Here is a 51064-nt window from a genome sequence, read left to right as displayed (position 1 = left end):
CTCATCAGCGGGAGGCGAATTCTACAGCGTTACAACCGCGTGTCAAACTCTTTTTTCTCACCGCTGTCGATCACTGCTGACTCGACCTCCTTCCTCGCTGACTCTTCACTCCAAACCCTTGTAAACTATTGATCTGCAAGGCTTTTTCGTTTCCGTCTGCGCCGGAAGTGGGGCGAATTATAGACAGATCACAGAGGGCGTCAACCGTTAATTTCAAAAATCTGCAATTCAACTGCTGTGCCCCAACAAACACGGGAGATCCTCTTTAAAGACGATCTCCCGCCACAGGAATTTACAAGCTGGGAAATGCGAATTGCGACGCTTCATGGCTCGCACGTTGCGGCCAGCGCTGGGTAATCGCCTTGCGACGTGTATAGAAGCGCACACCATCGGGACCGTACGCATGCAAGTCGCCGAACAGGGAACGCTTCCAGCCGCCAAAGCTGTGATAGGCAACCGGTACCGGCAGCGGAACGTTGACCCCGACCATTCCCACTTCAATCTCGTCGCAGAACAACCGCGCAGCTTCGCCATCACGGGTAAAGATGCAGGTGCCGTTGCCGTATTCGTGGTCGTTGATCAGTTGCATGGCTTGCTCAAGGCTATCCACACGCACGATGCACAGCACCGGCCCGAAGATCTCTTCTTTATAGATGCGCATTTGCGGCGTGACACGATCAAACAGACAGCCGCCCATGAAGAAGCCCTGTTCATGCCCGGCAACCTGGAGATTGCGACCGTCCACCACCAGGGTAGCGCCCGACTGCACACCATCCTCTATATAGCCGCCGACCTTGTCGCGATGCTGACCGGTAACCAGTGGCCCCATATCCAGGCCGCAAGTCGTACCTGCGCCGATTTTCAGGCTCTGAATTTGCGGAACCAGTTTGGCCACCAACGCATCGGCGATCTGATCCCCGACGCACACCGCAACCGAAATAGCCATGCAACGCTCGCCGCAGGATCCGTAGGCAGCGCCCATCAAGGCACTCACTGCGTTGTCCAGGTCGGCATCCGGCATCAGTACCGCATGATTCTTCGCACCACCAAGAGCCTGAACCCGCTTGCCACGCGCTGCGCCCTCTTTATAGATGTACTCGGCAATCGGTGTGGAACCGACAAAGCTCAGCGCCTTGACCTCCGGCGCTTCGATCAGCGCATCGACGGCAATCTTGTCACCGTGAACCACATTGAGCACCCCCTTCGGCAGCCCCGCTTCATGCAGCAGCTCGGCAATCAACAATGTGGAGCTGGGATCGCGCTCCGAAGGTTTGAGGATGAAGCAGTTGCCACACGCAATGGCCAGCGGGTACATCCACAGCGGCACCATGGCCGGGAAGTTGAACGGAGTGATACCGGCAACGATACCCAGCGGCTGAAAGTCAGACCACGCATCGATGTTCGGCCCGACGTTGCGGCTGTATTCACCCTTGAGCACTTCAGGCGCAGCGCAGGCGTACTCCACGTTTTCAATACCGCGCTTCAGCTCGCCCGCCGCATCTTCCAGGGTCTTGCCGTGCTCTTCACTGATCAACTGAGCAATGCGCGCTTCGTTCTGCTCCAGCAATTGCTTGAAGCGGAACATCACCTGAGCGCGCTTGGCTGGCGGTGTATTACGCCAGGCCGGAAACGCAGCCTTGGCCGAATCGATCGCCTTCTGGACCGTGTCCCGAGTGGCAAGCGCTACCGTGTGGATAACCTGGCCGGTCGACGGGTTGAACACATCTGCGGTGCGGCCATCTTCAGAAATGAACTCGCCGTGGATCAGGTGTTGAATGCTGCTCATGGAAAACTCCGGATAATTGCATCGGGCGCGAATGACTTCGCGGCCCATGCGACAAAAGCACCTGTGTAAAAGTACCTATATAAGAAGAGAGCCTGTCAGCGTGATCAGTCGATCAGGTTCAGCGTTTCGCCAACGGCATCGAACAACCGGTCCAGGTCCTGCGCCTGACTGTTGAAGGTCGGGCCAAACTGCAAGGTGTCACCGCCAAAACGCACATAGAACCCGGCTTTCCACAGTTTCATGCCTGCCTCGAAAGGCCGCACGATTGCATCGCCGTCACGAGGTGCGATCTGGATGGCGCCTGCAAGGCCGTAGTTGCGGATATCCACCACGTTTTTCGCGCCCTTGATACCGTGCAGCACGCTTTCAAAATGCGGAGCGATTCCTGCGGCCTGCTGTACCAGGTTTTCACGCTGCAACAGTTCAAGCGCCGCCAGCCCGGCCGCACAGGCTACGGGGTGAGCGGAATAGGTGTAGCCGTGGGGGAATTCGACGGCGTATTCCGGCGTTGGCTGATTCATGAAGGTCTGATAGATCTCGCTGCTGGCGATCACTGCACCCATGGGGATCGCGCCATTGGTGATCTGCTTGGCGATACACATCAGATCAGGCGTGACACCGAAACTGTCCGCGCCGAACATCGAGCCCGTACGGCCGAAGCCGGTGATGACTTCGTCGAAGATCAGCAGGATATTGTGCTGATCACAAATCTCGCGCAGACGCTTGAGATAGCCTTGCGGCGGAACGATCACGCCGGCAGAGCCCGCCATGGGTTCAACGATTACCGCCGCGATGTTCGACGCATCGTGCAGTTCGATCAGCTTGAGCATCTCGTCAGCCAGCGCAATACCGCCCGCTTCGGGCATCCCCTTCGAATAGGCGTTGCTGGCCAGCAGCGTGTGCGGCAGATGATCGACATCCATCAACTGGCCGAACATCTTGCGGTTGCCATTCACCCCGCCCAGGCTAGTGCCCGCCACGTTCACGCCGTGATAGCCACGCGCGCGCCCGATCATCTTGGTCTTGGTTGCCTGCCCTTTCAGCCGCCAGTAGGCGCGCACCATCTTCACTGCCGTGTCCGCGCATTCGGAACCGGAGTTGGTATAAAAGACGTGATTGAGATTGCCCGGCGTCAGTTCGGTGATCTTTTCCGCCAACTGGAACGACAGCGGATGCCCGAACTGAAAGCCCGGCGAGTAATCCAGAATGCCCAGTTGCCGGGAAACGGCTTCCTGAATTTCCTTGCGAGTATGCCCGGCCCCGCATGTCCATAGCCCGGAAAGCCCATCGTAGATCTTGCGGCCATTGTCGTCTGTCAGATAGCTGCCATGCGCAGCCACGACCATGCGCGGATCACGCTGGAAATTTCGATTTGCGGTGTAAGGCATCCAGTGGGCATCAAGCTTCAACTGACTGGTTACAGACACATCAGACGCTTCGAACATATTCATGGGGGCAAGCCTCGCAGGCGCTAAACGAACGGTCATTGCGGCCAAGGTGTCACGCGACTAAAGTTCATAAAACCCGATTTTCATGATCTTTGGTTTGGTAGAGACTAAACAATGAGTGTCCGTCGCCCCGATCCGCTGTCGCAGGTGAGCGATTTTGATATCCGCTTGCTGCGTATTTTCAAAAGTGTCGTTGAGGCAGGCGGTTTTTCTGCGGCTGAAAGCGTGCTTGGCATTGGCCGGTCGGCGATCAGCCAGCAAATGAGTGATCTGGAGCAACGCCTCGGCCTGCGCCTGTGCCAGCGAGGCCGCGCCGGCTTTTCACTGACCGACGAAGGGCGCGAGGTCTATCAGTCGTCGTTGCAATTGCTCAGCGCGCTGGAAAGTTTCAGGACAGAGGTCAACGGCCTGCATCAGAACCTGCGCGGCGAGCTGAACATCGGCCTGACCGACAACCTGGTCACACTCCCCCACATGCGCATCACCCACGCACTGGCCCGCCTGAAAGAACGTGGCCCGGGCGTGTACATCAATATCCGCATGATTGCCCCCGCCGAAGTCGAGCGAGGCGTACTGGACGGCGGCCTGCATGTCGGTGTCGTGCCACAGGCCAGCGCCCTGCCCGGCCTTGAATATCACCCGTTGTACAGTGAGCGTTCGCTGCTTTATTGCGCGGTGGGCCACCCGCTCTTCTACGCAGACAACTCAACGCTGGATGATGAACGCCTCGCCCAGCAGGAAGCCATTGCCCCGACCTTTCGCCTGCCGAACGATATTCAGGAGCATTATCAAGCACTGACCTGCACCGCCAGCGCTTCAGACCGCGAGGGCATCGCGTTCCTGATTCTGACTGGACGCTACATTGGCTATCTGCCAGATCATTACGCCAACGCCTGGGTGCAGGAAGGTCGACTGCGCGCGCTGAAACCGGATTCGAAGTTCTACGACCTCAACCTGGTGACCGTCACCCGAAAAGGCCGACGCCCTCATTTGGTGCTGGAGAGCTTTCTGGAAACACTGGCCGCTACCCGATGACACATTCCTGCCAGGGGCTCTTCCAGTCAGCCAGCGCCGCACAGCGCCTCGAAAACGCTATCAGGCTGATATTTATTGAAATAGTTGGACTCAAATAAAAATAACCTGAGCAACTGGACAGTTTTTTGCAGTAATCCCCGACAACGACACGCCAGTACATGGCAGTTCCCCGTCCGAGACCTTGCCATGCAGCCTGAAACACTCGACAACGATGACCTGATTTACGGCCTGAATGATCGCCCAAGACCTTTAACGGCCATATTGGCAGCGTTCCAGCATGTCCTCGCCAGCTTCGTCGGGATCATCACCCCGCCGTTGATCATCGGATCGACGCTCGGCCTGACCCAATACCTGCCGTATCTGATCAGCATGGCCCTGATGGTGTCGGGCACAGGTACTTTCATTCAGGCGCGCCGCCCATTTGGTATCGGCGCAGGCATGATCTGCCTGCAAGGCACCAGCTTCGCCTTCCTGGGCGCGGTGTTGTCCGCGGGTTTTCTGGTCAAGCAGCGCGGCGGCAGCCCGGAGGACATCATGGCGATGATCTTCGGCGTGTGCTTTTTCGGCGCGCTTGTGCAAATCGTGCTCAGTCGCTGTATTGGCCAGTTGCGACGTGTCATCACGCCGCTGGTGACCGGCATTGTCATCACGCTGATTGGCATAAGCCTGATCAAGGTAGGTGTGACAGACCTGGGCGGCGGCTTCAACGCACCTGACTTTGGCGCGCCGTTGAACCTGGCGCTGGGTGCCTTCGTTCTGGCAGTGATCATCGTACTTAATCGTTCGAATACGCCCTGGGTGCGCTTGTCGGCGATCATCATCGGCCTGGCGATCGGCAGTCTCGCCGCCTGGTTCAGCGGCAAGCTGATTCCACAGCCGATCCACGACCTGCCCTTGATCAGCGTGCCGGTGCCGTTCCGCTTTGGTTTCAGCTTTGACTGGACCGCTTTCCTGCCGGTCGCGCTGATTTATCTGATCAGCAGTATCGAAACGGTCGGCGACCTGACGGCCAATTGCATGCTCGCCCGCCAGCCGATCAGCGGCCCAAGCTACGTGGCGCGTCTCAAGGGTGGCGTGCTGGGTGACGGCGTGAGCTGCATGATTGCCGCAACGTTCAGTGCATTCCCCAACACCACCTTTGCGCAGAACAACGGTGTGATTCAGCTGACCGGCGTTGCCAGTCGCTATGTCGGGCTGTACATCGGCGCGGTGCTGTTCGTGCTCGGGCTGTTCCCGCATATCGGTGCCATCGTCCAGCAGATTCCCAAACCGGTACTCGGCGGCGCAACGCTGGTGATGTTCGGCAGCGTCGCGGCAGCCGGTGTGCGCATTCTGGCCCAGTCTCCGCTGGACCGGCGCAGCATGCTGATCATCGCCACGTCACTGGGTGTCGGCCTGGGTATCGCAGCGCAGCCTGCGCTGCTGCATCAGATGCCCAAACTGGTACAGAACCTGTTCGATTCGGCCATCACCAGCGGCGGCATCACGGCCATTGTCATGTGCCTGCTGATTCCGGAAGGAAAAGTCGCCGTTCCCCAAAGTGATGCTACGACGGAACCCAACCCTCTTGAACAACCACGATAGGTTTCCATAGCCGCACTTGCGCCGGTGCTTGCGAGATAGTCGCCGGTGCGTTATCTGTTCATTAGTTGTGCCCTACGACCTGTCCGGAATTGCCCATGACCCTTGAAGTCCCCGCACACAGCGCTCACGTCACCAAGCCCGCAAGCCGTATTCGTCAAAAGAACGAACAAGCGATCATCCAGGCAGCCGAAGATGAATTTGCCCGCCACGGCTTCAAGGGCACCAGCATGAACACCATTGCGCTGAAAGCCGGGCTGCCCAAAGCCAACCTGCATTACTACTTCACCAACAAGCTGGGCCTGTATGTCGCGGTACTGAGCAACATCATTGATTTGTGGGACAGCACGTTCAACCACCTGAGCGTCGACGATGATCCAGCAGAGGCACTGGCCCGCTACATTCGCGCCAAGATGGAGTTTTCGCGCCGCCAGCCACAGGCTTCGCGGATTTTCGCCATGGAGATCATCAGCGGTGGCGAATGCATGAGCGAGTATTTCAGCCAGGACTACCGCCTGTGGTTCCAGGGCCGGGCAGCGGTTTTTCAAGCCTGGATCGATGCCGGCAAAATGGACCCGGTCGACCCGGTACACCTGATTTTCCTGCTGTGGGGCAGCACCCAGCACTACGCCGATTTCGCCTCGCAGATCTGTCGCGTCACCGGTCGCTCCCGTCTGACCCGCCAGGACATGGATCAGGCCAGCAACAATCTGATCAGGATCATCCTCAAAGGTTGTGGGCTCACCCCGCCAGCCTTGTAGAATCGGCGCCTTGACGTCAGCTGGACACACGCATGCCTTTTACCCTGGTCGGCCCTTGCGAGTTTCGTGAAGAAATCCGCAAGAGCCGCTTCATCACCCTCGCCGCCCCCATCGCCAGCCCGGCCGACGCCCAAGCGTTCATCGAGCAGCACAGCGACCTCAACGCCACTCACAATTGCTGGGCCTGGAAGCTGGGTGGGCAGTATCGCAGCAACGATGACGGGGAGCCGGGCGGCACTGCGGGCAGGCCGATCCTGGCAGCCATCGAGGCGCAGGAGTTCGATCAAGTCGTGGTGCTGGTGATCCGCTGGTACGGCGGCATCCAACTGGGCACTGGCGGCCTGGCTCGCGCCTATGGCGGTGGTGCCAACAAGTGCCTGCAGCAAGCCGAGCGTCTGCCGCTGATTCAGCGTTCGTCATTCCATCTTGAATGCAGCTTCAGTGAACTGGCGCTGGTCAAGTTGCGTCTCGCGGAAGTCAACGGCCTGCTGGAGAGTGAAAACTTCACTGCCACTGGCGTGCAGATGGCAATCGCGATAGGCCCCGAGCATGCCGACACGCTGCAACGGCAACTGGCCGGTCTGAGCCGCGGCAGAATCGTTTTGCACAAGACCACAACGGAGTAGGCAACGCGACAGCAATTGCCCACATCTACTGTGCATCCGGCTGTGGATAAGCTGAGTACACTCCAATGCGGGCCTTGCCGGGCTTGCGTTTCAGACGAATGATCATTTTTTGATCAATCGCCTGTCGTGGATCCATAAACGATGCAAAAACAGTCTGTTAGCGCTCCTTAGCACCTTTGGACGCTAACCACCGGCGTATTATTCTCTCCTGGCCCGCTTGCGCACAGTATCTGTGGAAGAACCTGTGGATAACAGGTGCAAGGGTCGCGCATCCACATAACGCTCCTCGCTTGACGCCTGCTGTACATTTTTTACTCAAATCAAAGAGCCACATTTGCCCCTTGCTCCGTCAGCGCGCCCCGAACTGGTGCCGAAATGATCGCGTTCGGTTGTCACTGCACGGTCATGAATGTCGAAAACACCTTACTCAACCTTGATTGAACGCACAGGACAGGAATCCTGACTCCTTGGCCAGGATTTTGCTTTATCCACACGCGACCCACTTCTGCCTCAGAGCCTTTCATGTCAAACCACGCGATAGCTGCGCGCCTGCAACTGCGCCACATCACCAAACGGTATCCCGGCTGCCTGGCCAACGACGCTGTCGACCTGACGATTCAGCCCGGAGAGATTCACGCCCTGCTGGGTGAAAACGGTGCGGGCAAAAGCACGCTGATGAAGATCATCTACGGCGTGACGCAGCCCGACGCCGGGACGATCATCTGGCAAGGCCAGGCGCAGACCATGCGTAATCCGGCACAGGCCAGAAGCCTGGGCATCGGCATGGTGTTCCAGCATTTTTCGCTGTTCGAAACCCTCAGCGTCGCGCAAAACATCGCGCTGGCGATGGGCGCAGCGGCGGGCACGCCCAAGCAACTCGAACCGCGCATCCGCGAGGTCTCACAACGCTACGGCATGGCAGTGGAGCCCCAGAGGCTAGTCCACAGCCTGTCGATTGGTGAGCGGCAGAAAGTCGAGATCATTCGCTGTCTGATGCAGGACATTCGCCTGTTGATCCTCGACGAGCCCACGTCAGTGCTCACCCCCCAGGAAGCGGAAGAGCTGTTCGTGACCCTCAGGCATCTGGCCGCAGAGGGCTGCAGCATTCTGTTTATCAGTCACAAGCTGGGCGAGGTTCGTGCCCTGTGTCACAGCGCAACCGTCCTGCGCAACGGTAAGGTATCCGGGCACTGTATCCCGGCTGAATGCTCCGATCTGGAGCTGGCGCGCTTGATGGTCGGTGATGCCGAAGGGTTGACCGCGCACTACGACAAAGTCAGCGGCAGCGAAGCCTTTCTGCGCGTCGACAAGCTGTCCTGGCACAATCCGGACCCGTTCGGCTGCTCACTGAAAGACCTGAGCCTGGAAGTACGCAGCGGCGAAATCGTCGGCATCGCGGGCGTGGCCGGCAATGGTCAGGATGAATTGCTGGCGCTGCTGAGTGGCGAACAGACCCTGCCTCATACCCAGGCGGCGACCCTGCGCTTCAAAGACACCCCGGTCGGCGACCTGCGCCCCGACGCCCGCCGCAAACACGGGCTGGCGTTCGTTCCGGCAGAGCGTCTGGGGCATGGCGCAGTGCCGGAACTCAGCCTGGCCGATAACGCTCTGCTGACCGCTTTCCAGCAAGGGCTGGTGAGCAACGGCTTGATACAGCGCGGCAAGGTTCGCGCGCTGGCCGACGAAATTATCCGTCGCTTTGCGGTCAAGACGCCGGATGCACAGGCCGCGGCGCGCAGCCTGTCGGGCGGCAACCTGCAGAAATTCATTCTCGGCCGGGAAATACTGCAAAACCCCAAACTGCTGATTGCCGCGCACCCGACCTGGGGCGTGGATGTCGGTGCTGCCGCAGCGATTCACCGAGCATTGATTGCCTTGCGTGACGCGGGGGCCGCCATTCTGGTGATCTCCGAAGACCTGGACGAGTTGTTCCAGATCAGCGACCGACTCGCCGCCCTGAGCGGCGGCCAGCTTTCCGACCTGATCCCCACTGAACAGACCAGCACCGTGCAAATCGGCGGCTGGATGGCGGGACAGTTCGATCATTCTCACACCCAGGCCCATACGGCGGGTTAACGGAGCAAAACATGCTGCTTTCTCTGGAACCGCGCGGCCAGCAATCGCGCGCCATGTTGTGGTGTTCCCCTTTACTGGCTGCCGTCCTGACACTGGTCTGCGGCTCGCTGCTGTTCATCGGCCTGGGACTCAACCCTTGGGTGACGCTGCACACCTTGCTGATCGCACCGGTCAGCGACTGGTATGGCCTGTCGGAATTGATGGTCAAAACCTTGCCGATTCTGCTCTGCGCGCTGGGCCTGGCGGTCGCGTATCAAGCGCGCATCTGGAACATCGGCGCGGAAGGCCAGTTGCTGCTCGGCGCGCTGGCAGGCAGTGCCGTGGCGGTGAATATCATCGAGATGGAAAGTCGCTGGGCCTTGGTCATGGTGCTGCTGGCCGGCACCCTGGCAGGCGCGGCCTGGGCGGGCGTGACCGCCTGGCTGCGCACGCACTTCAACGCCAATGAAATCCTCACCAGCATCATGCTCAACTACATCGCCCTCAACTTGTTGCTGTACTTCGTGCACGGGCCGCTCAAAGACCCGGCCGGCATGAACTTCCCGGAGTCCGCGACTTTTGGCGAGGCCAGCCGTCTGCCGCTGCTGATGGAAGATGGCCGCGCGCACATCGGCGTGTACTTCGCGCTGCTGGCACTGGTCGCAGTCTGGGTATTGCTGCAGCGCAGCTTTGTCGGTTTCCAGATCAAGGTGCTCGGGCTCGACAAGCGTGCTGCCGGTTTTGTCGGCTTTCGCGAGAAGCGACTGGTATGGCTGGCACTGTTGATCAGTGGCGCACTGGCCGGTCTGGCGGGTGTGTCGGAAGTGACCGGGCCGATCGGCCAACTGGTGCCGCAGGTCTCGCCGGGTTACGGCTATGCCGCGATCACCGTGGCTTTTCTCGGACGCCTCAACCCCATCGGCATTCTGTTCTCCAGCCTGCTGATCGCCTTGCTGTACCTGGGCGGTGAAAGCGCACAAATGACCCTGAACCTGCCCTTGGCAATCACGCAGTTGTTTCAGGGGATGATGCTGTTCTTCCTGCTGGCCTGTGATGTGCTGATTCTCTATCGCCCACGTTTGAAACTGCACTGGGCCAAGCGCCAGATGACAGCCGTCACAGGAGCCGCATGATGGATATCGACCTGCTGAGCAACATTTTCTACGCCATGGTTCGCTGCGGAACCCCCTTGCTGCTGGTGGCGCTGGGCGAACTTATCTGCGAAAAAAGCGGCGTCATCAACCTGGGTCAGGAAGGCATGATGCTGTTTGGCGCAGTGATCGGTTTCATCGTCGCCCTGAGCACCGGCAACCTCTGGCTGGGTGTGCTGCTGGCGATGCTTGCAGGCATGCTGCTGTCGGCACTGTTTGCCCTGGTGGCACTGGTGTTCAACGCCAATCAGGTCGCGACCGGGCTGGCGCTGACCATCTTCGGTGTCGGCCTCTCCAGCTTCGTCGGCGCCGCCTGGGTCGGCAAGCCATTGAGCGGTTTCGAACCGGTGGCCATCCCGCTGCTGAGTGACATTCCGCTGATCGGCCGCATGCTGTTTGCCCAGGACCTGCTGGTCTACCTGTCCTTCGCCTTGTTCGCTTTGGTCGCCTGGGCGCTGCTGAAAAGCCGCGTCGGGCTGATCATTCAGGCCGTCGGCGAAAACCCTGACGCCGCCAGCGCCATGGGCTTGCCGGTGTTGCGTGTGCGCACGTTGGCCGTGCTGTTCGGCGGCGCAATGGCTGGGCTGGCCGGGGCCTACCTGTCGCTGGCCTACACACCGATGTGGGCAGAAAACATGAGCGCCGGACGCGGCTGGATAGCATTGGCGCTGGTGGTGTTCGCCAGCTGGCGCGTGTGGCGTCTGCTGCTCGGTGCCTATCTGTTCGGCCTCGCCAGCATCCTGCACCTGGTCGCGCAAGGCATCGGCCTGGCCATCCCGTCCAACCTGCTGGCGATGCTGCCCTACCTCGCCACCATCATCGTCCTCGTCCTGCTCTCCCGCGACGCCCTGCGCACCCGGCTGTATGCGCCGGTATCGCTGGGCCAGCCATGGCGGGCGGGTCATTGAGGAGCTAGCGGCGCAGATGCTTGACGCAGAGCGTCATGAACGGCATTCCCACGCTGGAGCGTGCGGAACGATAATCCCGACTATCGCGCCAATGCTCAGCGTCAGACATCTACCTTGAACGTTTCCGGCTCATGGAGATTCCAACACTGCATAGGCAGTAGTACGCTGCGGGGTCGAAACTTTCGAGAGGCCTTGCTGGCACTGCCATGGAGTCTGTCTCTCAATTTGCCAAGGAATCATTCATGACCACTACCAAGAAAACCGCCCTCATTATCGGTGCTTCGCGTGGCCTCGGGCTCGGGCTGGTACAGCGCCTGACCGAACAGGGCTGGCAGGTCACCGCCACGGTGCGTGATCCGCAGAACGCCGAAAACCTCAAAGCGGTGGAAGGCGTGCGCATCGAAGCGGTGGATCTGGACGAAACAGCCTCGCTTGAAGTGCTGGTCCAGAAGCTGCGTGGCGAGGTGTTCGACGTGCTGTTCGTCAATGCCGGGATTACCGGTGCGCAACACCAGAGCGCGGCGAAGTCGACCGCCGCCGAGCTTGGGCAGTTGTTCCTGACCAACGCGGTGGCACCGATTCGTCTGGCCGAACGCTTCGTCGATCAACTTCGTCCCGGCACGGGCGTCCTGGCGTTCATGAGTTCGTGGCTGGGCAGCGTCACTTGCCCGGACGGCGCAAACCTTGCGTTGTACAAGGCCAGCAAGGCTGCACTCAATTCGATGACCAATACCTTTGTCACCGAGCTGGGCGAGAACCGTCCTACCGTGCTGTCGATGCATCCGGGTTGGGTGAAGACCGACATGGGCGGCGAAAATGCCGCCATCGACGTCATGACCAGCACCACCGGGCTTGTCGAACAGCTCAATGCCTACGCAGGCAAGGGCGGCCATCACTTCATCGATTACCAGGGCAAGACGATTGCCTGGTAATCGGCTGCTCGACTAGAATCGCCGTCCTTCGCCGGGGCGCACCTGACCCCGGCGACCCTGGATCAGCAGACAGGGCAACACTGAGCTGGCTAACCTGAACCTGTCTTTCAGAGGAGCCGGCCCATGCCTGCGATCCGTATCTGGTTGAAAAATCCCCTTGCCGTGTTCACTGCCAATGACCTGGACGCCCGTGGCGGTCTGGTCATTGAAGGTGGCGTCATCACTGAAGTGCTGGCCGCCGGGCAGCTCCCGTCAAAGCCCTGCACTCAGACGTTCGATGCCCGTGAGCATGTGTTGCTGCCGGGGTTGATCAACACGCACCATCACTTCTATCAAACCCTCACGCGGGCCTGGGCACCAGTGGTCAATCAGCCTTTGTTCCCTTGGCTGAAAACCCTGTACCCGGTGTGGGCGCGCCTGACGCCGGAGAAGCTCGCAGTCGCCAGCAAGGTTGCGCTGGCTGAATTGCTGCTGTCGGGTTGCACAACGGCTGCCGACCACCACTATCTGTTTCCCGACGGGCTGGAACACGCCATCGATGTTCAGGTACAAAGCGTCCGCGAGTTGGGTATGCGCGCGATGCTGACGCGTGGTTCGATGAGCCTTGGTGAGGCGGATGGGGGTTTGCCGCCACAGCAAACCGTGCAGCAAGGCGAGGTGATTCTGGCCGACAGCCAGCGTTTGATCGAGACCTACCATGAGCGTGGTGACGGCGCGCAGATTCAGATCGCCCTGGCGCCCTGCTCACCGTTTTCGGTCACGCCGCAGATCATGTCCGAGAGTTCGGCCATGGCAGAAAAACTCGACGTGCGCCTGCACACGCATCTGGCTGAAACCCTCGACGAAGAGGACTTCTGCCTGCAGCGCTTCGGCTTGCGCACCGTGGATTATCTGGACAGCGTCGGCTGGCTCGGCCCGCGCACCTGGCTGGCCCACGGCATCCACTTCAACCCCGACGAAATCGCCCGTCTCGGCGCAGCAGGTACGGGTGTCTGTCACTGCCCGAGCTCGAACATGCGCCTGGCCTCCGGCATCTGTCCGACCCTGGACCTGCTCGCTGCTGGCGCGCCGTTGGGGCTTGGGGTCGATGGTTCGGCGTCCAACGACGCATCGAACATGATCCTCGAAACCCGCCAGGCGCTTTACCTGCAACGCCTGCGCTACGGCGCCGAAAAAATCACTCCGCAGCTCGTGCTGGGCTGGGCCACCAAGGGGTCGGCGCAATTGCTGGGACGCACTGACCTCGGTGAACTGGCGGTGGGCAAACAGGCTGATCTGGCGTTGTTCAAGCTGGACGAACTGCGCTTTTCCGGCAGCCATGATCCGCTGTCAGCGCTGCTGCTGTGCGGCGCGGACCGTGCCGATCGGGTGATGATCGCAGGACAATGGCGAGTGATCGACGGCCAGGTCGAAGGCCTGGATATCAAGCAACTGATTGCCGATCACAGCCAGGCAGCGCGAGAGTTGATTCAAGGCTGAGCATTGGCATGCCGTTCATTAACTTATCGTGCGACGCTCCGCGTCGGCATGCCGTTCAGGACGCTCTGCGTCCTCTTGCGACGCAGAGCGTGACATTCCTAAAGCCCCAGGCACGACAGCATGATGAACGTCGCGAACAGCACGAAGTGGGTCATGCCTTCGATGGCGTTGGTTTCGCCGTCGTTGAGGTTGATGGCGGACACCAGCAGAGTGATGAAGATCATCACGGTCTGCACCGGCGTCATGGCCATCTGGAACGGCTGGCCACTGTAAAGCGCCATCGCTTCCATGACCGGAACCGTCAGAATCACGGTGGACAACGATGCACCCAAAGCGATGTTGACCACTGACTGCATGCGGTTGGCGAGTGCCGCGCGCAGGGCGGTCAGAATCTCCGGTGCAGCGGAAATGGCGGCCACCAGAATGGCGGTCATCACTGGCGGTGCCCCCGTCCCTTCCAGGCCCAGGTCGACCGTCTTGGACATCACTTCAGCCAGCGCGCCAATCACCACCACACCGGTGACCAACGTGACAATCGAGCGGGTCAGATTGACCGGCTCTGCATGCTGTTCAGCCTGATCCGAGCCCTGGCGTTTTTTCTTTTCCGGGTAGCTGTAGCTGAAAAAGTAGCTGTGCGGGCCGACCTGCATGCGCAGGAACAGCGTGTAGAGCAGAATCATCGCGCCAATGGTGAACGCCGAATAGATCTTCCAGTCGCCTTTGGGGATGAACTCGGGCACCACCATCGACACGCCCATGGCGGTGAGGATCATCACGCTATAGGTGCGCGCCGAGTCATCGTTATAGGACTGCTCGCCGTGCTTGATACCGCCCATCAGCGCGGCCAGGCCAAGGATGCCGTTGATGTCGAGCATTACCGCCGAGTAAATGGTGTCTCGCACCAGCGTCGGCGATGGCTCGTTGCTCATCATGATCGCCAGAATCACCACTTCGACCAGCACCGCCGAGAGCGTGAGGATCATCGTCCCGTAGGGATCACCGACCTTTTCCGCGAGCATTTCGGCGTGGTGCGCGACGCGCATCGAGGCGCAGACGATGAAGCCGACCAGCGCCAACCCGGAAACCAGTGCGACGACCTGTCCGTTGCCCAGCAGTACATGCTCCAGCGGATAGGCGACAAACATGGCAATGATTGCCAGCAGTAGAAACTTTTCTTGCTTGAGCAAAGCGCCCATTACTTTCTCCAAACCCTTGCGACAGATCGCCGCGGATAGTCATGAACGTGTCTGTCATTGAAGCCGTTCAGAGTGCGGTGTGTGACAAAAGGTTTCAACAAATGACCCGAATGAGAACTGCACCCACACGTAAATGACTTTTGATCCCGTCGTCACGATGTGAAATAGTGCCCGCCGTTTTCAACAATAGCGCCCGCCGTTTTCTTCGCGGCCTTCAGGGCGCGCCTGTTTTCATGATTCCGCTTTGTTAGAAAGGACCTTCGCCATGCGTGCTTTTCGACTTCCGCATCTGCTGGCTTGCGGCCTGTTGACCCTGATGGCCAGCGCCGCCCAGGCCGCGCCTATCGACATCGATGACGGCCAACACAAAGTCCACCTGCCTGACACTCCCAAGCGCGTAGTGGTGCTGGAGTTCTCGTTTCTCGACGGCCTGGCGTCGGTCGGCGTAACACCCGTCGGTGCCGCGGACGATGGCGATGCCAACCGGGTACTGCCCAAAGTGCGTAAGGCGGTAGGCGAATGGCAATCCGTGGGGCTGCGCTCGCAACCCAATATAGAAGTGATCGCGCGGCTCAAGCCGGACCTGATCATTGCCGACCTCGGCCGCCATCAGGCGCTTTACAACGATCTGGCCAGCCTGGCACCAACACTGATGCTGCCGTCGCGCGGCGAGGATTATCAGGGCAGTCTGAAATCTGCCGAGCTGATCGGCGTGGCGCTCGGCAAAGGCCCAGAGATGCAGGCGCGGATCGCGGAGAACCGCCAGCACCTGAAGACTGTTGCCGAGCAGATTCCGGCCAACACCAACGTGCTGTTCGGCGTCGCCCGCGAAGACAGCTTCTCGGTGCATGGCCCGCACTCTTATGCGGGCAGCGTGTTGCAGGCGATCGGTCTGAAGGTCCCGGAAGTACGCAAAGACGCCGCGCCCACCGAATTCGTCAGCCTGGAGCAGTTGCTGGCATTGGACCCGAACTGGTTGCTGGTAGGTCATTATCGTCGCCCGAGCATCGTCGACAGCTGGAGCAAGCAGCCGCTGTGGCAGGTGCTTGGCGCAGTACGTAACAAGCAGGTAGCTGAAGTGGATGGCGACAGCTGGGCGCGCAATCGCGGGATCATGGCGTCCGAGCAGATCGCCGACGATGCGCTTGCCGTGCTCAAGGGCGGCAAGGCCGTGCTGAATCCGTAAATGCGTCGCTGGCTGATGGCAGGCGTGATCACCGCGACCTGCCTGGGACTGTTCTGGGTGTCGCTGTTCGCCCTGTCGTCGTTCAGCATTCGTCAGGTGGATGCCTGGAACGGACTGATCACGCAGGGTCGCGAGGGCGGCAACATCGCTTACATCGTTGCGCAATTGCGCGTGCCACGCGCCTTGTGCGCGGCGCTGGTCGGTGCCTGCCTCGGCGTGGCCGGGGCCTTGATGCAGGGCATCACGCGCAACCGTCTGGCCTCCCCGTCATTGTTTGGCGTTACGGCGGGCGCGGCGCTGGGGCTGGCGCTGTTTTCCACCGGGCTGGTCGCTCTGCCCTTCCCCGGTGGTGCCCTGCTGATGACCTGCCTCGGTGGTGCGCTGGCGTGGATCACCGTGTTCAGTCTTGGCGGTGCATGGTCACCCGCCACGGCTCAGGGCCGACTGGTGCTGGCGGGTGTAGCCGTCGCCGCGTTGTGCGCAGCCTTGACCCGTCTCACCGTAATTCTTGTCGAAGCGCAGGCGCAAAGTGTCCTCAACTGGCTGGCCGGATCGCTGGCCAATGTCGGCGCGGCGCAATTGCAATTGCTCTGGCCGTGCACGCTGATCGGCGTGGTGCTGGCGATTGCCTGTGCGCCGCGCCTGAACCTGATCAACCTCGGCGAAGACGCTGCCCGTTCACTGGGCGTACGCATCGGTGCCTTGCGCCTGCTGGTGTTCGTGGTCAGCCTGCTGCTGGTCGGTGCCAGCGTCTGTGCGGTGGGGCCGATAGCGTTCGTCGGCCTGATCGCGCCGAACATTGCTCGCCAATGGCTGGGCAATGACTACCGCTGGCTGATCCCGATCAGCGCCGGACTGGGCGCGGCTATCGTGCTGGCTTCCGACCTGATCAGCCGCGCTGTGGCGTTCCCGGTGGAAACGCCGGCCGGCGTGGTCACAGCGTTGATTGGCGCGCCGTTCTTTCTGTTTCTGGCGAGGCGTGCGCTATGAACCAGCCCCGCCAACGGCTGTTGTTGCTGATTTTGTTGCTGGCACTGGCCGTGCTGCTGAGCCTCAGCGCGGGCACTGTCTGGCTGACGCCCGGTGCAGTGCTTGATCATCTGATCGCCCACGACAGCAAGGACTTCGAGGTCTGGAATCACCGTCTGCCACGCGGTTTGATCGCAATCATGACCGGCTGCGCCTTCGGCCTGGCGGGTGCCATCGTGCAAGGCGTGATTCGCAACCCGCTGGCCTCGCCGGAAATTCTTGGCGTGACCCAAGGCGCAGGGCTGGCGCTGACCATCGCGATTATCGGCCTGCCACAGTTACCGGTATCGGCGCTGCCGTTTGTGGCGTGTCTGGGCGGTGCGGCGGGGGCATTGCTGCTGGCGTTGTATAACACCGGCGTGCAGTTTTCCGGCGTGCGTTTCGCGCTCTCCGGAGTGGCGATTGCGGTGACGCTGTCGAGCATCACCGAATTCCTGATTCTGTCCAACCCGCTGGATATCAATACCGCCCTGCTGGCCCTGACCGGCAGTTTGTGGAGCCGTAACTGGCACCATGTGTGGCTGGCCTCGCCGCTTCTGCTGTTGATCCCGCTCAGCTTGCTGCTGGCCAAACCGCTGAACCTGATCGGCCTGGGCGATGAAGCCGCACAAAGCCTGGGCACCGGCCTCAAACGTACGCGCTGGCTGGCGATGGGCAGTGCCGTGCTGTTGACCAGCCTGGGCGTGGGCATCATCGGTCCGGTTAGTTTTGTCGGGCTGGTCGCGCCACACATGGCCCGCCGTCTGGTCGGTGGTCATCATCAATACCTGCTGCCCGCCTCCATGGTATTGGGCGCGTTATTGCTGGTGCTGGCCGATACGCTGGGGCGCACATTGATCGCCCCCAGCGAGATCCCCGCCGGTATTCTCACGGCGGTGATCGGCGCTCCGTATTTCCTCTGGCTGCTGGCCCGATTCAAAGGTTGATCCCATGAGTATTCTGAAGGCGCAGCAACTCGACATCGGCTACGGCGCAACGCGGATCGTGCAAGACCTGTCATTCAGCCCGCCGCCAGCCCAGGTCACCGCGCTGATCGGCCCCAACGGTTGCGGCAAATCCACACTGCTCAAGGCGTTTGCACGGATTCTCACCCCGCAATCGGGCAGCCTGAGTCTGGACGGCAAAGCCTACAGCCAGCTCTCCGCCAAAGAGCTGGCCCGCAAGGTGGCTTTTCTGCCGCAAGTGCTGCCCATTCCGGAAGGCGTAAGTGTGCGTCAACTGGTGGCTTACGGTCGCAGCCCGCACAACAGTCTGTGGGGACGCTTGAGCGGGGCCGATCAGCACAGTGTCGAGCAGGCCCTGCAACGCATGGAGCTGGAAACCCTGGCCGAACGGCCGTTGTCCGACCTTTCCGGCGGGCAGCGGCAGCGAGCGTGGCTGGCGATGATCCTCGCGCAGGACGCCGCCATCGTCCTGCTCGACGAGCCCACCACGTATCTGGACATCAGCCATCAGGTCGAACTGCTGGACCTGATGCGCGAACTCAGCGCCGAAGGCAAAACCGTGATTACCGTGCTGCACGACATCAATCAGGCCTGTCGCTATGCCGACCACCTGGCGGTCATGCAGGGTGGACGTCTGGTGACCTGCGGCGCGCCGGGCGATGTACTGACGGCCGAGCTGGTCTGCCAGGTGTTCGATGTGCAGGTGCAGATCATGCGCGAGCCCGTGGCCGGTACGCCGATGTGCATTGTCGAGCGCAGCACGCGCTGCACCAGTTAGCGGCGCAGCCCACCGCACCTGCACCTTCTCGCTGCATGGTGAAACAGGCAGGCAAGCGGCAAAGCGCGCCAGCATCGTAAGTTGTCCTGTTGGTCAGTTATTTGCATTGTCGGGGTATGCACTCCAACAAGACCGCAAGGAGCTAGACCCGATGCACCTGACCAACCCACGTCGTCCTCTGAAAAAACTGCTGTGTGCCATGGCCGCCGTTGTCGGCATTGGCTCCAGCCTGCTCGCCTCGGCAGCCGATCCGCTGAAAGTCGGATTCGTCTATATCGGCCCCATTGGCGACCACGGCTGGACCTATCAGCATGAACAGGGCCGCCAGGCGATGGTCAAGGCGCTGGGTGACAAGGTCACCAGCAGCTACGTGGAAAACGTGCCTGAAGGCGCGGACGCCGAACGGGTTATCCGCAACATGGCCAAGGGCGGCTATGACCTGATCTTCAGTACCTCGTTCGGCTACATGAACCCGACCCTGAAAGTCGCCAAGCAATTCCCCAAAGTAAAATTCGAGCACGCGACCGGCTACAAGCAGGACAAGAACATGGGCACGTATCTGGCCCGCACCTATGAAGGTCGTTACGTGAGCGGTTACATCGCCGCGAAAATGACCAAGACCAAGAAAATCGGGTATGTCGCCTCATTCCCGATCCCTGAAGTGCTGCGTGACATCGACGCCATCCAGCTGGCGCTGAACAAATACAATCCGGGCACCGAGATCAAAGTGGTGTGGGTCAACTCCTGGTTCGATCCGGGCAAGGAAGCCGATGCTGCCAACGCACTCATCGATCAGGGCGTTGACGTGGTCTTCCAGCACACCGACAGCCCTGCGCCGATCCAGACCGCCGAGCGTCGTGGCGTGTATGCCGTCGGTTATGCCTCGGACATGGCTCACTTTGGACCGAAAGCAGTGCTGACCTCCATCGTCAACAACTGGGGCCCGCATTACATTCAGGCCGCCGAAGGCGCAATCGCAGGCACCTGGAAACCACAGGATTACTGGGGCGGCCTGAAAGAGGGTACGGTCGAGTTGCCGATCAGCGACGTGGTGCCTGCTGATGTAAAGGCTGAGGCGCAGAAGATCATCGCCAGCATCGAAAGCGGCGAATTCCACCCATTCACCGGGCCGATCAAGGACCAGAACGGCACCGTGAAAATTGCTGACGGTGTGGTTGCAACCAACGCCGAGCTGGCGTCGATGAACTATTACGTTGAAGGGATCAAGGCCGAACTGCCTAAATAAACGCCTGGCGTCGCGTGCCCGCTTCGGCGGGCACGCTCATCGACAGCGAATACCACATGATTTCCAGGACCGTTAATGGACCAGCTTCCCGTCATCGACATAGCCCCGCTCTACGGCACCGACCTTGAAGCCTGGCAGGATGTCGCCCGGCAGATCGACAGTGCCTGTCGGCAATGGGGCTTCTTTTACATCAAGGGCCATCCGATCAGCGCGCAACGCATCGAGCAGGTGCAATCGGCAGCCAAAGACTTTTTCGCTCGTCCGGTAGCCGAAAAGCTCATCATCGACATCACGCAAAGCACCCATCATCGCGGCTATGGTGCCATCGCCACCGAGCAACTGGACCCCAGCCTGCCGAGCGACCTGAAGGAAACCTTCGACATGGGCCTGCATCTGGATGCCAGCCATCCCGACGTGCTGGCTGGCAAACCACTGCGCGGGCCCAATCGGCACCCGGACATTCCCGGCTGGGAAAGCCTGATGGAGCAGCATTACCTGGACATGCAGGCATTGGCGCAAACCCTGCTGCGCGCCATGACCCTGGCGCTGGGCATCGAACGCGATTTCTTCGATCAGCGCTTCAAGGACCCGGTCAGCGTACTGCGCATGATTCATTACCCACCGCGTGATACGGCGACCTCTGCCGAGCAACAAGGCGCAGGCGCGCATACCGACTATGGCTGCATCACCCTGTTGTATCAGGACACGGCGGGCGGCTTGCAGGTGCGCGACGTGCGGGGCGAATGGATCGACGCACCGCCAGTTGACGGCACGTTCGTGGTCAACCTCGGCGACATGATGGCGCGCTGGAGCAACGACCGTTATCTGTCCACGCCGCACCGGGTTATCAGCCCGCTTGGCGTCGACCGCTATTCGATGCCGTTTTTCGCCGAACCACATCCCGACACACGCATCGAATGTTTGCCCGGTTGCCAGAGCGAAAGCCAGCCGGCGCGCTATCCTGTCACCACCTGCGCCGAGTTTCTGCTGTCGCGCTTTGCTGATACCTATGCTTACCGCCGCGATCAGGAGGCAAGTTGAACGTTCGGTCAGGTTTTACCCTGCGCAGCGACGTGCATCTGTAGAATGCCCGCGATCTGCACCTGATGAGAAAAGAATATGTACGACTGGTTGAACGCACTGCCCAAGGCAGAACTGCACTTGCACCTCGAAGGCTCGCTGGAACCCGAGTTGCTGTTCGCCCTGGCAGAGCGCAACAAAATTGCCCTGCCGTGGAATGACGTCGAAACCCTGCGCAAGGCCTATGCCTTCAACAACCTGCAGGAATTCCTTGATCTGTATTACCGCGGTGCGGACGTTTTGCGCACAGAGCAGGACTTCTACGACCTGACCTGGGCTTACCTGCTGCGCTGCAAGGAACAGAACGTTATCCACACTGAACCGTTCTTCGATCCGCAAACCCACACTGACCGCGGCATCCCGTTTGAAGTGGTGCTGGCCGGGATTACCGGTGCGCTGAAAGACGGCAAGTCGAAGCTGGGTGTCGACAGCGGCCTGATCCTGAGTTTCCTGCGTCACCTGTCCCAGGAAGACGCCGAAAAAACCCTCGATCAGGCGCTGCCGTTCCGTGATGCGTTCGTCGCCGTGGGTCTCGACAGTTCCGAGATGGGCCACCCGCCGAGCAAGTTCCAGCGCGTATTTGATCGTGCCCGCAGCGAGGGCTTCCTGACCGTCGCCCACGCCGGGGAAGAAGGCCCGCCGGAATACATCTGGGAAGCACTGGACCTGCTGAAAATCCAGCGCATCGACCACGGTGTACGCGCCATCGAAGACGAACGACTGATGCAGCGCATCATCGACGAACAAATCCCGCTGACCGTCTGCCCGCTGTCCAACACCAAGCTCTGCGTGTTCGACGACATGGCCCAGCACAACATCCTCGACATGCTCGAGCGCGGCGTGAAAGTCACCGTCAACTCGGACGACCCGGCCTACTTCGGTGGCTACGTGACCGAGAACTTCCATGCGCTGTACACGCATCTGGGCATGACCGAAGATCAGGCAAAACGTCTGGCACAAAACAGCCTGGATGCACGCCTGGTCAAGCCCTAAAGAGGGGTTGAGCGAGTTACATCCATCGCTGCTCATGCTCTGCGTCGCAGAGGACGCAGAGCGTCCGGAACTGCATACCAACGCGGAGCATTGGCACGATAGTGGTGTGACAGGCGCATCCATCGTTCCTCGCGCTCCGCGTGGGAATGCCTTTCGCGACGCTCGGCGTCGCAAGAGGACGCGGAGCGTCCGGAACTGCATACCAACGCGGAGCATTGGCACGATAGTGGTGTGACAGGCGCATCCATCGTTCCTCACGCTCCGCGTGGGAATGCCTTACGCGACGCTCGGCGTCGCAAGAGGACGCAGAGCGTCCGGAACTGCATGCCAACGCGGAGCGGTGGCACGATAGTGGCAGAGCGAGCCACACCTGTGGTTCCCGTCAGGCCGCCGCCGCGATCTTGCTGATTTCCCGCTGCCCACTGGAGGAGACCTGCAAGGTGCTGGGCTCGTCGGTGGTGCGCAGCCAGCCCATTTGGAAGAATAGCTGCAGCAGCCCTGCCCCCAGCGCGCCGCCAAGGTGCGGGTTGCGATCATTCCATTTCGGGCAGGCACATACCGTTTCACGCTTGCGCTGTGCCAGCGCCGGTATGTAAATACCTCGCTCGGCAAAACTGGCCACGCCCTTGCTCGTGACCTCGACGCGCTTCTCTTGCTGTTCTATCCAGCCCGCTTCCAGAAGGCGCTGATAAAGCTCAGCGGCCATTTCGCCGCCCAGATGGTCGGAGCAGATTCTTGCACGGCGCAGCGGCAGCGGCGGCATGGGCTGAGCAAACCTGCGGCTGATCTGTTCGGCGCTGGCCAGCGAGGCACAGGCCAGAGCTTCGACAGCGGCCCCCACTTCCGGCGCGGCGAGGCGAAAGAAACGCTTGCGACCCCGCGCCTCCTGTTTCAACAGACCTCCACTGGTCAGACGCGCCAGGTGCGCGCCTGCAGAAGAGGTCGAGAGTCCCGCCAAAATCGCCAACTCATCGGCAGGACGAGCAGTACCATCCATCAGTGCCCAGATCATTGCGCTGCGCTTGGGGTCGGCCAGCAGTGTTGCGATCTGGCTGATGCAAGGTCCGTATTCCATGTGTTCACTCCCTGTTGAAACATTCATCTATCGTGATGACTGGGTGAAAGCAATCACGCCTCGGTAGAGTTGAACGTGGTTCTTATATGAAATGACAAGTATAAACTCTATGCCCTTCGGCCCCAGTGGGCGAAAAACGATTCGTACAAACTGTTGTTGTACAACATCTCGAAAAATCGAACGTTTCTTTCTCGCCCCATCGGCAGGAAGATCTTCCTGCCTTAACGGCGACCCCCCTCTAGCAAAGGGGTTTCAACCATTACTTCAAAAAGACATTGAAAAAACAAGCGTAATACCCATGACAAAAACGCCAAAACCACTCAACAACAGTCAGTTTCAACTTCGCCTGAGAGTTGAAACTTTGCACCGTTGAAACACTTTAAAATATTATATTTTCCGACACTTCCGAAGGTTATTTCCTACCCGGACGTGGCTATTAAAACAAACCAACGGGTGACGGACCTACAGCCTGTTGCTTACAACGTGACCTGAGCATTTCCAGCAACAGAATGACCGGCTTGCTGAGCTGCGCCCGGTGCGCGCATAACAGGTTCAGCGGCGCTCGCTCGCCGATCAAATCTGGCATCAATACTTTCAGGTGCCCGGCCCGTACATCTGCGGCGACGTCCAGCCAGGATTTGTACGCCACACCTTCGCCCGCTACTGCCCAGCGGCGCACTACATCTGCGTCGTCACTGAACCGGTTGCCGCTGACCGTCAGGCTGATTTCGCGCTTACCGTCATTCAGCGTCCAGCGGTCATGCACGCGGTCCCCGAGCATGAACAACAGGCAATTATGCTGCGCCAGTTGCTCAACCTGCTGCGGTTCGCCATGACGTTGCAGGTAACTCGGCGCGGCACACAACACCCGCCGGTTGTCAGGCAACACCGGCAATGCGACCAGGCTTGAATCCTCTGGCTCGCCGTAACGCAGCGCCACATCGACCGGCTGGCGGAACAGGTCGGCAATACGATCACCCAACAATAGGCGCACGGTCAGTTGCGGGTGTTGCTGCTGAAATTCGTCGAGCCAGGGCAACAGCACGTTACGTCCCAGATCCGACGGTGCCGAGAGTTGCAACACGCCCTCACAACGGTCCTGGCTGCTGGCCAGCAGTCGCCGCCCCTCTTCCAGACTGCCCAGTGCGGCGCGGGCATACTCCAGAAACCCCTCGCCTTCGGCGGTCAGACGCAGGCTGCGGGTCGAACGTGCCAGCAAGCGCGCACCCAATTGCCGTTCAATGCGTTTGAGCGCCGCGCTGGCAACCGCCGCAGACATGTCCATCACCCGCGCCGCAGCAGAAAGACTGCCCAGGTCGGCTGCACGAACGAACAACTGCAAGTCGTCAAAACGCAACATCAATGCCTCGTATTATCAAAATAAAATTGAAAGAGCCTGCCGTTTTAGCGGGTTTTATCTTTACTGGAAATAGCCAATGATCTCTTTATCATTTTTCCTGAAGAGGCCCGTCATGAAAGCAATCGCGTATTACCACTCGCTGCCGATCAGCGACGCACTGTCATTGCAGGACATCGAACTGCCTGAACCGGTGGCTGGCGCTCGTGATCTGCTGGTCGAGGTCAAGGCCATCTCCGTCAACCCGGTGGACACCAAAATTCGCCAGAACGTCCAGCCCGAGGGCGGCGCTCCGAAGGTACTGGGCTGGGATGTGGCAGGCGTCGTGAAAGCGGTGGGTAGCCAGGTCACGCTGTTCAAGCCGGGTGACAAAGTGTTCTATGCCGGCTCCCTGACCCGGCCGGGTGGCAACAGCGAACTGCATGTGGTCGACGAGCGTATTGTCGGGCATATGCCGAAAACCCTGAGCTTTGCCCATGCGGCGGCGTTGCCGTTGACGGCGATCACTGCCTGGGAGCTGTTGTTCGAGCGCCTGCAGATCGCTCAGCAAAAAGGCGAAGGCTCGCACAGCCTGCTGATCGTCGGTGCAGCGGGCGGTGTAGGTTCGATCCTTACCCAGTTGGCACGTCAGCTGACTTCCCTGAAAGTCATCGGCACCGCTTCCCGGCCCGAGACCGAAAGCTGGGTACGCGAACTGGGCGCACACGAGGTGCTGGACCACAGCAAACCGTTGAGCGAAGAACTGAAACGCGTCGGCCTGAATCAGGTGACCCATGTGGCCAGCCTGACCCAGACCGAACAGCATCTGGACCAGTTGGTCGAGGCGCTCAAGCCACAAGGCAAGCTGGCGCTGATCGACGATCCCAAGTCACTGGATGTGTCGAAGCTCAAGCGCAAGAGCCTGTCGCTGCACTGGGAGTTCATGTACACGCGGTCGATGTTTGAAACCGAGGACATGATCGAACAGCACAACCTGCTCAACCGGGTAGCCGAGCTGATCGACGCCGGAACGCTGAAAACCACTTTTGGTGAGCACTTCGGCAGCATCAACGCAGAGAATCTGCGCCGCGCTCATGCCCTGCTGGAAAGTGGCAAGGCCAAGGGCAAGGTCGTACTGGAAGGGTTCTGAACGCGAGATGGTTGTGTCAGCGCATCGCGTGACTGACACAACCATTGCGCCGGATCAGACCGGCTTCGCCTGCGCATCCCGCGTGCCTTGCGCACGGCGTGTCAGTACCGAAAGGCCGACCGTCAGCACACCGCACAGGCTGATAACCAGCGCCATGGGTGTGGCCGTGCCGTCATGCAAAAAGCCCACCAGGCTGGCGGCGACGGCGGCAACACTGAATTGCAGACAACCCAGCAGCGCCGAGGCACTGCCCGCACGCGCCCACTGGCCGCTCATGGCGCAGGCCGACGCATTGGGGATGATGCACCCAAGGCTTGCCACGCAAATGAACAATGGCACCAGCAGCGGCCAAAGCGCTTCGGTGCGCAGCAAGCTGATCGCCAGCAACACCAGCGCCGCGGTCAGATAGATCCAGACCGTGCGTGACAGCAAAAATGCCGGCCCCGTCTTGCGCAGCAGACGCGCATTGATCTGCGCGACCAGAATGAAACCCGCCGCGTTCATCCCGAACAGCCAGCCGTAATGCTCGGCTGGTACGCCGTACAGCTTGATGAACACGAACGGCGACCCGGCGACGTAAGCGAACATTCCGGCCATGGCAATGCCGCCCGTCAGGGCATGGCCGATGAAGACGCGGTCCTGCAGCAGGTTGACGTATTGGCGAAATGCGCCACTCAACGGCTGACGAGGCGTGCTGGCGGGCATGCTTTCCGGCAGCCCCAGTGCAACCGCCGCCAGGCAGGCACCACTGAAAAGCGCCAGGCTGACAAAGATCGATTGCCAGCCAAAGGTGCTGACCAGTACTCCGCCAAGCATGGGTGCCAGAATCGGTGCCAGGCCCATGACCAGCATCAGTTGCGAGAAGACCTTGGCCGACTCGACAGCGTTGCACTTGTCGCTAACGATGGCGCGCGACAAGACCATTCCGGCACAGCCACCCAGCGCCTGCACGAAGCGCGCACCAATCAGCCATTCAAGGCTCGGCGCAAAGGCGCAGGCTATCGATGCGAGCATGAACAAGGTCACGCCGAACAGCAGCGGAATGCGCCGACCGAATCGGTCAGCCACCGGACCATAGGCCAGTTGTCCCAGGGAAAGCCCAAGAAAGTAAGCCGCGAGGGTCAACTGAATATGTTTTTCGTCGGTCCCGAAATACGAGGCCATGGCCGGAAAGCCAGGAAGATAGAAGTCGATGGCCAGAGGGCCGAAGGCACTCAATGAGCCAAGAATAAGGATTGTGCGTAGATTCATCGGGTGTCCATTAACGGGTGCAGGGCAACGGGTTAGTCTAACCGGCTTACCTTGCAGAGAACGAAGGACACGGTAATTAATTCAAAATTTTTCAAAGTTTACAGACAGGGAGACCGCTCCGGTCTCCCTGACCCGCGTCATGCCGGCTGCGCCTGATAACCCTCTTCGCTGATCAACCTGACGATTTGCTCGGGTGACAGACTGCTTTGCACCTTCACCTGCTTGCTGGCCAGTTCAACCTGAACATCAGCGCCTGGGTCGTCATTCTTGATCGCCTGAATCACCGCACGAACACAGTGCCCGCAGGTCATGCCTTGAACATTGAATAACTGCATGGTGTCACTCCCTTATTGATGGATAGCGAGCATCTTCAACCTTGTCATGATGGCAAGGTCAAGTTTCTGTTATCGCTGCCGGGCTGGTATTCAGGCAGATCGTGAGCCAAGCTGACTCATCAACGTTTACATCAGGAGTATCAGCGATGCGCTGGTCAGCAGTGAGCCTCTTCAGCATTCTCGGTTTCTTGGCTATCGCACCCGCCACTCAGGCCGATCAGGATTACGGCATCCTGATCATTTCCCGAGAGCGCCTGGAAGTCGCGACCTCCTGTGAGATCGGCATCTATGTGCAGGACCGTCTGGCCGGGAGACTTTTTCAGGAGGACTCGGTGTCTTTCAACCTGCCTCCCGGTGAAGTGTCGATAAGACTGAGCACCCTGCGTGGCACCGTGGTGGGCTGCGAACCGGGAATGGAAGCGCCGCGCAGTACCAAGATCCAGCTACGCTCGGGCGATATCCTCAAATACCGTATCGCCGCGGACCTGAACGGCATGTACCTCAAGAAAGCCGACCTCAACTATTGATTCGCGCTTGACCTTGCCCATGTGGCAAGGTTGATCCTTGCAGGTATCCAGCCTCAGGGAGTGATTCACATGCAACAAACCACCACCTTCGACCTGCCGATCAGCGGCATGACCTGCGCCAGTTGTGCGGGTCGGGTCGAGCGTGCTCTGGCCAAAGTGCCGGGGGTCAACAGTGTGACGGTGAACCTGGCCAATGAACGCGCCCATGTAGACACCGCAGCCCAGACCGATCCGCAAACCCTGATCGACGCCGTCAGCCGTGCCGGTTACAGCGCAACGCTGGTTGAGGATCGCCACGCCGAAGCTGACCAGAAAGCACGCCACCTGCACAACGAACGATGGGCCCTGCTGTTGGCCATCGCGCTGGCACTGCCGTTGATCGCGCCAATGTTACTGACGCCGCTGGGCGTGCACTGGATGCTGCCCGCCTGGGCGCAATTCGCGCTGGCGACACCGGTGCAATTCGTTCTGGGCGCGCGTTTTTATCTGGCCGCCTGGAAGGCCGTGCGCGCCGGCGCAGGCAATATGGACCTGCTGGTCGCCATCGGCACCAGCGCGGGCTACGGCTTGAGCGTCTATCAATGGCTGAGTGCTGCACCCGGCACAACGCCGCATCTGTATTTCGAAGCATCGGCGGTGGTCATCGCGCTGGTGCTGTTGGGTAAATACCTGGAAAGCCGCGCCAAGCGTCAGACGGCCAGCGCCATTCGAGCCCTTGAGGCACTACGCCCGGAACGCGCGCTGCGCGTGGTCGACGGCCTTGAACAGGACATCGCGATCAGCTCACTGCAGCTTGGCGATGAGGTGCTGGTCAAACCTGGCGAACGGTTTCCGGTGGACGGCGAAGTGGTCGAAGGCCGCAGCCATGCCGATGAAGCGCTGATTACCGGTGAAAGCCTGCCGGTGGCCAAGCAGGCGGGTGACAAGGTCACGGGGGGTGCCATCAACGGCGAAGGCCAGTTGCTGGTGAGAACCACTGCGCTGGGCGCGGAAACCGTTCTGGCGCGCATCATTCGTCTGGTCGAAGACGCCCAGGCGGGCAAGGCCCCGATCCAGAAACTGGTGGATAAAGTCAGCAAGGTGTTTGTGCCCACTGTACTGGGGATTGCCTTTTTCACGCTGGCAGGCTGGCTGCTGGCTGGGGCCTCGCTTGAAGTGGCGCTGATCAATGCGGTCGCCGTATTGGTGATTGCCTGCCCCTGCTCTCTGGGCCTTGCGACACCTACAGCGATCATGGCCGGAACCGGCGTGGCGGCGCGCTACGGCATTCTGATCAAGGATGCAGAGGCACTGGAGCGCGCCCACGCTGTGGATGCCGTGGTATTCGACAAGACCGGCACGCTGACCGCGGGCACGCCGCGCATCACCAACATGAGTGCGGTGTCGGGCAATGAAGAACACCTGTTGCAACTGGCGGGCGCACTGCAACGCGGCAGTGAACACCCCTTGGCCAAAGCAGTGCTGGATGTGTGTCATGAATGGCAACTCAAGCTCGATGCAGCCGAAAACAGCCATGCCCTGAGCGGCCGGGGCATAGCGGGCACCGTTCAGGGCCGTGAACTGGCGCTGGGCAATCGACGCCTGCTGGATGAAAGCAGCCTGCCCATCGGCGAACTGGCCGAATCTGCGCGTATCTGGGAAGCCGAAGGGCGAACGCTGTCCTGGCTCATCGAGCAGGCTCCGGAGCCGAAGGTCATCGGCATGTTTGCCTTTGGTGACACAGTTAAGCCCGGAACGGATCAGGCGATCAAGGCGTTGAACGCGCGCGGCATTACCAGCCATCTGCTGACCGGCGATAACCGTGGCAGCGCTCAAGTAGTCGCCAAGGCCTTGGGGATACACGATGTACATGCCGAAGTGCTGCCTGCCGACAAGGCGGCCACCGTCACCCAGCTGAAAAGCCACCATGTGGTTGCCATGGTCGGTGACGGCATCAACGATGCACCGGCGCTGGCGGCTGCGGATGTGGGTATTGCGATGGGCGGCGGAACGGACGTCGCGATGCATGCAGCAGGCATCACCTTGATGCGCGGCGACCCGCGACTGGTTCCGGCGGCGCTGGACATCAGCCGGCGAACCTACGCAAAGATCCGCCAGAACCTGTTCTGGGCATTTGTCTACAACCTGATCGGCATTCCCCTCGCGGCGCTGGGCTACCTCAACCCGGTACTGGCTGGCGCGGCCATGGCGCTGTCCAGTGTCAGCGTGGTGAGCAATGCGCTGCTGCTGAAAACCTGGAAACCCCGTGATCTGGAGGACACGCCATGAACATCGGTCAGGCGGCGAAAAGCAGTGGCTTGAGCGCGAAGATGATCCGCTACTACGAATCCATCGGCCTGCTGCAAGCGGCACATCGCAGCGACAGCGGCTATCGCCTGTACAGCGCCGACGATTTACACACGCTGGCGTTCATCAAACGCTCGAGAGACCTGGGGTTCTCGCTGGAGGAAGTCGGCAAACTGCTGACCCTCTGGCAAGACCGCCAACGCGCCAGCGCCGACGTCAAGGCACTGGCCCGTCAGCACATCGTGCAGTTGAATCAGAAGATCGACGAACTGGCGAGCCTGCGCGATACGCTTCAGGAACTGGTAGAACACTGCCACGGCGACGACCGCCCCGACTGCCCGATCCTCAAGGACCTGGCGTCGGGAGGGTGTTGTTGATTGAGGTGCCTGCCGCTCAAGAGCGGACGCAGAGCGTCCAGAACTGCATGCGACGCAGAGCGTCGCACGATAGTTGAGATCATCGTTCCGCACGCTCCAGCGTCGGAATGCAGTTCGTGACGCTCTGCGTCACACGGCGACGCAGAGCATTGCACGAGAGTCAGTCAGTTTTTACTGCATCCACGGCGGCGGTGGTTCTTCGGTGGATTTGCTCGGTGGCGCATCGTCTGCCGCACGAGCTGCCTGACGGCGAGCCTCGTCGAGACGGGCGGCTTCGATTTCGCGCAGTACGCCGCCCACATCGGCTTCGTCCTCCGGCTCGTCGAATTCACCGGTCAACACCGTGGCGGGCGACAAAGTGCCTGCCTCGTAGTACGACCACATTTCCTTGGCGTACTTGGTCTTTCTGAGTTCCGGCGCGAAGCGGCCGAAGTACAGCGCCATGTTGCCAACGTCACGCTCCAGCATGCTGAACGCGTGGTTGTTGCCCGCTGCATCGACCGCTTGTGGCAAGTCGATGATGACCGGGCCGGACGGTGCCAGCAGCACGTTGAACTCGGAAAGGTCACCGTGCACCAGACCGGAACACAGCATCAGCACGATCTGTTCGATCAGGAACGCGTGATACTCGCGCGCCTGATCCGGCTCCAGCACCACGTCGTTCAGGCGCGGCGCGGCGTCACCATATTCGTCGGCCACCAGTTCCATGAGCAGTACGCCTTCCAGGAAGTCGTACGGCTTGGGCACCCGGACACCCGCGCTGGCCAGACGAAACAGTGCAGCCACTTCGGCGTTCTGCCAGGCGTCTTCGGTTTCCTTGCGCCCGAACTTCGAGCCTTTCGCCATAGCGCGGGCCTGGCGACTGTTGCGTACCTTGCGACCTTCCTGATACTCGGCCGCCTGACGGAAACTGCGTTTGTTAGCCTCCTTGTAAACCTTGGCACACCGCAGCTCATTGCCACAGCGCACCACATAAACAGCTGCCTCTTTACCACTCATGAGCGGGCGCAGCACCTCGTCGACCAGACCGTCTTCGATCAGGGGTTCAATGCGTTTAGGAGTTTTCATCAGCTTTTATTGTGGGTCCTTTGTTGCCAGATACGCGATTGTTGCCGTTATACGGCAATCCTCCGCCAGCGAGTAGGGGTAGTGGCCTTTGGATTGAAAGGTTTTTTAAGCAAAAACCACGCAATCCCCCGGTTTAAAGCACCTTTCGTGCCGTACAGGCGATAAAAGATATTCCGGGACAAAACGTGTAAAGCCCGAAAAATCTTCATTAGATGCACTCGTTAGTGCGCAATACAACCCGGCGTTACTTGAACAAATCACCGGGCGTATAGCCGAACAAGCCCTTGAACGCAGCGATGAAAGCCGACGTCGAGTCATAACCACAGGCCAGCGCGGTATGGGTCACACTGGCGCCCTCTTCCAGTGCAGAAAGTGAAGACAGCAATCGTGCGCGCTGACGCCAGCCACGAAAGCTCAACCCGGTTTCCCGCTGAAACAGGCGCATCAGGGTTTTCTCGGATGTGCCGAGACGTGCCGCCCAGTCGTGCAGGGTAATCAACTGGCCCGGTTCTTCGATCAACTCGTTGCACAGGCTCAGCAAACGCGGGTGACGCGGTAACGGCAGCGAAAAACCGACTTCCGGCAAGTGCGCCAGTTGGTCCAGCAATACCTGCACCAGCCGCGCCTCATGGCTGTCCTGCTCGGGATAGTCCACGGGCAACAGACAGAAGCTCTTGATCAGTTCGCGGGCCAGCGGCGTGACTTCCAGCACCCGGCAACGCTGTGGTGCCCAGCCCGAATCAGCCGTGCGAATGTACAGGCTGCGCATTTCGGCACGCATGGAGGTCACGACCTCGTGCTCAAGCCCCGCAGGCACCCAGACGCCCCACTGTGGCGGTGCAAAAAAACTGCCCTCGGCGGTGTGCACACCCAATACCCCGCTGATCGCGTAGGAAAACTGCACCCAGTCGTGACGATGGGGCGGCGTCCACGAACCGGCGCTGAGGCTTTCAGCGCGGGCATACAGTGGGCGCGGCAGACCGGACAGTGCCGGTATCTGCCGCTCGCCAGTGGGATGTCGCTGATCGATCTGTCCGTTAGTCGGCATCTTATGGCCTTATGTCGCAAGACGGCTGTTATGCAACAGAGTAGCCTGCGTACATCCTTGTTTACAAAAGTTGTCCGGGGCCGTCATGCAATCACTCAAACATTTCAAGCGCGTCGCCACCGACTGGTTCCTGTGGGGCATGGTTCTGGCGACGGTGCTCGCCTACTTCTTCCCGCGTTTCGGTGCTACCGGCGGCAGCATGCACGCTGAATACGTCATCAACATCGGCGTGTTCGTGGTGTTCTTTCTGCATGGCGTGAACCTGTCCAGCGAGCAGATCAAACGAGGGCTGACCAACTGGCGGCTGCACGTGATGATTCAGGTCTTCACGTTTGTGGTGTTTCCGCTGATCTGGCTGGCGTGCCAAAAACTGCTGGGCTCGTATGTGCCGGCGCTGCTGATGCTGGGTTTTCTCTACCTGTGCGCCCTGCCCTCGACCATTTCGTCTTCGGTGGCACTGACCGGCAGCGCAGGCGGCAATGTCCCGGCAGCGATTCTCAACGCCAGCATGTCCAGCGTCATCGGGATTTTCATCACCCCGTGGCTGGTCAGCCTGGTGGTCGGCACCGGCGCTGGCGGGATCGATCTGGGCGATACACTGCTCGACCTGTGCGCCATGCTCCTGCTGCCACTGGTGCTTGGCCAGCTAATGCGGCCGTTGCTGGGCAAGTTTTTCGCCCGTCACAAGAAGTACACCAACCTGATCGACAAGCTGGTGATACTGCTGCTGGTGTACGCGGCGTTCTGCAACTCGATGATTTCCGGCATGTGGCAGAGCCAGGGCAACAGCGTGATCCTGACCGCATTCATCGGCACCGCGCTGCTGCTGGCGGTGATCCTGTTGATGACCACGCGCACCGCACGGGCGCTCAAGTTCGATCATGCCGACAAGGTCGCGGCGGTGTTCTGCGCCACCAAAAAGTCGCTTGCAGCGGGGGCGCCGATGGCAGCGTTGATCTTCGGCAGCAATCCGGGGCTGGGCCTGATCCTGTTACCGATCATGATCTACCACCCGATGCAGTTGATCGTCTGCTCGATCATCGCCGAGAGCTACGCCAGTCGTCATCGCCAGCAGCTTTCGCAGGCCGCGCTGGAAGAAGCCCAGGCCGCCTGACCGCCGTTACATCAGCGCGTCATCGCCCAGCGTGACGCGCGCGTAAAAGACGATTGCCACTGTCGGGATCAACGCTGAATAACCCGGCCTGAGCGCCGTGCCAAAGTGCGTCAGCAGGCGCTGCACCGGTGCCTGGCGAATTGCGCCCAGCAACCCTTTGATCGTGCCGGGAGCTTTCTCGGCCTGCGCGGGCTTGAAGAATGCAGCTACGGTCAAACGCTCGGCCAGTGCATCGACATGTGCGGCATACACCTCCCAGCTCATCGCGCTGACACTGGCGCGTGGCATCTGCACCAGCGGGTGCGCGCTGTTGAACGCATGGCGAAAGAACGTTCTGAGCAGCAGTTCCTCCACTTCAACCACCGTCGCACACTGGTGCAGCGAATCACTCAGGCCGTACTGCCGCGCCAGCATGCCCAGCACTCTCGTATAGGGCACGCCTCGACGCCGGGCGGCATTGATCAGAAAGTGTCCGGCGACCAGCTGGAATTCGCGCACAAATGCGTAGGTGCGATCCGCTTCGGTGGCCTTGAGGCGCGTCCATCGACTGCTGCACAAATGCTTGATGGCCGCCTCCACCACGTAGTCTGGGGAGCGGGCCAGAACGCTGTGTAGCCAGATGTCCTGCAACACCGGGTCGCGGGTGACTGTCGGTAAAACGGCCACACCGGTTTCCAGTCCTTCACAGCCGCTGAAGCGAGTTGCGATCAGCACTTCCTGCAAACGTCTCCAGTAATGGTGATGGCGATAACCCTGCATCCGCACATTCTCGAAATGCTCGACAGGCGTGCGTCCCAGGCTCTTCTCGCCCAGATTCAGCAACAGCACGTGGTCTTCGCTGGAGTAAGCGTTGATCAATCGCCCGCTGATTTTCTGCTTCAACACTTCGGCCTCGGCCGCCTCAATGCGCACCGCAGCAGCCATCAGCAACACATCGCCCACCACCAGCCCGTGTTCGGGCGTCTGTTGCAGGTTCTTGAGCGCGCTGACCAATAGTCGTCCGCCCAGTGAATGGCCGATCAGGTTGACCTGTTTTACGTCCGGATGATGTTCGAACAGATAGCGGTCCAGTTGTGCCAGCAACACTTTGCCCATATCGCGAGCCCGGTTGCGGATGCGCGCAAAATGAACGACGCGGTCTCCCGCCAGCGCGGCTGCGCCCGCCAACGGATGCACTCGGGCGGCGGCCATCAACAGGCCACGGGAACGGTTGTCCATCTGGGTGAAATGGCTGGATGGCCAGAACGCCAGAATATTCACGCTTTGGCGCAAGGCACCAGGAATACTGTTGGCCAGCATGCGCCGGTCGTCCAGATCATGCCCTGACGAATAGCCGTGAATGAAGACGTTGGCGACCTCGCCCGATGTCTTGGGCAAGGTCAGAAACTTGAAGTGATTTTCCACGTTGTCCTGTCACACATGGGCGGATTGCACGCTCAATTTCTGACGATGAAGCGCCTGGCGATCAGTATGATCAGCCGCAGGCAAAACATGATACCGGTCACAGCGATCACCCATTTGGCAACCAGCAGGAAATAACTTTCGATTTCATCGGAAACCAGCCCCACCAGCAAGCCCATCCCGCCGACCAGCAAACCAATCAGCGCCAGGCCGATATAGGGCCTCAGCCAGCGGGTCCGCGCGCCTTTGTCGAACAGATAGAGCACCGTGCCGATCAGAATCAGAAGCACCGATACCCCAATGATGAGCCCCATGTTTTACCTCGACGTTACAGGCCAATAGTGCTGACTGTTCATCCCGCGCACGGGTGTGACGCGGAGCGTCACGAAATGCATTCCCACGCTGGAGCGTGAGGAACGAGAGGTGTCCAGAAGAACCTTATCGTGCCAATGCTCCGCGTTGGCATGCCGTTCATGACGCTCTGCGTCATATCTCTTCAGACGTACCGTCCTTTTCCGCTCTGGATTATGCCCATGCCTCCAGTATTTGCCTAACGCTCCAGAATCGCCGTAACACCCTGGCCGCCTGCTGCGCAGATCGAAATCAATCCACGCCCGCTGCCTGCTGCATCGAGCAGTTTGGCCAGGTTGGCGACGATACGGCCTCCGGTTGCGGCGAACGGATGTCCGGCTGCCAGCGAGCTGCCCTTGACGTTCAGTTTGCTGCGGTCAATCGACCCTAGCGGCGCGTCCAGTCCCAGACGGGTTTTGCAGTAATCAGCGTCTTCCCAGGCCTTGAGGGTGCACAGCACCTGCGCGGCGAAGGCTTCGTGAATTTCGTAGTAATCAAAATCCTGAAGGGTCAGGCCATTGCGCGCCAGCAGGCGCGGAACGGCGTAGGCCGGGGCCATCAGCAGCCCTTCTGCACCGTTGACGAAATCCACCGCTGCGGCCTCGCCATCCCGCCAGTAGGCCAGCACCGGCAGGCCGCGCTCGCGAGCCCACTCTTCACTGGCCAGCAATACCACCGACGCGCCGTCGGTCAGCGGCGTCGAGTTGCCGGCCGACAGCGTGCCCTTGGCACTTCGCTCGAATGCGGGCTTGAGGCCAGCCAGCTTTTCGAGGGTCAGGTCAGGGCGCAGGTTGTTGTCACGGATCAGCCCCAGATACGGCGTCATCAAGTCATCCTGCCAGCCCTCGGCGTAGGCTGCGGCCATTTTCAGATGGCTCTCAAGCGCCAGTTGATCCTGCGCCCCGCGCTCTATGCCCCAGTTCTGCGCCATCAGCTCGCAATGCTGGCCCATCGACAACCGCGTACGTGGCTCGCCGTTACGGGGCAGCTCCGGCTTGAGGTGGTGTGGGCGCAATTGCATCAGGGCCTTGATTTTGTCGCCCGGTGTCTTGCTGCGATTAACCTGTAACAGAATCTTGCGCAGCCCTTCATTGACACCTATCGGCGCATCCGACGTGGTGTCCACGCCCCCGGCAATGCCGCACTCGATCTGCCCCAGCGCGATTTTGTTGGCCACCAGCAACGCGGCTTCCAGCCCCGTACCGCAGGCTTGCTGAATGTCATACGCCGGGGTCTGCGCCGACAGTCGCGAGCCCAGCACGCATTCGCGGGTCAGGTTGAAGTCTCTGGAGTGCTTGAGCACCGCGCCTGTCACTACCTCGCCCATGCGCAACCCGTGCAGATTGAAGCGCTCGATCAGCCCCTCCAGAGCGGCAGTGAGCATGTCCTGATTGCTGGCAGTGGCGTAAGGGCCATTGGAGCGGGCGAACGGAATGCGGTTACCGCCAACGATGGCGACCCGACGAGGATGCGTCATGGAAAACTCCCTTTCTTCAAGCGAATGGATGAGCCGTGTCGATCGCAAGAACAAACGTCATGCCACCGTGGTCCATTCCTTTGAACCCCGACTTCAGGAGAGTGTTCCATGCCGTCAGATCGCTATATTGATTTCGCCAATTCCGACATGGGTCGGCGCCTGGTGAATGCCGTCGGTCTGCCCGCCCCCACCCACCTGGAGCGCTGGCAGGCCGGCCGGCTTCGTCCTGTAGAAGGCACGCTGCTGATCAGTGCCGGGCCGCTGGGTGATCAGGTCCGCCAGTTCGCCAGCCGTCTGACCGACTCGCTGTACAGTTTTGGCAGTGACATGCCTGGCGCCACCACCTGGGTGTCCAACCAGGGGCCGCGCCTGAAAGCTGTGGTGTTCGACGCCAGCCAGATCCTGCGCACCGAGCAGCTCAGGCAGTTGCGGGATTTCTTTCAGCCGCTGCTGCGCAATCTCGATCACTGCGCGCATGTGGTGATCCTCGGCAAAGCCCCCGAGACACTCGCTGATCCGCTGGCGGCCAGCACTCAACAGGCCATCGTAGGTTTCAGCCGCTCGCTGGCCAAGGAAGTGCGCAACGGCGCAACGGTCAAGCTGCTGCAAGTGGATGACGACGCGCAGGATCAGCTGGAGGGCGCCTTGCGCTTCTTCCTGACGCCCAAGGCTGCGTTCATCTCCGGTCAGTTTGTTCACCTGAGCGCCTGTCCGGGCAAAGTGCAGGATTGGACTCGCCCACTGGCCGGACGCAAGGCAGTGGTGACTGGCGCGGCGCGCGGCATCGGTGCGTCGATTGCCGAGACCCTGACCCGTGATGGCGCGCAGGTCATTCTGCTGGACGTGCCACAGACCAAAAACGAACTGGAAGCACTGGCCTCGCGGCTTGGCGGCCAGGCACTGGCGCTGGATATCTGCGCGGCGGATGCTCCTGCGCAGTTGCTTGAACACCTGCCGGACGGCGTCGACATACTGGTGCATAACGCTGGCATCACGCGTGACAAGACGCTGGTCAACATGCCGGAGGACTTCTGGGACTCGGTACTGGCGGTCAACCTCAACGCTCCGCAAGTGCTGACTCAGGTGCTTCTCGACGCCGGTGCGCTGAAGGACAACGCGCGGATTGTGCTCATGGCTTCGATCAGCGGCATTGCCGGTAATCGCGGGCAAACCAACTACACCACCAGCAAGGCCGGTCTGATCGGTTTTGCCAAGGCGATGGCCCCCGGGCTCAGATCACGCGGCATCAGCATCAACGCCGTCGCACCTGGCTTCATCGAAACGAAAATGACCGCGCACATGCCGTTCACCCTGCGTGAGGCAGGACGGCGCATGAGTTCGCTCGGTCAGGGCGGTTCGCCACAGGATGTTGCCGAAGCCGTGGCGTGGTTCAGCCAGCCGGGCAGCGGCGCGGTGAGCGGTCAGGTTCTACGTGTATGTGGTCAAAACGTGATCGGGGCATAAGCCCCAGCATCGAATTCAAGGAGATGGATGATGACGGCTCACTGGCGCTACCTCAATTCTCTGCAGCCCCTGTCCAACCTGTTCATCCAGGCAGCGCTCAGGCGCAAGGTCACAGGGTCGCAGTTACCCGATCTGGGATTGCGAAGCTGGATCGCGGTCGATACCGACAAGCTTGATGCTTACAGCAAGGTCTGTGGATTCGACGAAAGCAGCCTGCTGCCGCCGACGTACCCGCATGTGCTGGCCTTTCCTCTACAAATGCAACTGATGACCTCTCAGGAGTTTCCGTTTCCGCTGCTGGGGCTTATTCACCTTGCCAATCGCATTCGCACTCATCGCCCGCTCGGCGGCGTGAGCCAGCTGTATATCAGCGTTCAGGCCACCGACCTGCGCCCGCACGCCAAAGGCGCGACCTTCAACCTGGTGACTCAGGCCGAGGATGGCATGGGCCTGCTTTGGGAAGAAGAAAGCACCATGCTGTGCACCGCCGTGCATCTGGAAGACGCGCCTGTAGAGCATCCCGAGCTTGCGCCGCTGCCTTTGATCGAGCTGGACAACTGGCGTGCGTCGGCACAAATCGGGCGCGAGTACGCCAAGGTGTCGGGCGACTACAACCCGATTCACCTCAGCGCACCCAGCGCCAAGCTGTTCGGCTTCCCGCGTGCCATCGCCCACGGCATGTGGCTCAAGGCACGTACGCTCGCGGCCCTTGGCGAGCACTTGCCAGCCTCGAATGTAGAGATCAGCGTGCAGTTCCAGAAGCCGGTACGCCTGCCCGCCGACGTCACACTCTCGGCCAGCGCCGCTGGTTCTCATGGTCAGTTCCGTGTCGAAGGCCAGGAGGGCATCGTGCATATGATCGGTAGCTGGCAGCCTGCAACCGAGTGATGCATCCCTGATAAAACCCTCTGACGGGAGCACCGCTCCCTTCAATGGCTGAACAAACCGCAACGCCCACTTGCCTGGCGACCCGTTCCCCCTGAAGCTATGCACCTTCAGGAGAGCACGATGAACCTCGACGAGTTGACCCAACGCCTGCACCGCATCCGCGACCAGAATGACTGGAAGCAATTTCACAGCCCGAAAAACCTGGCCATGGCTGCCAGCGTGGAAATGGCCGAGCTGGTGGAAATATTCCAGTGGCTGCGTGAAGACCAGTCCCGCGAGCTGCCCGCCGACCAGCTGGAGCACGCCGGTCAGGAAGTCGGCGATATTGTTCTTTATCTATTGTTGCTGTGCAGCGAGCTGGGGCTGGACATGGAAACCGTGGTGCGCAACAAGCTGGCAGACAGCGAGCGGAGATTTGCCAAGTGAGTGATCGGCATTTCGACCATCTGGCGACCCGCTTTGCGGAAAAGATCTACGGCGGTGCCAAGGGGGCCATTCGGCTGGAGGTGCTGCAGGCCGATTTGACCGAGACGCTGCCCGCACGACCGCTTCGCGTGCTGGATATCGGCGCGGGGCTGGGCCACATGTCACTGTGGCTGGCCGAACAAGGGCATGAGGTGACCCTGGCCGAGCCCGCCGAACCCATGCTTGAAGGCGCACGCCAGCGCTTTGTCGAGGCCGGACAGACGGCTACCTTCATTCAGGCTCCGTGGCAGGCGCTGCCCGGTTTACTGAGCGACACTTACGATCTGGTGCTGTGCCACGCCGTGCTGGAATGGCTGGCCGAGCCGCACGCCATCCTTCCGGTACTGCGCCGCTTGACCCGCGACGATGGCTGGCTGTCACTGGCTTTTTACAACCGTGATGCGCTGATCTATCGCAACTTGTTGAAAGGTCATTTCCGCAAGATGCGCAAAAATGACATGGCCGGGGAAAAGCAGAGCCTGACGCCACAACAACCGCTCGACCCTCGGGAACTGGCGACGCAACTTGAAGGCCTGTGGCAAGTCGAAACCCGTAGCGGCGTGCGGGTGTTTCACGATTACATGCCGGTTGAATTCCAGGCTCGGGCCGAGCTGACCGACCTGCTGGAAATGGAGCTGGTGCATCGGCGTCATCCAGCCTTTGCCGGGCTGGGCCGTTACCTGCACTGGATGTGCCGTCCGGTCTGACATCACTGCGGAGACCACCATGAAACACCGTCCTGCCTTGTTTGCCCTGCTTCTGGGGACTGGCCTGCTCGGGATTAGCGCGTGCCAGAGCGATAACCCGTATGTGGCCAGTTCTCTGCCCATGCCGCCTGCTCCTGCGCAGGCAGCGAAGACACTGGACATGAGCGCCTACCCTGCGCCGCCGCGCGACTATGGCCGGTATCGGTCGTGGGGCTGGCTCAACGGCCAGTTGCCGCCCGGTACGGCGTGGGTGGATTCGGCGCAGGTGGTTGAAGCAGTCAGCAACGGTCTGGACCAACGCGGCTTGCGGCCGGCTCGCGGTAATCAAGCTGCGGACCTCTACGTCAGCGCCACGACCCGGCAGGAAACCCGGCTGCGTCAGGTGCGCGAAGATTACGATCCGTATTACGGAGGCGGCATGGGCTATGGCCGCTACGATGGTTACCGGCCCGGTTACGGCGGCTACGCCAGCGTGCCGGTGGTGCGCACTTATAAGGAAAACGTGATGGTGGTGCAGATCAATCTGATCGACGCACGCACCGGTCAACCGGTATGGAGCGCCAGCGCAGATGCACGCGCCAGCAATAACCTGGCAGACCGCAGCAGCGCATTACGTGAGGCCGTGCAACAGGCGCTGACGGCCTACCCTCCTTCGTAACCCATTCGGAGCACTGCCATGTTTCGCTGTATCGTCCTGCTGTCCTGTGCCTTGCTGCTGGCTGCCTGTCAGAGCAATTCGATCAATCGCGACTTCGATGCCCAGCGTGATTTCGGCGGCTATCGCAACTGGAGCTGGAAAGAGCCTGCCGTTCAGTATCAGCCGGATGATGACCCACGGCTCAAAAGTGACCTGACCGAGCAGCGCATTCGCCAATCGATCAGCGAGCAACTGGACCAGCGCGGCCTGCGCATGGCCGCTGCGGGCACGCGGTCGGATTTGAAAGTGCAGGCCTGGCTGATTGTCGAAAATCGCCAGCAGACGGTCAGCACCAACTATGGCGGCGGCTGGAACCCTTGGGGTGGCTACGGCTACTGGAACGGGCCGATGAACACCGAAACCCGTAGCGTGGACTACAAGGTCGGCACCTTGCAGATTGATATGTTCGACGGCAAGGACGGCAAACTGGTCTGGCGCGGCAGCACCGAGCGCATCCTTAACGACAACGCCGGCAGCCCGGCTGAACGGGAGCAAGCCATCCGCACCACGGTGGCAAAAATTCTGGAGCAGTATCCGCCGCGCTAACCCCGCCTGACGAGTCGCAACGCTGTCTTGCGCAATGAGCAGCGCGATCGAGGCTCAGGCCTGCAGATCGCCCTGCATTTCATCGAGCAGTTCCTGAATCGCGTCGAGGCGCTCTTCGGGATCGTCGATTTCCAGCAGCTCCACTTTGTCCTTCTCGGTGAACGGCAGCAGATAGGCAAGCTGGTTGGACAATGAATACTGCCCACCGGCAGACACGCCCATGTTCAAGGACGCCACCATCGGGTGCTCGGCCAGCGCTTCCAGCAGTGCAACGAGGTCGGCGTCTTCTTCCTGCAACGGACGCTCCACAGGCTCTTGCAGCCATTCAACCTCAGCCACCAGCAGTTGATCGCGCTGAACTTCAGCGGCGACCACCCGGAAGCGCCGCCCACCGACGACACGGATGCCCAGCAAGCCGTTGTCCTGCTGCTGGAAATCCGTGACCAGTGCTTCGCAGCCAATCGGCGAGTAACCGCCCGGCACGTTGCCCACCTCACTTCCTTCGGTGATGCACACCACACCAAACCCTTCACCCTGCTTCATGCAGCGGCCAATCATGTCCAGATAGCGCGCTTCAAACAACTGCAGATCAAGCACGCAACCTGGAAACAGCACAGCGTTCAACGGAAACAACGGCAACGTCATGGAAAAGCCTCCTTTAAATGGCCAGCGACATTGCCAGCGGCAGGAACAATGCCGTTGCAACGCCCATCAGACTCATTGCCAACGCAGCAAAAGCCCCCGATTCCTCTCCTTCCTGCAATGCCACGGAAGTCCCCACCGCATGGGCCGTAAGACCCAGTGCCATACCGCGGGCCGCAGGGTTGTCGACCCCGGCCAGCGACAGCAGGCCGGGGCCGAAAATGGCACCGAATACGCCAGTAATCAACACAAAAACCGCCGCCAGGGCTGCGACCCCGCCGATCTGCTCGGCAACCAGCATGGCGATGGGCGAGGTGACCGACTTGGGTGCCATGGTCATCAGAATCATATGATCGGCACCGAACAGCACGCCGAACCCGACACACAGCCCGGTGGCAAATACCCCGCCGACTACCAGCGTAGTCAAGACAGGCCAGAACAGCTGGCGGATTCGCCGCATATTCAGGTAAAGCGGCACCGCCAGCGCCACGGTCGCAGGCCCCAGCAGCGTGCTGAGAATTTCAGTGCTTTTGCGGTACTCGGTGTATTCAAGATCGCAGAACAGCACAACACTGATTACCACCACCATCGAAACCAGCACCGGCTGCAGAAACAGCCAGCGGGTTCGCTCGTACGCAGCCATCGCCAGCTGATAGGCGCCCAGGGTGATCGCGATGCCAAAAAGCGGATGGTGAATCACCGACAGCCATGCACCGTGCCAGTCCATATTCATGGCCCCTCCTGGCGGCGGGCCTGACGCCGGATGAGTGCCTGCATCAGCCAGCCGACAAAGGTCACGGAAATCATCAGCGACAGGGTCAGCGTGCCGAAGATCGCCCAGAAGTCCTTGGCGATGGCCGACGCATACACCATCACGCCAACGGCAGGCGGCACCAGCAGCAGCGGCAGATAACGCAGCAGACTGCTGGCGGCCATGCTGATCGGCTCGCTCACTTCACCGCGCAGCATCAGATAGGCCATCAGCAGCACAAGGCCGATGATCGGCCCCGGCAATATCGATAGAAACAGATGGTTGAGCGCGGTTCCCAGCAATTGGAACATCACCAGCCATGTCAAACCCCGTAACAACATGAGGACCCCAGCAAATAAACGAATCCGGCGAATTATCGGCGTCATTATAAACACGCCGCGTTGCAGGTCATGAGCGGGTATTCGTATTGAGGCAGTTGCTTGACCAACCGGCAACACTCTGCTGATCTTGTGATTCGCCCGCAGGCATTAGCTGATTCGGGCAGCGGCACTTCAACACAACACCACATCAGGCAAGGAGAGCGGTATGCCTTCTGTACCCGTCACAGAGCTCAAGCATTACATCGGCAAGGAAGCAGAATGTTCAGACTGGCTGACCATCGACCAGGAGCGCATCAACCTGTTCGCTGAAGCCACAGGGGACTTCCAGTTCATTCATGTCGACCCGGTCAAAGCGGCGCAGACTCCGTTCGGCGCGACTATCGCGCATGGTTTCCTGTCGTTGTCACTGATCCCCAAGCTGATGGAGGGCATCATGGTGCTGCCCGAAGGCTTGAAGATGGCGGTCAACTACGGGATGGACAGCGTGCGCTTCGTTCAGCCGGTGCTGGTCAACTCTCGCGTGCGTCTCAAGGTCCAGCTGACTGAAGTGACCGAGAAAAAGCCGGGCCAATGGCTGCTCAAGGCAACCGCCACGCTGGAGATCGAAGGTCAGGAAAAACCCGCTTTTGTGGCCGAACCTTTAACCCTGTGTTTCGTGTAACACGTTTAAAACATGAAACAGTCGTAACAGACTGTTTCATCCCGCTTACTCGCTGCGGCATACTCCCCTGCGGTCGTGCCCCATAACATTTGCTCAAGCAGAGCCGGGCCCGCCCCTGAATCATTCTTCCGGGATCTCACATGCGCGCGCTCGCTCCATTGGCTTTGACACTCTTGATCGCAGGCTGCGGTGATGGCGAATCAATTTTGCCACCCGACGGCCGCCTGTCCGACGGCGGGCGCTATCGCGGCGATCTGGTCAACGGCGTATTACAGGGCCAGGGGCGTATCGACTACCCCAACGGCAGTTGGTACGCAGGTCAGTTCGAAAACGGCCTGCGCCAAGGCCAGGGTGAGTGGCACGCCAGCAACGGCGACGTCTACAAGGGTGGTTTCGAGCAAGGCCTGTTCAACGGTCAGGGCCGATTAACGACCCGCAATGGCGCGAGTTATGTCGGTAACTTCAAGCTCGGGCTGCGCGACGGCGAAGGCACTCAGAAAGACAAGGGCGTGCTTTATCGCGGTCAGTTCAAGGCAGGCCTGTACGACGGCCCCGGTCGCCTTGAGCTGGAAGATGGCAGCCAGCACCAGGGCATGTTCGCCAATGGCAAGGCCAACGGCGAAGGCTCGCGCAGTGACGCAAGCGGCAATCAATACAGCGGTAATTTTGTCGACGGTCAATTACAGGGCACCGGCAGCTTCACCAGCGCTGATGGCGATCAATATGTCGGCAACTTTCGCAACAGCCAGCTCGACGGCAAGGGTCGCTATGAAAATAGCGACGGCGACGTCTGGAGCGGTGATTTCAAGGAAGGCGCGCTGACCGGCAAAGGCGAATTGATCGGTTCTGACGGCAGCCGTTATCAGGGCGACTTCGACAACTGGCGTTTCATGGGTCAGGGCCAGCTGCAACTGGCCGACGGCAGCCGCTATGTCGGCCAGTTCGCCGATGACACCTATCAGGGCGACGGCGTGCTGATCTCCCCGGACGGCAAGGAGCAGCGCGGTATCTGGGCCAATGGCCAACGGGTGCGCGACGCCAAAGGCAAACTGCTGCCCGACGCACTTGAAGCAGGGCTGCTGGTACAAGGCACCCTGCTGGAGAAAGCACTGGCCGCAGTCCCTGCGTCAACGCCCGCCACCGAGCTTTACACCCTGGTCGTGGGCGGCGACGGCAAGCAAAGTGTGTTCATGCGCGAGGCAGACTATGTCAGCAACCTGCTGAAGTCGCGTTTTGGAGCCGTCGGGCAGGTCAGTCTGGTCAATCATCGCGACCACATGGATGACCGGCCAATGGCAACCCGCGAGACCATCTCCCGCGCAGCCCAGACACTCGCGCAACGTACCGGCCCGGAAGACCTGATCTTCATTTACCTGACCAGCCACGGCACCCAGGACCATGAGCTGGTGCTGGACCAGCCGCGTCTGTCGCTGGCCGACCTGCCCGCCGATGCCCTCGCCGCGGCCCTTGCGCCACTAAAGAATCGTGACAAGATCGTGGTGATTTCGGCCTGTTATTCCGGTGGTTTCATTCCAGACCTGAAAGATGAACGCACGTTGATCATGACCGCCTCACGCGCCGACCGGGTGTCGTTCGGCTGCTCGGAAGAGGCTGATTTCACTTACTTTGGCGATGCACTATTCGCCAGGGCACTGGTCGAAACCGATGACCTGCAACACGCTTTCAACGAAGCAAAAGCCTATGTTGCCCAACGAGAGAGCGAAGACAATTTCGACGCCTCCGAACCGCAGATATGGGCACCGAAAGGAGTTCTGGCGCGCTGGCAGCAGTTGCGCAAAAGCCAGGCCGAACGCGCGTTGAATACGGCGTTGAACCGCACGGAAGCGAAGACCTCGACTAGCCACTAGGCTATCAGTGTATAAAGGGAGAACGATTATGTATCTGACGCCGCAACACATCCTGCTTGCAGGGGCCACCGGCCTGACGGGCGAACACTTGCTTGACCGCCTGCTCAACGAACCGACAGTCAGCCGCGTGCTGGCACCAACGCGTAGGCCGTTGGCAGAACACCCGCACCTTGAAAACCCGGTTGGCGAGCTGAGCACACTGCTGCCAACACTGGCTGGCCGTGTAGACATCGCGTTCTGCTGCCTGGGCACCACGATCAAGCAGGCAGGCTCGCAGGATGCGTTCAAGGCGGTTGATCTGGAGCTGGTCACAGCGTTCGCCAAACGTGCGCGCGAGCTGGGCGCGCGCCACTTGCTGGTAATCAGTGCGATTGGTGCAGACCCCAAGTCCAGCACCTTCTACAACCGTATCAAAGGCGAGATGGAACAGGCATTGCGCGCGCAGGACTGGCCGCAACTGACTATCGCCCGCCCTTCCCTGCTGGTAGGCAGCCGCACCGAAACCCGCTGGGTCGAGCAACTGGCAGCCCCCATCGCCAAACTGATCCCCGGTAAATATGGCGCTATCGAAGCCTGCCAACTGGCCCGCGCCATGTGGCGCCTGGCGCTGGAAGAGCAGAATGGCGAGCGCATTGTCGAGTCGGATGAACTGCGCAAGCTGGGCAAGTAGATGATGGTCGCCGGGGCCAAGCGCTGATCGTTCCCGCGCTCCGCGTGGGAATGCAGTTCGTGACGCTCTGCGTCACCCAAGGGAGCCTTACCCGATAGCCCAGGTGTCGCTCCGCCCCCCTAAAGCCCGCCCGTAGCCTGAACCCCGAAGCCGGCCGCCGTCAGCAATGACAGCGGCAGCAGCAGGGTATCGAGCAGCGCACTGCCCGGCAGGTCGAGACCCGGATAGCTCGGCGCTTCGGCACCGAAACGGTCAGCAGCACAGCAACCACCCTGCAGCGCATACATATTCAGCCGCGTGCCTGCATACACCACCGGCGCGCCAGGTTTGGCCGCATTGAGCGTGCGCGCGGTGGCGCAGCCGGTCAGCGTCAGCGCAAGCGCTACCAGCAGCAGCTTATTCATCGCCGCCAATGTGGTGCTCGCCCCAACGCGGCAGCATGTCTTGAGGGATATTCAGCAGATTGAGAATCCGCGCGACGACAAAGTCCACCAGGTCGTCGATGGTCTGCGGCTGATGATAAAAGCCCGGAGATGCAGGCAGAATCACCGCGCCCATGTTCGACAGCTTGAGCATGTTCTCCAGATGAATGCTGGAATACGGAGCCTCGCGGGGCACCAGAATCAACTGGCGACGCTCTTTCAAGGTGACGTCGGCAGCGCGCTCAATCAAATTGTTGCAGGCCCCGGTGGCAATTGCCGACAGCGAACCGGTGGAGCATGGCACCACCACCATCGCGCTCGGCGAACCAGAACCTGATGCCACTGGCGACATCCAGTCGTCACGACCATAAACGCGTATCTGACCGGCAGACGCGCCGGTGTACTCAGTCAGAAACGCCTGCATCATCATCGCCTTGGGTGGCAGACGCACATCAGTCTCGGTGGCCATCACCAACTGTGCTGCCTTGGAAATCAGGAAGTGCACCTCCCGGTCCTCACGCACCAGGCAATCCAGCAAGCGCAGGCCATATTGCGCGCCGGAAGCGCCGGTCATCGCAACCGTAACGCGCTCCGGGCCGCTCATTTCAGCGCCTCGGCCAGTTTGCCGTGCAGGCCGCCAAAGCCGCCGTTGCTCATGATGACGATATGCATGCCGGGCTGCGCCTGGCTATGGACTCGCGCGATGATTGCTTCAAGCGAATCACATACCGTCGAGGGTACGCTGCCTCCAGCGACCGTAGCCGCCAAGTCCCAGCCAAGATTGGGCGGGGCATACCAGACCACCTGATCTGCCTGACTCACGCTTTCCGGCAGACCTTCGCGGTGCGCGCCAAGCTTCATGGAATTGGAACGCGGTTCGATGACGGCAATGATTGGCGCATCACCGATTTTCTTGCGCAGGCCATCCAGCGTGGTGGCAATGGCTGTCGGGTGGTGAGCGAAGTCATCATAAATAGTGATGCCGCGCACCTCGGCAACCTTTTCCATGCGCCGCTTGACGCTCTTGAAGGCGCTGAGTGCCTGCACGCCCAGCGAAGGCACAACGCCCACGTGGCGAGCAGCCGCCAGCGTTGCCAGGGCATTGGCCACGTTGTGCTGACCGGTCATGTCCCACTCGACCGCGCCCTGTAGCTCGCCTTCGAACAGCACTTCAAAACGCGAACCGTCTTCACTCAACAGCCGCGCCTGCCACTGACCGCCTTCGCCAGTGGTTTGCACCGGCGTCCAGCAGCCCATCTCGATGACCCGCGACAACGCAGGCTCGGTGGTCGGATGAATCACCAGGCCTTCGCTCGGAATGGTACGCACCAGATGGTGGAACTGGCGTTCGATGGCGGGTAGATCCGGGAAGATGTCGGCATGATCGAACTCAAGGTTATTGAGGATCGCAGTGCGCGGGCGGTAATGAACGAACTTGGAGCGCTTGTCGAAAAACGCACTGTCGTATTCATCGGCCTCGACCACGAAGAACGGGGTGTCGCCCAGACGCGCCGACACGGCGAAATTCTGCGGGATGCCGCCGATCAGGAAACCAGGGCTCATGCCGGCATGTTCCAGCACCCAGGCCAGCATGCTGCTGGTGGTGGTCTTGCCGTGCGTACCGGCCACCGCCAATACCCAGCGGTCTTGCAGCACATGGTCAGCCAGCCATTGCGGGCCGGACACATACGGCAAGCCTTTATTCAGGACGTATTCAACCGCCGGGTTGCCACGCGACAGCGCATTGCCGACCACAACCAGATCAGGTGCGGGGTCCAGTTGCGCAGGGTCGTAACCCTGGGTCAGCTCGATGCCCTGGGCTTGCAGTTGAGTGCTCATCGGCGGATAGACGTTGGCGTCGGAGCCGGTGACCCGGTGCCCCGACTCTTTGGCGAGCACCGCCAGAGAACCCATGAACGTGCCGCAGATACCAAGGATATGAATATGCATGACCAACCTCTCAGAACATCTGCGCAGGTTAACGTAGGGACGGTGAAATGGCACCCTGAGTTTGTCCGCTGCATTGCCTGCACAGGCCATTTCAATGACCGGCAGATAAGCCTAAAGTCCTAACCACGGCCTGATGCAATTGGCCTATTCTTGAACGCTTATTGCCATATGCCCGAAAGCAGAATCGACACAGACTCCCTCACAACAAGAACCAGGAGACATATCATGCGTTACGCTCATCCCGGTACCGAAGGCGCTATCGTCAATTTCAAGGAACGCTACGGTAACTATATCGGCGGCGAGTTCGTCGCACCGGTCAAAGGCCAGTACTTCACCAACACCTCGCCCGTCACCGGCAAGGCCATCGCCGAATTCCCGCGCTCCACCACCGAAGACATCGAAAAGGCCCTCGACGCTGCGCACGCAGCCGCTGCAGCCTGGGGCTCGACCTCGGTGCAGGCGCGCTCGCTGGTGTTGCTGAAGATTGCCGATCGTATTGAAGCCAATCTCGAAGTCCTGGCCATCACCGAAACCTGGGACAACGGCAAGGCGATTCGCGAAACCCTCAACGCCGATATTCCGCTGGCCGCCGATCACTTCCGCTACTTCGCTGGCGTGCTGCGTGCGCAGGAAGGCAGCGCTGCCGAAATCGACGGCAATACCGTGGCCTATCACATTCATGAGCCGCTGGGCGTGGTCGGGCAGATCATCCCGTGGAACTTCCCGCTCCTGATGGCCGCCTGGAAGCTCGCCCCTGCGCTGGCTGCCGGTAACTGCATCGTGCTCAAGCCAGCCGAACAGACCCCGCTGGGGATCAGCGTACTGATTGAACTGATCGGCGATCTGTTGCCTCCCGGCGTGCTGAACATCGTGCAGGGTTATGGACGCGAGGCAGGCGAAGCGCTGGCCAGCAGCAAGCGCATCGCCAAAATCGCTTTCACCGGCTCGACCCCGGTCGGCTCGCACATCATGAAACTGGCGGCGGACAACATTATCCCGTCCACCGTCGAGCTGGGCGGCAAGTCGCCGAACATCTTCTTCGAAGACATCATGAGCGCCGAGCCTGAGTTTATCGACAAGGCCGCCGAAGGTTTGGTGCTGGCGTTCTTCAATCAGGGCGAAGTCTGCACTTGCCCGTCCCGCGCGCTGGTGCAGGAGTCGATCTATCCACAGTTCATGGAAGCGGTGATGCGCAAGGTCGAGAAGATCAAGCGCGGCGACCCTCTGGACACTGACACCATGGTCGGCGCTCAGGCATCCGAGCAACAATTCGACAAGATTCTTTCGTATCTGGACATCGCCAAGGGCGAAGGTGCCGAGCTGCTGACCGGCGGCAAGGTCGAGAAGCTTGAGGGCAGCCTGTCCACTGGCTACTACATCCAGCCGACGCTGCTCAAAGGCAACAACAAGATGCGTGTGTTCCAGGAAGAAATCTTCGGCCCGGTGGTCAGCGTCACCACCTTCAAGGACGAAGCAGAAGCTGTGGCCATCGCCAACGACACCGAGTTCGGTCTGGGCGCAGGCTTGTGGACCCGCGACATCAACCGCGCCTACCGTGTGGGCCGGGCGATCAAGGCCGGGCGAGTCTGGACCAACTGCTACCACCTGTACCCGGCCCACGCCGCGTTCGGTGGCTACAAAAAGTCCGGCGTCGGCCGCGAAACCCATAAAATCGCGCTTGAGCACTACCAACAGACCAAAAACCTGCTGGTGAGCTACGACACCAACCCGTTGGGTTTTTTCTAGGCACGTTGATTGTCCGACTATCGTTACCACGCTCCAGCGTGGTAACGCCGTTCTGGACGCTCCGCGTCCAATCCTGAATGCGCGGTGTCAGCACGATAGTCGTCTCAAGATGCTCATCGTTCCCATGCTCCGCGTGGGAATGCCTTTCTGGACGCTCTGCGTTCGAGCTCAAATGCGTGCTGTCAGCACGAGCTTGTGACGCAGAGCGTCACGAACTGCATGCCGACGCGGAGCAT

At 60.4% G+C, this 51064-nt stretch carries 49 protein-coding genes; 31 read left to right on the top strand and 18 right to left on the bottom strand.

Annotated features, from left to right (window positions below; all coding sequences use genetic code 11):
* Positions 1–292: 292 nt before the first annotated feature.
* Both RYC17_RS18565 and RYC17_RS18560 read right to left on the bottom strand, forming a co-directional pair.
* Entirely contained in the window at positions 293–1786 is a 1494-nt protein-coding gene (locus RYC17_RS18565) for a CoA-acylating methylmalonate-semialdehyde dehydrogenase (protein ID WP_230017436.1), read from the bottom strand.
* Between the two features lie 104 nt (positions 1787–1890).
* A complete protein-coding gene (locus RYC17_RS18560; protein ID WP_316904023.1) occupies positions 1891–3237 on the bottom strand; it encodes an aspartate aminotransferase family protein in 1347 nt (448 codons plus the stop codon).
* Positions 3238–3348: 111 nt separating this feature from the next.
* On the opposite strand from RYC17_RS18560, the gene RYC17_RS18555 reads away from it, so the two are divergent.
* The 9 genes from RYC17_RS18555 (at position 3349) to RYC17_RS18515 (ending at position 13762) form a co-directional block, all read left to right on the top strand.
* Positions 3349–4269: a LysR family transcriptional regulator gene (locus RYC17_RS18555; RefSeq protein ID WP_122258563.1), complete on the top strand. Its 921-nt coding sequence runs from the start codon at positions 3349–3351 to the stop codon at positions 4267–4269.
* Positions 4270–4455: 186 nt separating this feature from the next.
* Positions 4456–5853, top strand: a complete 1398-nt coding sequence (locus tag RYC17_RS18550; protein ID WP_316904021.1) for a nucleobase:cation symporter-2 family protein — start codon at positions 4456–4458, stop codon at positions 5851–5853.
* A 95-nt stretch (positions 5854–5948) separates the two neighbouring features.
* Entirely contained in the window at positions 5949–6611 is a 663-nt protein-coding gene (locus tag RYC17_RS18545) for a TetR/AcrR family transcriptional regulator (protein WP_122269018.1), read from the top strand.
* Positions 6612–6643: 32 nt separating this feature from the next.
* On the top strand, positions 6644–7237 hold the full coding sequence (locus tag RYC17_RS18540) for an IMPACT family protein (protein ID WP_058400846.1): 594 nt from the start codon (positions 6644–6646) through the stop codon (positions 7235–7237).
* A gap of 522 nt (positions 7238–7759) precedes the next feature.
* Entirely contained in the window at positions 7760–9313 is a 1554-nt protein-coding gene (locus RYC17_RS18535; RefSeq protein WP_316904016.1) for an ABC transporter ATP-binding protein, read from the top strand.
* Between the two features lie 11 nt (positions 9314–9324).
* Complete coding sequence (locus RYC17_RS18530; protein ID WP_230017433.1) at positions 9325–10425, top strand: ABC transporter permease; 1101 nt, start codon at positions 9325–9327, stop codon at positions 10423–10425.
* Positions 10425–11351, top strand: coding sequence for an ABC transporter permease (locus RYC17_RS18525; RefSeq protein ID WP_230018792.1), 927 nt, complete (start codon positions 10425–10427; stop codon positions 11349–11351). The genes RYC17_RS18530 and RYC17_RS18525 overlap by 1 nt, the downstream gene beginning before the upstream one ends.
* A 242-nt stretch (positions 11352–11593) precedes the next feature.
* On the top strand, positions 11594–12283 hold the full coding sequence (locus RYC17_RS18520) for an SDR family oxidoreductase (RefSeq protein WP_316904013.1): 690 nt from the start codon (positions 11594–11596) through the stop codon (positions 12281–12283).
* 123 nt (positions 12284–12406) lie between these two features.
* Positions 12407–13762: an 8-oxoguanine deaminase gene (locus tag RYC17_RS18515; protein WP_316904012.1), complete on the top strand. Its 1356-nt coding sequence runs from the start codon at positions 12407–12409 to the stop codon at positions 13760–13762.
* A 98-nt stretch (positions 13763–13860) separates the two neighbouring features.
* On the opposite strand, the gene RYC17_RS18510 is transcribed toward RYC17_RS18515, so the two are convergent.
* A complete protein-coding gene (locus RYC17_RS18510; protein WP_004659338.1) occupies positions 13861–14958 on the bottom strand; it encodes a calcium:proton antiporter in 1098 nt (365 codons plus the stop codon).
* 265 nt (positions 14959–15223) lie between these two features.
* Between RYC17_RS18510 and RYC17_RS18505 the strand changes: the two genes are divergently transcribed.
* The 7 genes from RYC17_RS18505 (at position 15224) to RYC17_RS18475 (ending at position 22214) form a co-directional block, all read left to right on the top strand.
* The gene (locus tag RYC17_RS18505; RefSeq protein ID WP_003431850.1) at positions 15224–16144 is read left to right on the top strand and encodes a Fe(3+) dicitrate ABC transporter substrate-binding protein FecB; all 921 of its coding nucleotides are present in this window, start codon (positions 15224–15226) and stop codon (positions 16142–16144) included.
* A complete protein-coding gene (gene fecC, locus RYC17_RS18500; protein ID WP_044309511.1) occupies positions 16145–17134 on the top strand; it encodes an iron-dicitrate ABC transporter permease FecC in 990 nt (329 codons plus the stop codon).
* Complete coding sequence (locus RYC17_RS18495) at positions 17131–18099, top strand: FecCD family ABC transporter permease (protein WP_011169649.1); 969 nt, start codon at positions 17131–17133, stop codon at positions 18097–18099. Before fecC ends, RYC17_RS18495 begins: the two co-directional genes overlap by 4 nt.
* A 4-nt stretch (positions 18100–18103) precedes the next feature.
* Positions 18104–18895 (top strand): Fe(3+) dicitrate ABC transporter ATP-binding protein FecE, encoded by a 792-nt coding sequence (fecE, locus tag RYC17_RS18490; protein ID WP_316904010.1) that lies wholly within the window; start codon positions 18104–18106, stop codon positions 18893–18895.
* 151 nt (positions 18896–19046) lie between these two features.
* The gene (locus RYC17_RS18485; protein WP_003366477.1) at positions 19047–20141 is read left to right on the top strand and encodes a BMP family ABC transporter substrate-binding protein; all 1095 of its coding nucleotides are present in this window, start codon (positions 19047–19049) and stop codon (positions 20139–20141) included.
* 75 nt (positions 20142–20216) lie between these two features.
* Positions 20217–21182: a 2-oxoglutarate and iron-dependent oxygenase domain-containing protein gene (locus tag RYC17_RS18480; RefSeq protein ID WP_316904008.1), complete on the top strand. Its 966-nt coding sequence runs from the start codon at positions 20217–20219 to the stop codon at positions 21180–21182.
* A 78-nt stretch (positions 21183–21260) separates the two neighbouring features.
* Complete coding sequence (locus RYC17_RS18475) at positions 21261–22214, top strand: adenosine deaminase (protein ID WP_058400856.1); 954 nt, start codon at positions 21261–21263, stop codon at positions 22212–22214.
* Positions 22215–22596: 382 nt separating this feature from the next.
* Here RYC17_RS18475 and RYC17_RS18470 read toward each other — a convergent pair whose 3' ends face one another.
* Both RYC17_RS18470 and RYC17_RS18465 read right to left on the bottom strand, forming a co-directional pair.
* Entirely contained in the window at positions 22597–23289 is a 693-nt protein-coding gene (locus tag RYC17_RS18470) for an ArsR/SmtB family transcription factor (RefSeq protein WP_011169654.1), read from the bottom strand.
* Between the two features lie 436 nt (positions 23290–23725).
* On the bottom strand, positions 23726–24649 hold the full coding sequence (locus tag RYC17_RS18465; protein WP_002555526.1) for a LysR family transcriptional regulator: 924 nt from the start codon (positions 24647–24649) through the stop codon (positions 23726–23728).
* 112 nt (positions 24650–24761) lie between these two features.
* Between RYC17_RS18465 and RYC17_RS18460 the strand changes: the two genes are divergently transcribed.
* Entirely contained in the window at positions 24762–25775 is a 1014-nt protein-coding gene (locus RYC17_RS18460; RefSeq protein ID WP_316904006.1) for a zinc-binding alcohol dehydrogenase family protein, read from the top strand.
* Between the two features lie 54 nt (positions 25776–25829).
* Here RYC17_RS18460 and RYC17_RS18455 read toward each other — a convergent pair whose 3' ends face one another.
* Positions 25830–27026, bottom strand: a complete 1197-nt coding sequence (locus tag RYC17_RS18455) for a multidrug effflux MFS transporter (RefSeq protein ID WP_058400858.1) — start codon at positions 27024–27026, stop codon at positions 25830–25832.
* Between the two features lie 137 nt (positions 27027–27163).
* A complete protein-coding gene (locus RYC17_RS18450; protein WP_058407831.1) occupies positions 27164–27361 on the bottom strand; it encodes a heavy-metal-associated domain-containing protein in 198 nt (65 codons plus the stop codon).
* A gap of 146 nt (positions 27362–27507) precedes the next feature.
* Here RYC17_RS18450 and RYC17_RS18445 point away from each other — a divergent pair, with 146 nt between their 5' ends.
* From RYC17_RS18445 to cueR, 3 genes are all read left to right on the top strand, one after another.
* Positions 27508–27888 (top strand): hypothetical protein, encoded by a 381-nt coding sequence (locus RYC17_RS18445; RefSeq protein ID WP_002555530.1) that lies wholly within the window; start codon positions 27508–27510, stop codon positions 27886–27888.
* Between the two features lie 69 nt (positions 27889–27957).
* On the top strand, positions 27958–30156 hold the full coding sequence (locus RYC17_RS18440; protein ID WP_316904004.1) for a heavy metal translocating P-type ATPase: 2199 nt from the start codon (positions 27958–27960) through the stop codon (positions 30154–30156).
* Positions 30153–30551, top strand: coding sequence for a Cu(I)-responsive transcriptional regulator (gene cueR / locus RYC17_RS18435; protein ID WP_005742930.1), 399 nt, complete (start codon positions 30153–30155; stop codon positions 30549–30551). The genes RYC17_RS18440 and cueR overlap by 4 nt, the downstream gene beginning before the upstream one ends.
* Positions 30552–30722: 171 nt before the next feature.
* On the opposite strand, the gene RYC17_RS18430 is transcribed toward cueR, so the two are convergent.
* The gene (locus RYC17_RS18430) at positions 30723–31619 is read right to left on the bottom strand and encodes a PA4780 family RIO1-like protein kinase (protein ID WP_002555533.1); all 897 of its coding nucleotides are present in this window, start codon (positions 31617–31619) and stop codon (positions 30723–30725) included.
* 244 nt (positions 31620–31863) lie between these two features.
* On the bottom strand, positions 31864–32667 hold the full coding sequence (locus RYC17_RS18425) for an AraC family transcriptional regulator (protein ID WP_002555534.1): 804 nt from the start codon (positions 32665–32667) through the stop codon (positions 31864–31866).
* A gap of 85 nt (positions 32668–32752) precedes the next feature.
* Between RYC17_RS18425 and RYC17_RS18420 the strand changes: the two genes are divergently transcribed.
* A complete protein-coding gene (locus RYC17_RS18420; protein WP_058400861.1) occupies positions 32753–33781 on the top strand; it encodes a bile acid:sodium symporter family protein in 1029 nt (342 codons plus the stop codon).
* A gap of 6 nt (positions 33782–33787) precedes the next feature.
* On the opposite strand, the gene RYC17_RS18415 is transcribed toward RYC17_RS18420, so the two are convergent.
* From RYC17_RS18415 to RYC17_RS18405, 3 genes are all read right to left on the bottom strand, one after another.
* Entirely contained in the window at positions 33788–35185 is a 1398-nt protein-coding gene (locus RYC17_RS18415) for a DUF726 domain-containing protein (protein ID WP_316904002.1), read from the bottom strand.
* Positions 35186–35217: 32 nt separating this feature from the next.
* Positions 35218–35496: a hypothetical protein gene (locus RYC17_RS18410; protein ID WP_316904000.1), complete on the bottom strand. Its 279-nt coding sequence runs from the start codon at positions 35494–35496 to the stop codon at positions 35218–35220.
* 236 nt (positions 35497–35732) lie between these two features.
* Complete coding sequence (locus RYC17_RS18405; protein ID WP_005731173.1) at positions 35733–37010, bottom strand: acetyl-CoA C-acetyltransferase; 1278 nt, start codon at positions 37008–37010, stop codon at positions 35733–35735.
* A 108-nt stretch (positions 37011–37118) separates the two neighbouring features.
* Between RYC17_RS18405 and RYC17_RS18400 the strand changes: the two genes are divergently transcribed.
* From RYC17_RS18400 to RYC17_RS18375, 6 genes are all read left to right on the top strand, one after another.
* On the top strand, positions 37119–38474 hold the full coding sequence (locus RYC17_RS18400; protein WP_316903998.1) for a 3-oxoacyl-ACP reductase: 1356 nt from the start codon (positions 37119–37121) through the stop codon (positions 38472–38474).
* Between the two features lie 30 nt (positions 38475–38504).
* On the top strand, positions 38505–39362 hold the full coding sequence (locus RYC17_RS18395; protein WP_316904027.1) for a MaoC family dehydratase: 858 nt from the start codon (positions 38505–38507) through the stop codon (positions 39360–39362).
* 120 nt (positions 39363–39482) lie between these two features.
* Positions 39483–39788, top strand: coding sequence for a MazG-like family protein (locus RYC17_RS18390; protein WP_002555541.1), 306 nt, complete (start codon positions 39483–39485; stop codon positions 39786–39788).
* Entirely contained in the window at positions 39785–40534 is a 750-nt protein-coding gene (locus tag RYC17_RS18385) for a methyltransferase domain-containing protein (RefSeq protein ID WP_316903996.1), read from the top strand. Before RYC17_RS18390 ends, RYC17_RS18385 begins: the two co-directional genes overlap by 4 nt.
* A 19-nt stretch (positions 40535–40553) precedes the next feature.
* Positions 40554–41192 (top strand): DUF4136 domain-containing protein, encoded by a 639-nt coding sequence (locus RYC17_RS18380; protein ID WP_316903994.1) that lies wholly within the window; start codon positions 40554–40556, stop codon positions 41190–41192.
* A gap of 18 nt (positions 41193–41210) precedes the next feature.
* Complete coding sequence (locus tag RYC17_RS18375) at positions 41211–41777, top strand: DUF4136 domain-containing protein (RefSeq protein WP_058400868.1); 567 nt, start codon at positions 41211–41213, stop codon at positions 41775–41777.
* Between the two features lie 54 nt (positions 41778–41831).
* Here RYC17_RS18375 and RYC17_RS18370 read toward each other — a convergent pair whose 3' ends face one another.
* The 3 genes from RYC17_RS18370 to RYC17_RS18360 are packed head-to-tail and all read right to left on the bottom strand — an operon-like array spanning position 41832 to position 43511.
* A complete protein-coding gene (locus RYC17_RS18370; protein WP_058400869.1) occupies positions 41832–42422 on the bottom strand; it encodes an LON peptidase substrate-binding domain-containing protein in 591 nt (196 codons plus the stop codon).
* A 13-nt stretch (positions 42423–42435) separates the two neighbouring features.
* Entirely contained in the window at positions 42436–43146 is a 711-nt protein-coding gene (locus RYC17_RS18365) for an LrgB family protein (RefSeq protein ID WP_219171679.1), read from the bottom strand.
* 2 nt (positions 43147–43148) lie between these two features.
* Positions 43149–43511, bottom strand: coding sequence for a CidA/LrgA family protein (locus RYC17_RS18360; protein WP_019741210.1), 363 nt, complete (start codon positions 43509–43511; stop codon positions 43149–43151).
* Between the two features lie 205 nt (positions 43512–43716).
* Here RYC17_RS18360 and RYC17_RS18355 point away from each other — a divergent pair, with 205 nt between their 5' ends.
* From RYC17_RS18355 to RYC17_RS18345, 3 genes are all read left to right on the top strand, one after another.
* Positions 43717–44172: a MaoC family dehydratase gene (locus RYC17_RS18355; protein ID WP_058407840.1), complete on the top strand. Its 456-nt coding sequence runs from the start codon at positions 43717–43719 to the stop codon at positions 44170–44172.
* A 140-nt stretch (positions 44173–44312) separates the two neighbouring features.
* Complete coding sequence (locus tag RYC17_RS18350; RefSeq protein ID WP_316903992.1) at positions 44313–46040, top strand: C13 family peptidase; 1728 nt, start codon at positions 44313–44315, stop codon at positions 46038–46040.
* 28 nt (positions 46041–46068) lie between these two features.
* The gene (locus RYC17_RS18345) at positions 46069–46710 is read left to right on the top strand and encodes an oxidoreductase (protein WP_058400873.1); all 642 of its coding nucleotides are present in this window, start codon (positions 46069–46071) and stop codon (positions 46708–46710) included.
* Positions 46711–46829: 119 nt separating this feature from the next.
* On the opposite strand, the gene RYC17_RS18340 is transcribed toward RYC17_RS18345, so the two are convergent.
* The 3 genes from RYC17_RS18340 to mpl are packed head-to-tail and all read right to left on the bottom strand — an operon-like array spanning position 46830 to position 49082.
* Positions 46830–47114, bottom strand: a complete 285-nt coding sequence (locus RYC17_RS18340; RefSeq protein ID WP_058400874.1) for a YceK/YidQ family lipoprotein — start codon at positions 47112–47114, stop codon at positions 46830–46832.
* Positions 47107–47736, bottom strand: coding sequence for a flavin prenyltransferase UbiX (gene ubiX / locus RYC17_RS18335; RefSeq protein ID WP_058400875.1), 630 nt, complete (start codon positions 47734–47736; stop codon positions 47107–47109). The genes RYC17_RS18340 and ubiX overlap by 8 nt, the downstream gene beginning before the upstream one ends.
* Entirely contained in the window at positions 47733–49082 is a 1350-nt protein-coding gene (mpl, locus tag RYC17_RS18330) for a UDP-N-acetylmuramate:L-alanyl-gamma-D-glutamyl-meso-diaminopimelate ligase (protein ID WP_316903990.1), read from the bottom strand. The genes ubiX and mpl overlap by 4 nt, the downstream gene beginning before the upstream one ends.
* A gap of 225 nt (positions 49083–49307) precedes the next feature.
* Here mpl and RYC17_RS18325 point away from each other — a divergent pair, with 225 nt between their 5' ends.
* Positions 49308–50828 carry an aldehyde dehydrogenase family protein gene (locus tag RYC17_RS18325; protein ID WP_058400877.1) on the top strand — a complete coding sequence of 507 codons (1521 nt, stop codon included), beginning with the start codon at positions 49308–49310 and terminating at the stop codon, positions 50826–50828.
* Positions 50829–51064 lie beyond the last annotated feature (236 nt).

This window comes from Pseudomonas syringae group sp. J248-6, from assembly GCF_032586995.1.
Taxonomy (GTDB): Bacteria; Pseudomonadota; Gammaproteobacteria; order Pseudomonadales; family Pseudomonadaceae; genus Aquipseudomonas; species Aquipseudomonas amygdali.
Note: the sequence above shows the minus strand (reverse complement) of the source record. Positions and strands in the feature narration are given on the sequence as shown.

Excerpts from the sequence above, each read along its gene's own strand:
- RYC17_RS18565 (WP_230017436.1), bottom strand. The coding sequence starts at position 1,786 with ATGAGCAGCATTCAACACCTGATCCACGGCGAGTTCATTTCTGAAGAT.
- RYC17_RS18560 (WP_316904023.1), bottom strand. The coding sequence starts at position 3,237 with ATGAATATGTTCGAAGCGTCTGATGTGTCTGTAACCAGTCAGTTGAAG.
- RYC17_RS18555 (WP_122258563.1), top strand. The coding sequence starts at position 3,349 with ATGAGTGTCCGTCGCCCCGATCCGCTGTCGCAGGTGAGCGATTTTGAT.
- RYC17_RS18550 (WP_316904021.1), top strand. The coding sequence starts at position 4,456 with ATGCAGCCTGAAACACTCGACAACGATGACCTGATTTACGGCCTGAAT.
- RYC17_RS18545 (WP_122269018.1), top strand. The coding sequence starts at position 5,949 with ATGACCCTTGAAGTCCCCGCACACAGCGCTCACGTCACCAAGCCCGCA.
- RYC17_RS18540 (WP_058400846.1), top strand. The coding sequence starts at position 6,644 with ATGCCTTTTACCCTGGTCGGCCCTTGCGAGTTTCGTGAAGAAATCCGC.
- RYC17_RS18535 (WP_316904016.1), top strand. The coding sequence starts at position 7,760 with ATGTCAAACCACGCGATAGCTGCGCGCCTGCAACTGCGCCACATCACC.
- RYC17_RS18530 (WP_230017433.1), top strand. The coding sequence starts at position 9,325 with ATGCTGCTTTCTCTGGAACCGCGCGGCCAGCAATCGCGCGCCATGTTG.
- RYC17_RS18525 (WP_230018792.1), top strand. The coding sequence starts at position 10,425 with ATGGATATCGACCTGCTGAGCAACATTTTCTACGCCATGGTTCGCTGC.
- RYC17_RS18520 (WP_316904013.1), top strand. The coding sequence starts at position 11,594 with ATGACCACTACCAAGAAAACCGCCCTCATTATCGGTGCTTCGCGTGGC.
- RYC17_RS18515 (WP_316904012.1), top strand. The coding sequence starts at position 12,407 with ATGCCTGCGATCCGTATCTGGTTGAAAAATCCCCTTGCCGTGTTCACT.
- RYC17_RS18510 (WP_004659338.1), bottom strand. The coding sequence starts at position 14,958 with ATGGGCGCTTTGCTCAAGCAAGAAAAGTTTCTACTGCTGGCAATCATT.
- RYC17_RS18505 (WP_003431850.1), top strand. The coding sequence starts at position 15,224 with ATGCGTGCTTTTCGACTTCCGCATCTGCTGGCTTGCGGCCTGTTGACC.
- fecC (WP_044309511.1), top strand. The coding sequence starts at position 16,145 with ATGCGTCGCTGGCTGATGGCAGGCGTGATCACCGCGACCTGCCTGGGA.
- RYC17_RS18495 (WP_011169649.1), top strand. The coding sequence starts at position 17,131 with ATGAACCAGCCCCGCCAACGGCTGTTGTTGCTGATTTTGTTGCTGGCA.
- fecE (WP_316904010.1), top strand. The coding sequence starts at position 18,104 with ATGAGTATTCTGAAGGCGCAGCAACTCGACATCGGCTACGGCGCAACG.
- RYC17_RS18485 (WP_003366477.1), top strand. The coding sequence starts at position 19,047 with ATGCACCTGACCAACCCACGTCGTCCTCTGAAAAAACTGCTGTGTGCC.
- RYC17_RS18480 (WP_316904008.1), top strand. The coding sequence starts at position 20,217 with ATGGACCAGCTTCCCGTCATCGACATAGCCCCGCTCTACGGCACCGAC.
- RYC17_RS18475 (WP_058400856.1), top strand. The coding sequence starts at position 21,261 with ATGTACGACTGGTTGAACGCACTGCCCAAGGCAGAACTGCACTTGCAC.
- RYC17_RS18470 (WP_011169654.1), bottom strand. The coding sequence starts at position 23,289 with ATGGAATACGGACCTTGCATCAGCCAGATCGCAACACTGCTGGCCGAC.
- RYC17_RS18465 (WP_002555526.1), bottom strand. The coding sequence starts at position 24,649 with ATGTTGCGTTTTGACGACTTGCAGTTGTTCGTTCGTGCAGCCGACCTG.
- RYC17_RS18460 (WP_316904006.1), top strand. The coding sequence starts at position 24,762 with ATGAAAGCAATCGCGTATTACCACTCGCTGCCGATCAGCGACGCACTG.
- RYC17_RS18455 (WP_058400858.1), bottom strand. The coding sequence starts at position 27,026 with ATGAATCTACGCACAATCCTTATTCTTGGCTCATTGAGTGCCTTCGGC.
- RYC17_RS18450 (WP_058407831.1), bottom strand. The coding sequence starts at position 27,361 with ATGCAGTTATTCAATGTTCAAGGCATGACCTGCGGGCACTGTGTTCGT.
- RYC17_RS18445 (WP_002555530.1), top strand. The coding sequence starts at position 27,508 with ATGCGCTGGTCAGCAGTGAGCCTCTTCAGCATTCTCGGTTTCTTGGCT.
- RYC17_RS18440 (WP_316904004.1), top strand. The coding sequence starts at position 27,958 with ATGCAACAAACCACCACCTTCGACCTGCCGATCAGCGGCATGACCTGC.
- cueR (WP_005742930.1), top strand. The coding sequence starts at position 30,153 with ATGAACATCGGTCAGGCGGCGAAAAGCAGTGGCTTGAGCGCGAAGATG.
- RYC17_RS18430 (WP_002555533.1), bottom strand. The coding sequence starts at position 31,619 with ATGAAAACTCCTAAACGCATTGAACCCCTGATCGAAGACGGTCTGGTC.
- RYC17_RS18425 (WP_002555534.1), bottom strand. The coding sequence starts at position 32,667 with ATGCCGACTAACGGACAGATCGATCAGCGACATCCCACTGGCGAGCGG.
- RYC17_RS18420 (WP_058400861.1), top strand. The coding sequence starts at position 32,753 with ATGCAATCACTCAAACATTTCAAGCGCGTCGCCACCGACTGGTTCCTG.
- RYC17_RS18410 (WP_316904000.1), bottom strand. The coding sequence starts at position 35,496 with ATGGGGCTCATCATTGGGGTATCGGTGCTTCTGATTCTGATCGGCACG.
- RYC17_RS18405 (WP_005731173.1), bottom strand. The coding sequence starts at position 37,010 with ATGACGCATCCTCGTCGGGTCGCCATCGTTGGCGGTAACCGCATTCCG.
- RYC17_RS18400 (WP_316903998.1), top strand. The coding sequence starts at position 37,119 with ATGCCGTCAGATCGCTATATTGATTTCGCCAATTCCGACATGGGTCGG.
- RYC17_RS18395 (WP_316904027.1), top strand. The coding sequence starts at position 38,505 with ATGACGGCTCACTGGCGCTACCTCAATTCTCTGCAGCCCCTGTCCAAC.
- RYC17_RS18390 (WP_002555541.1), top strand. The coding sequence starts at position 39,483 with ATGAACCTCGACGAGTTGACCCAACGCCTGCACCGCATCCGCGACCAG.
- RYC17_RS18380 (WP_316903994.1), top strand. The coding sequence starts at position 40,554 with ATGAAACACCGTCCTGCCTTGTTTGCCCTGCTTCTGGGGACTGGCCTG.
- RYC17_RS18375 (WP_058400868.1), top strand. The coding sequence starts at position 41,211 with ATGTTTCGCTGTATCGTCCTGCTGTCCTGTGCCTTGCTGCTGGCTGCC.
- RYC17_RS18370 (WP_058400869.1), bottom strand. The coding sequence starts at position 42,422 with ATGACGTTGCCGTTGTTTCCGTTGAACGCTGTGCTGTTTCCAGGTTGC.
- RYC17_RS18365 (WP_219171679.1), bottom strand. The coding sequence starts at position 43,146 with ATGGACTGGCACGGTGCATGGCTGTCGGTGATTCACCATCCGCTTTTT.
- RYC17_RS18360 (WP_019741210.1), bottom strand. The coding sequence starts at position 43,511 with ATGTTGTTACGGGGTTTGACATGGCTGGTGATGTTCCAATTGCTGGGA.
- RYC17_RS18355 (WP_058407840.1), top strand. The coding sequence starts at position 43,717 with ATGCCTTCTGTACCCGTCACAGAGCTCAAGCATTACATCGGCAAGGAA.
- RYC17_RS18350 (WP_316903992.1), top strand. The coding sequence starts at position 44,313 with ATGCGCGCGCTCGCTCCATTGGCTTTGACACTCTTGATCGCAGGCTGC.
- RYC17_RS18345 (WP_058400873.1), top strand. The coding sequence starts at position 46,069 with ATGTATCTGACGCCGCAACACATCCTGCTTGCAGGGGCCACCGGCCTG.
- RYC17_RS18340 (WP_058400874.1), bottom strand. The coding sequence starts at position 47,114 with ATGAATAAGCTGCTGCTGGTAGCGCTTGCGCTGACGCTGACCGGCTGC.
- ubiX (WP_058400875.1), bottom strand. The coding sequence starts at position 47,736 with ATGAGCGGCCCGGAGCGCGTTACGGTTGCGATGACCGGCGCTTCCGGC.
- mpl (WP_316903990.1), bottom strand. The coding sequence starts at position 49,082 with ATGCATATTCATATCCTTGGTATCTGCGGCACGTTCATGGGTTCTCTG.
- RYC17_RS18325 (WP_058400877.1), top strand. The coding sequence starts at position 49,308 with ATGCGTTACGCTCATCCCGGTACCGAAGGCGCTATCGTCAATTTCAAG.